We start from the raw sequence: 57,671 nt of genomic DNA on the forward strand, positions 1-57,671 counted from the left end.
TATCCTCAATGCCGAAGATCCTACGACGATGTGGAGCCTGCTCTCTGAGCACGTCCGTCAGAATCAGATCGGCCTGCTTGACCACGTCAGCCAGGACTACCTCGACCTGACCAATGGCCTCTTCAGCGAAGATCTGCGCCGTCTGAAGAAGACCATGCACCATCTCGATGAGCACAAGCGTGCCTTCAAGACGATGCGCCGTAAGGAGACTATCGGGCTGAGACGCATGGCCAGCGACGAAGACATGCTGGAGAAGAACATGTGGTTCCACCTCGGTGCCAATAGCTGTCTGCAAATGATCTACGCCCTCGAGCGTGCTACGGAGGTAGCGGTAGAGCACGTAGACAACAACTACAACCCCATCCCCGAGGAGTACCGCGCTGAGTTCGCCCCCATCCGTGACCGCGTCATCGACTACATCGCACAGGTCCACCAGCTCATCTCCAGCAAGCGCATGGAGGACGCCAAGAAGGCGAAGAACATGGGTAAGGAGCTACGTGCGATCGTCAAGGATATGCGTAAGACCCAGATGAAGCGTGCTCACAAGGGCCGTCGTGAGGACCTGCGTGCCTCGATGGTCTACCTCAACGTCCTCATCGAGACCAACGAGCTCCTCGGCAACCTCCGCCACCTCGTCGGCTATAGCCAGAACCTCCTCGACGAAGAGGCCGAAGGCTAAGCCCACACACCCTCCCTTTCGCCTCCTACAGGCGAAGACCAAGAAGCCACGGGCACGCTACTTCATCGTAGCGCGCCCGTGGCTTTTTATTATGCTCTCCCCGATACGGTAGCGACCTGAATACATAAGGTGCGTGCTTCGGCTCTCCATCCGTAATACCCCCGAGGTGGGTCAAAAGAAGACGGCTCCCCCGCTACCATTGGTGGTAGCAGGGGAGCCGTCGTTATCGGATGTCCGTGGCTTACTTAGCCAAGACGAGGTAGTAGTTCTTCTTACCGCGCTGTACGAGCAGGTAGCGGTCAGCGATGAGCTGGGCAGAGGTGATGAGGTCATCGGGGCTGGCGACCTTCTCCTTGTTCACGCTCACACCACCCGAGGCGATGAGCTTGCGCAGCTCGCCCTTTGAGGGGAAGACAGCCGCATCTTCGGTGAGGAGGTCGATGACCTTCACACCGCCCTGCAGCTTATCCTTCGAGACTTCGAACTGGGGGACGCCCTCGAAGACGGAGAGGAGCGTAGCTTCGTCGAGCGACTGGAGCTGCTCACGCGTGCCCTGCCCGAAGAGGATGCCCGAGGCAGCTACAGCGGCATCATAGCTCTCACGGCCGTGGACGAGGATGGTGATCTCCTCCGCCAGGCGCTTCTGCAGGGCGCGCTCGTGTGGAGCGGCAGCCTGCTGAGCCTCGAGGCCTGCGATCTCCTCCTGCGTCAGCGTCGTGAAGATCTTGATATAGCGTGCCGCATCGGCATCATTGACATTCAGCCAGAACTGGTAGAAGGCGTATGGGCTCGTGCGCTCGGGGTCGAGCCACACATTGCCACTCTCGGTCTTACCGAACTTACCACCGTCGGCCTTCGTGATCAGCGGACATACCAGAGCATAGGCCTCACCAGCATCCATACGGCGGATCAGCTCCGTACCCGTGGTGATATTCCCCCATTGGTCAGAGCCCCCCATCTGCAGACGGCAGCCGTAGTGGCGATAGAGATACAGATAATCGTAGCCCTGCAGGAGCTGGTAGCTGAATTCGGTGAAGGACATCCCGTTGGAGTTCTCGCCGCTGAGGCGCTTCTTCACCGAGTCCTTAGCCATCATATAGTTGACCGTGATATGCTTGCCGATGTCGCGGATGAAGCCGAGGAAGCTGTAGTCCTTCATCCAGTCGTAGTTATTCACCAGCACGGCAGCGTTGGGCGCATCGCTATCGAAGTCGAGGAACTTAGACAGCTGCTTCTTGATGCAAGCTTGGTTGTGGCGGAGCGTCTCTTCGTCGAGGAGGTTACGCTCGGCGGACTTCATCGAGGGGTCACCAATCATCCCCGTAGCACCGCCGATGAGGGCGATGGGGCGATGGCCTGCCAGCTGGAGGTGGCGCAGCATCATGACCCCGACGAGGTGGCCGATGTGAAGGGAGTCTGCCGTGGGGTCAATACCCAGATATGCAGAGGTACGCTCCTTCTGTAGCTGCTCCTCAGTGCCTGGGAACATATCATGGATCATCCCACGCCAGCGCAGCTCTTCAATAAAGTTGATCATTTTTCTTCTTTAAAAGAGGTGATTATCTGTATGTATAGTGGCACAAAGATAGCTAAAGCCTCGCACCTGCGCCCCTATACACGCGAGGATAGCCCACTAACAGAGGGTAAGGAACTCGCCCTATCACGCCGATTTCTCTCATCCAGCGGAGGAAGAAGTGCTATCCCCGCGAAGAAAAAGTCACCCTCTCGTAGTGGTCTTCCCCTATCCAGGCACGTAGTCTTAACGACCACGCACGTAAACCCTATGATCCACGTACGTAGACATTAGATCTACGTACGTAGACGCAACTTATCTACCACTCGTCCGCGACTTTTATTCGCGCTCGTAGGGAGTCATTCCACTACTGCTCTCAGCTTTTCTCTCCGAAGAGACGAGTCCCACATAGCACGGCTAAGCAGCGTGTATCGCAAGGTTCTCTTCTCTGGTATTGCTGATTACAAGTTTTTTTTTAGGTTTGCAGTGTGGAGAGGAGCCCTTCTCCACACACTGCAGAAACACGAGAACGCAAAGCAACGACACCACTTTCATCTGATCGCGCTATGCACTACACGTTTAGGTACTCTACATTCGTCAAGGTCATCACCTTCATTGGATTATGGGCTCTTGCACTCATCCTTTATCTTCTCGTGACGGTAGACGGCTTATCATCGTTTGCCTTCGTCCTCTGGGCAGGCGCTTTGGGCCTCATCTACCCTCCCCTCTCCATGCCCCGTTCGATAGAGGATGACGGAGAGACCGTGGTCCTGAGACGGCTCTTATGGTCGAAGCGGTATAGCCGCACGACCTACGACATCTCGGAGGTAAGTGGTATTGAGGTAATGAATGGTCTCCGTGTCTTCGGCTCAGGAGGTTACTTCGGCTATAGTGGCTACTTCTACAAGACGAAGATTGGGCTCTTCAAGCTCCTCGCTACGGAGGACACAGGCCATTACCTACGCATCCAGCGCAAGGGCAGTCGCCCGCTCTACATCGCCTACCGCCCTACCCAATCCTAATCATCGCATCTTCCCACATCACCCCAAGCACCACACGACACATGAAACCCTTACTTCTCCGCACCCTATCCCTCGCTATCGGTATAGGTAGTCTGTGCCTTCACAGCACGACCGCTTCAGCTCAAGCAACCCAAAAACCCGACAAGCACTATGCTCTGAGCGATACCATAGCGCTTACCATCTTCGACTATGCTCAATACCGAGCCTACTATCGAAAACAATACAGAGACACCCCCTCCGATCCTCGGGAATATCGCTGGCTTCAGCTCCTGCAAATCGGGGGCAAGTATCAGGGCTACGTCAACTATGGGGAGCTACGTGCCGACTCGATATGGAACGCCTCGATAAAGGCGGGCAAGAGTGATGCCGAACTGCATCCCGAATGGTCTGCAGCTAAAGATGAATCGCTTCCCGACGTGAAGCTCCTCTTTGACCGCAACAAGGGTGTCTTGGACGCATACGACAGAGTCTTTGTCTCGAAGTACCACTACAGCGAGCCCATCCCCCAGCAGCAGTGGACGATGGCCGAGGGCGATAGCACGATCTTAGGCTACACGTGCCACAAGGCTACGACCCGCTTCCGTGGACGAGACTACATCGCTTGGTACACCGAGGAGATCCCCTACCCCTACGGGCCCTATAAGTTCGGCGGTCTCCCTGGTCTCATCACCTGCATCTATGACACCCAGCACGAGCACATCTACACGCTTGTAGGCTTTGAGAAAGCCCCGGCCTTAGACTACATCTACTACGGCAACGGGCGACGTAAGCCCACCGAGGGCACACGCGAGGAGGTCAATAAGCTCCAGCGACAGTACCACGAGCAGCCCAACCTCTTCAAGTCCGACATTCTCACACCAGCCCCTGGCACTAAGACCAAGCGTGAGCCCAAGCCCTATAATCCCATCGAGCTGGAATAACCCCGCTGAGCTATGATACGTTTGCTTCTCCGCACCCTATCCCTCGCTATCGGGATGGGGTGTCTAAGCCTTCCCGCCACAGGGCAAAAGCCCAAAGCAGGTATTGATCCCAGCAGGGTATATGCCCCGAGTGACAGCACCCCGACGAACATATTCGATCATGCGCTCTACCGAGCCTACTATCTGAAGCAGTATCGAGATGACCCCGCTGATCCGCAAGCCTATCACTGGATGCAGATCCTGCAGATAGGTAGGAGCCACCAAGCCTACCTCGACTATGGCGAGCTACGTAGAGACTCCATCTGGAATGCAGCAGCAAAGGGTAGGAAAAGCTATGGCGAGTTTAGCGCGGAGAGTCGTGCCGCCGCAGATGACACCTTTTCTCATCTCAAGCTCATCTTCGACCGCTCCAAGGGGATGATCAATGCTCACGATGCGATCTTCCTCAGCAAATACCACTACACCGAGCCCATCCCCCAGCTCCAGTGGACGATGGCGCGGGGCGATAGCACGATCTTAGGCTACCCATGCCACAAGGCCACGACGCGCTTCCGCGGGCGAGACTACGTCGCTTGGTACACCGAGGAGATCCCCTTCCCCTATGGGCCCTTTAAGTTCGGTGGACTCCCTGGCCTCATCACCTGCATCTACGACACCCAGCGCGAGCATATCTATACGCTTGTAGGCTTCGAGAAAGCGCCTTCGGAAGACTACATCTATGAGAATGTGCGACGCGGGTGGTTCGAGACCACGAGGGAGGTGCTGGCGAAGCAGCAGAAGTACTTCCACGAGCAGCCCAACCTCTTCACCCCCGACATCCTCATCCCTGACCCCAGGAACAAGGCCATCAAGCGCAAGCCTAAGCCCTACAACCCGATCGAATTAGAATAAACCCGCCCCCTGCTGAGCTATGAAACAGACCATTCTCCGCACCCTCCTCCTCGCTATCGGGATAGGGTGCCTAAGCCTTCCTGCTACAGGGCAAAAGCCCAAGGTCTTCCCGGACTACACCTATGTATATGAGCCGAGCGACTCCCTGCAGATGACCATATTCGACTACGCGCAGTATCGGGCCTACTATGAGAAGCAGTACCGAGACGACCCATCTGTCCCTCAGGCTTATCACTGGATGCAGGTCCTACAGATAGGCAGGAACTACCAAGCCTTCCTCGACTATGGTGCGCTACGTAGTGACTCGATATGGAATGCTTCGGTGAAGGCGAGGAAGAAATATGGGGAATTTGAGGCGGAGGATAAGGCTGCCTCAAGAGCTGCCTTATCTCATCTGAAGCTTATCTTCGACCGCCCCAAGGGGATGATCAATGCCCACGAGAGGATCTTCATCAACAAGTACCACTACACGGAGCCCATCCCCCAGCTCCAGTGGACGATGGCGCGGGGTGATAGCACGGTCTTAGGCTATACGTGCCACAAGGCCACGACGCGCTTCCGCGGACGAGACTACATCGCTTGGTACACCGAGGAGATTCCCTTCCCCTACGGGCCCTTTAAGTTCGGCGGACTCCCTGGACTCATCACCTGCATCTACGACACTAAGCGTGAGCACATCTATACGCTCGTAGGCTTCGAGAAAGCTCCGTCAGAGGACTACATCTACGAGGAAGCGCGACGTATGTGGTGGTTCGAGACCAAGCGGGAAGTGGTGGCGAAGCTCCAGAGGAACTACCACGAGCAGCCCGACCTCTTCACCTCCGACATCGTCACCCCTGACCCCAAGAACAAGCCCGTCAAGCATCATAGCAAGCCCTACAACCCTATCGAGCTGGAGTAAAAGCCTCCCCCACTTCTCCCCGCCCTATATGAAGACAATGAGACTCCTCCGAGGCATCGTCCTATCACTCTGTATGTGCATCCTCTCCGTAATGAGCGCTGAGGCACAAGAGACCAACATGGCCCCATTCATCGAGAGCTTGATACGTGCCTTCAAATCAATGAAGGCTGACACCGTACGCAAGGACGTCATTGAGCCCAACCTCTATCGCGCATTCTATAAAGCAGAGTACCATCCTGTTGCGAAAAGCATGGCGCCAGCCTATGAATGGACGCAAGTATTGCAAATCGGTGAAACGGCCCAGCGCTATATAGACCATGGGACCTTGCTGGCTGACTCCATATTTGACGATGGGGTCAAGACGGGCAAGGCCCCTGAAGAGTTCGTCCCAGGATACCATAAGGCAAGCAAGAGCTCCGTCATGGATAGCCACATACTTTTCCTTCAGAGAGAGGGGAAGATGGAGTACTTCGATCGGATCGTCGCCGACTACTTCACCTACGTAGATAGTATCCCCCAGCAGCAGTGGGAGCTGGTCGCAAGAGATAGCATCATCGCAGGATACACCTGCCATCGCGCCCAGACCCGCTACCGAGGGCGCGACTACACGGCTTGGTACACCGAGGAGATCCCGCTGAGCTATGGCCCGTATAAGTTCAGAGGACTCCCTGGACTCATCACCTGTATCTATGATAAGGACCGTGACCACGTCTTCACCTTGCAGGGCTTCGAGCGCGCTCCGCGCGGAGAGGTCATTTACCGCAAGAAGAAGTCCTACTTCAAGACGACGAGAGCGCGCCTCCAGCAGGCCATCCGCAACTACATGGCGAACCCCTCGGGCTACAGCACACCGAAGGTCAACGTCCAGGGGAAGAAGACCGCCAAGCCACCTAAGCCCTACAACCCGATTGAGCTGGAGTAACATCCTCTCTCCTCACGTTCCCGATACCACTATGAGACACTACGACTACACGCCTCGACTCCTTTGGTGCCTCCTCACACTGCTCCTCCTGCTCCCCACAGGGCAAGCGCATGGGCAGACGAGTGAGCGCCACGTGACCGCCCGCATCGTCAATGCCGAGACAGGTGCCCCCATCGTCGACGTCCTTTGCTCTGCATGGGACGGCGAGCGGCACCGCACAGCCTTCACGCAGAGTGATGCCAAGGGCGAGGCACGCTTTCGCCTCACGCCCCAAGACCAGTTCCTCTCCTTCGTCCTCTTAGGCTATACGAAGCAAGAGCTACGCATCAGCGAGCTCTCGGGAGATAGCTTCACCGTGCGTCTCCAGCCCTCGACGACGCCGATACGTGAGGTACATATCAAGGCACGCCCCATCACCGTGCGGGGCGACACGCTCCGCTACCGCGTCAAGGCCTTTGCAGGCAAGCGAGACCGCTACCTCGAGGATGTCATAAAGAAGCTCCCCGGAGTAGAGGTCAAGGAGAATGGACGGATAGAGTATCAGGGTAAGCCTATCAATAAGTTCTACATCGAGGGGCAAGATCCCTTGGGCAGCAACTACACGCAGGCCTCGCGCAACATCCCCATCAATGCCGTCGATCAGGTTGAAGTCATCGAGCACAACCAGCACAAGCGCGTCCTACAGGGCCTCGTCTCCAGCGACCAGGCAGCGCTGAACATCCGTCTGAGCAAGGCCTCACGCTTCCGTCCCTTCGGGGAGATCACAGCCGGGACGGGCCTGCCTGCGCCGCTCTGGGAGGGCAAGGCCTTCCTCATGCAGGCCTCAGCGACGAACCAGCTCATCACCTCACTCAAGGGGAATAATACGGGGATAGACCTCTCGTCAGACTTCGAGCAGCAGCACGACGCAGGGAGTGGCCTTCCGCAGATCTCCCTTCCCTCGACCGCCCTACAGACCTCCTCCCCACAACACCCACCCCTCGACATCGGGCGCTACCTCGATGACAGAGGCTTCAACTGGGGTATCAATGACCTGCAGAAGCTCGGGGAATACAGTAACCTCCGCATCAACGTCTCGGGCTACCACGACCGTCGACGCCTCAGCTCCGAGAGCGAGACCCACTACCTCGGCACTACACCCCTCGACCTCTACGAGACCTCTCAGCTGACCCGAAGCCCCAACTACTACAATGCCGCCCTACGCTACGAGGACAATGCACCCAAGCGCTATCTCGTAGGTGAGCTACGCTTCGGAGGTAGGCGCTCCGACCAAACGGAGGGCATTCGCTCCAATAGCCGCGAGTACACCTTGGGGCTACGGCAGGAGCCGCTTTGGCTCCAAGCGGCCCTGCAGACGACCCTCCGCTTAGGCGGTACGGTCCTCGACTTCGTCTCCTCCACACGTGGCTACACCGCAGGAGAGACGCTCCGTGGCGAGTGGACCGAGGCGGCACTCCCCACACAGACGCTCTACGAAGAGCGACGCATCACCCAGCTTCACACGACGCATCAAGCCTCGACGAGCTTCCACTTCTCCCGCACCACGGCACTTCACACGGGGCTGGAAGCCACGGCCGACCTACGGAGCTTCGATACGCCCTATGCGAGCCTCACCCGCTCCTGCAGCTACCGCGACCTCTCTCTGGCGCTGGACGCGTCCTTCAGCTACCGCCCCGAGGGCTTCTATCTCTCGGTGGGTACCCCTCTTACCCTCGAGCGGGAGATGCTTCAGGTAGGTATGCGCCACGATGAGGCGACACGCCTGCGTATCGCCCCCTTCTTCAGTATGAGGGCGAGCCTCGGGCAGCACGGGGAGCTATGGCTACGTGGGAGCTACTCCGAGCGCCCCGACCTCGACGGCTACTACAGCCCCAGCACCCAGAGACGAGGCTACCGCCTCTACTACCAGAGCCTCGAGCACCTCTACAGTCAGCAGACCCTCTCCAGCTCACCTATCGCAATCCGCTGGAGCTCTTCTTCACCTACCTCCATCTGAGCTACAACTACACGACCCGCGGCTACTACCGTGACTATACTTATAGTCTCGACCGCACGGTGAGCATCCCCATCGACAGCACGCACCACCGCCAGACCTTCTCCGCAGCGGGCGTCGTCGACAAGTCCATCGCACCACTCGGGTTGAGCCTACATGCCGAGCTACGATACAGCCACTCGAGCTACATCTCCTCACAGGCACAGCGCGTCTATCAGATCCAGAGCGACCTCCTCATACCCAGCCTCACGATGACGTGCAACAAGCTCTCCCCGCTGGAGCTGGCCTACACCTTCGAGCTCAGCAGCCTATGGATACACCACCCACTGACGAAGCTACGCCCCGTCCTCTCCCTGCGTGAGAGCTTCGAAGCAGGCCTACCCCTCGGTGATCGCTGGCTCCTCGGCCTGCAGGTCGTCCACTCGATGAATGAGGTCGCTCCAAGGGAGTACAAGCATACCCTCTTCGGTGACCTCGACGCCACCTGGACCGTCAGCAAGCGCATCAAGCTCACCGCCCGCTTAGCGAACCTATGGGGACAGACTTACTACCGAGTGACCCGCCTCTCCGCCACCGACATCTCGAGCTTCGCCGTACCGCTCCGCCCTCGCGAGCTCATCGTGACGGCTACACTTCGCATTTAAGGCGCTCGCTTCTGAGCCCTTACATCCGCATCTTCGCCTCACAGCTGGCCACAAAAAGGCGTGCTGTGGGGCGCTTTTCCACCACCGAGAGTGTCGCTTTTGAAAGGCCTTAAATAGGGTGTAGAGGAGCGCCCTTATCCCCTTGTCCATTCTCTTGTAACTCGGGCAGTTGAATATCATATATTCGTTGTACCTTTGTAGGAGACAGAAAAGTCTATATAGACAGATTTGCTAATTCGAATTAGTTTTATGGAAATTATCAAGATCGTCGGGCGTGAGATCCTCGACTCCCGTGGGAACCCCACAGTAGAAGTAGACGTACACCTTGCGTGTGGTATCATCGGCCGTGCAGCTGTACCCAGCGGTGCATCCACGGGCGAAAACGAAGCTCTCGAGCTCCGTGACGGCGACAAGGGTCGCTACCTCGGTAAGGGTGTCCTCAAGGCAGTAGAGAACATCAACAACGTCATCGCACCTGAGCTCTACGGCATGAGCGCCCTGAACCAGCGTGAGATCGACCTGAAGATGATCGCTCTCGATGGCACCAAGACCAAGAGCAACCTCGGCGCTAACGCTATCCTCGGTGTATCTCTCGCCGTCGCTAAGGCTGCCGCTCAGTACCTCGACATCCCCCTCTATCGCTACATCGGTGGCACGAACACCTATGTACTGCCCGTACCTATGATGAACATCATCAATGGTGGCTCGCACTCGGATGCTCCTATCGCCTTCCAGGAATTCATGATCCGCCCTGTGGGTGCATGCTGCTTCCGCGAAGGTCTCCGCATGGGTGCTGAAGTCTTCCACGCACTGAAGAAGGTCCTCCACGATCGTGGCCTCAGCACCGCTGTAGGTGACGAAGGTGGTTTCGCTCCTGCCCTCAACGGTACGGAAGACGCTATCGAGTCGATCCTCAAGGCTGTCGAAAAGGCTGGCTACGTCCCCGGTAAGGATATCACCATCGCTATGGACTGCGCTTCCTCTGAGTTCTTCAAGGATGGCATCTACGACTACACGAAGTTCGAAGGTGACCACGGTGTGAAGCGCACGATCGACGAGCAGGTTGAGTTCCTCAGCCAGCTGGTAGAGAAGTACCCCATCGACTCGATCGAAGACGGTATGGCTGAGAACGACTGGGAAGGTTGGAAGAAGCTTACCGACAAGCTCGGCAAGAAGATCCAGCTCGTCGGTGACGACCTCTTCGTCACGAATGTAGAGTACCTCCGTCGCGGTATCGCTGAAGGCTGCGGTAACTCGATCCTCATCAAGGTCAACCAGATCGGTACGCTCACCGAGACGCTCGACGCTATCGACATGGCTCACCGCCACGGCTTCACCTCCGTCACCTCACACCGCTCTGGTGAGACGGAAGATGCTACGATCGCTGACATCGCTGTAGCTACGAACTCTGGTCAGATCAAGACCGGTTCGCTCAGCCGTACCGACCGTATGGCTAAGTACAACCAGCTCCTCCGCATCGAAGAAGAGCTCGGTGACCTCGCTGTCTACGGCTACAAGCGTATCAAGTAGTCCACACCGTACGGCCCATCTGCGCTGAGGCAACCCTGCCCGCGCACCGAAGCCGTAGGATATAAATAGCCCCGCAGGATGACCTCCTGCGGGGCTATTTCGCTTCCTGCTGTACAACAAAGAAGCGGGGAAGAATAGTTATCTTTGTGAGACGGGGCTTTTCAGGTGAGTACATCCCCGAGAGCCCCATATATTAGATAGACTCCATCATCACTCCATAGCGCTGTATGCGACAGTCCTCCTCCGCCTGGGCTCGCTGGGCTCCCCCAGTGACCCGCAACTTGATCGTCATCAACTTCATCATCTACTTCGCCTCAGTCCTGCTACTGCGTCGAGGCTTTGACCTTGCGGAGGTCGCTGGCCTGCACTACTTCGAGTCCTCAGCCTTCCGAGTGTGGCAGCTCCTGACGTATCAGTTCCTCCACAGCACCTCGTCCATCGAGCACGTACTGTCGAATATGTTCGCGCTCTATATGTTCGGCTCCAGCATCGAGTACTTCTGGGGCAGCAAGCGCTATCTGATCTACTACCTGCTCTGTGGTATTAGTGCAGGGCTGGTGCAGGAGCTGAGTTGGTACTATGAGCTACGCGAGGTCGTGCAGTACGCGAGCGTACAGCTCCCATCGGGGATCGTACCACTCGACACCTTCCTCAGTATGCTGAATACCGTGGGGGCATCGGGAGCTGTCTTCGGCATTCTCCTTGCCTCTGGCGTACTCTTCCCCAATTCATACGTCCTCATTGGCTTCGCCATACCGCTGAAGATGAAGTATTTCGTCTTCCTCTACGGCGCCTTCGAGCTCTTCGCTGGCATCCACAACACTTGGGGTCAGGTAGCCCACTTCGCTCACCTCGGTGGGATGATCGGCGGGGCTACCCTCATCTATCTCTGGCGTAAGAAGGGGGTTATCCGATAGGTCTTCGATGAACTGGAAGAAACTATATAAAGAGTATTGGCAAGAGGGGAGCATCGTCATGCGCCTCCTCATCCTACACACCTTCGCCTACTTCCTTATCGGGCTGACCTCTTGGGCCTGCACGCTCATCACACCCTTACGCTGGTGGGATCTCGGGCTCTCGCTCTCGTTCTACCCTGAGTGGGACAAGGTACTCTACCATCCTTGGTCGCTCGTCACGTATGCCCTCCCCCACCTAAACTTCTTCCACTTCTTTGGCAACATGTGCTTGGTCTATGCGCTCCTCCCCGTGATGGCGCATCGACTCGGTACACATAGATTCCTCTGGACCTATATCGGAGGTATCATCGCAGGGGCATTGACCTACCTCTTAGGTTACCAGCTCCTCGGTGCACAGATCATACCTCCCCTGTCGCTGCAAGGTGTCTCAGCAGCCATCCTCAGCGTATGCGCTGCGGCAGTCATGGTAGATCGCAAGATTTTCGCCTCGTTCACCCTGCGCTTTACGGGAAATCGCGTCCCACCCATCGCACTCTGGGTCTTCCTATTCCTCGTCTTCGTCGGTGCTGGGCGAGGGAACTTAGGCGGACACTTGGCACACCTCGGTGGGCTACTCTTCGGTATCGCCTGCGGTCTCTACTACCGCAAGCAGGTCAAGCACCCCGCAAGCGTTTTTACCAGCGACCGAGAGGAACTGCTACGCAAGACCCGTCACTCAAGCTTCTCCAGCCTAAGCCCCGAGGAGCGTCGTCGCTTGATGAAGAACCTACCCAAAGACAAAAACTAACCTCCCCCACGGCAACCAAATAATGAAGCTTCGCGCTCTCTTCACCTTCAGCTCACGCGTCGCACGGGTCATCCTTCTCGTGGGGACACTCCTCATCTCTGGGGTCTATCTCCTCGGAGCCTACTCGGGGTACATAGCGCCGAAGACCTGGATCCTCCCGAGCTTCTTAGGCTTGCTCTTCCCTGGCCTTCTCTTAGCACAGCTCCTCGTGAGCCTCTTTTGGCTCATCGCACTCGACAAGAAGCGTCTCATCCTCGTCGGAGTCGTGTGGCTCATCTCCCTGCCACAGCTCCTCACCTACTTCCCCATCAGCCGCTCGGCGAAGATCCTCGGCGACGAAGACGATGCGATACGCGTGCTCTCCTACAACGTCTGCGCCTTCGGCTTCAAGCCCCACACCAAGACCAGCCCCAACGCCATCCTGCAGTACATCAAAAGCAGTGGTGCTGACATCGTCTGCCTACAGGAGGCGATGCTCAATCAGAATCCTTGGGCAGGTGTCGTCTCGAAGACCCTGCGTAGCTATCTCGACAAGGACTATCCCTATATCCAGGTGAATCGCGTGAATCGTGGCGGGAGTACCCTCGCGCTTCTCTCCAAGTACCCTATCACCGAGACCAAGGAGATACCTATCGACTCTTGGGTCAACGGAGCTATAGCCTACAAGGTGCTCATCCGTGGTGAAGAGACACTCATCATCAATGTACACCTCGAGTCCTTCCATCTGCGCCGTGTCGATGGCGAGGACTACCTACGCTTGGCCTCTCAAGGCAATGCCGTCCGCCTGAAGGACGCCATGGGTGCAAAGCTCGCACCGACCTTCCGTGCCCATGGCGTACAGGCGAACGTCATCCACCAGCTCATACAGAGCTATGGTACCGAGCGTGTCATCGTCTGTGGCGACTTCAACGACACGCCTCTCTCCTATACCCGACATAAGATCGCCGATGGGCTAAAGGACGCCTTCGTCGAGCGAGGCAATGGCTTCGGCTTCACCTTCAAGACGCGCCCCTTCATCGTGCGCATTGACCACATCCTCTACGGCTCTGCCTTCCGTGCTATCAGCTGCGAGGTCGACAAGACCGCCAGCGAATCGGATCACCATCCTATCGAGGCCGTGCTCAGCATGAGCCCAGCACAAGAGTAATCCCGCACCCATGCTCTGCAAGAAGATACGCCAGTACCTCATTGACTTCCTCGTCGGCTCGCTCTGGGTACAGAGTGAAGGTAACGATCGCTTCCAGCGCCGCTTCGAAGCCATCGGCTATACCGACGATCCTGAGCAGATGAAGCTCTATCCTATCGTCATCATCCCCTCGGGCTTCTTCAAGATGGACGTCTACGGCACCGAGGAGTCGATGCCTCCTCTCCCGCTGAAGACGTGGCGAGGGATACCGCTACTCTTCGGCGAGCCCCGAGAGGAGTGGAGCGCTGACGGAAGCCAGCTCATCATCCATGCCGACCTGCTCGCCTCGACCTACTTCCTCATCTCCCGCTATGAGGAGATGTACCGACGTAGTGAGCGTGACTCCTATGGCCGCTTCCCAGGGAAGAGTGCGCTCCCCTATCGAGCAGGCTTCCTGCACCGCCCCATCATCGACGAGTACGGCGAGGCACTCAGACAGATCCTCCTCGAGACGGGGATCGCTGAGCACCACAACCTGCGCCTCGAGGAGCGTCCCCATACCTTCAGCAGAGTCAACCTCACCCACGACCTCTCCCGCCCGTACAACTATCGTGGCTGGAGAAGCTTCCTGCGTGCATGGCTCAAGCAGAAGAAGAGTCCCTTAGAGGCTGCACGCCTGAGCTTCTCAGCAGATATCGAGGACGACTACTTCACCTTCCCCAAGTTCCTCAAGTGGGATCGTAATACCTGCGATAGCTTGGGTAGGGATAGATCGGATATCTTCCTCTTCATCCGCATGCCCTCGCGCCACCCGCTGGATAAGCCTTACTACAGCCTCCACTCCCTCTACCTCCGTCGTATCCTCTCGATAGCCGCCAAGCACAAGGTGCTCTTGGCGCTACAGTGCAGCTATGCTGCGGGGCACCAGTCGGAGCTCATCAGTAAGGAGCGCCATCAGTTCGAGAAGGCTTTCCATCAGCGCCCCCGTGGCCTGCGACACAATAAGCTCACCTCCTGCGAGCCCGAGGACCTCCTTCAGGCCTACGTCTCGGGCTTCCGCAATGATTACTCGATGGGCTATGCCGATGTCGTCGGCTTCCGCCTCGGCACCTGCCGTCCGGTGAAGTTCATCAATCCCAATACCCGCCTTCTGACAGAGCTCATCCTCCACCCTCTCGTGCTGCGCGACCTGACGCTGAGTGATCAGCGCTACATGGCGCTGGAGCAAGATGAAGCCGAGCGCATCGCACACGACCTCATCCGCACGACAGCTCGATACAACGGCGAGCTCACGCTCCTCTGGCACAACGACCTGCTCTCGCAGAAGACCCACCCCTGGCACTCCGTCCTCTATCGCTCTATGCTCCGTCTCATCGAAGAGCTCGGCGCAGAGCCCCAAGCGTAGTCCCAGCCCCTCACTCGCTCGCCCATGCAAGCCTCCCCCTTCCGCCCACTCACCCTCCGTCATCCCTCTCCCTTCCCTTATATAGTCTTTGCTGGCCCTTGTAGTGCCGAGACCGAAGCACAGACCCTCGCGACGGCCGAGGCGCTGCGTGCCCGAGGTATCCGCCTCTTCCGTGCCAGCCTATGGAAGCCCCGCACACGCCCGGGCTCCTTCGAGGGGGTAGGTAGCGAAGGCCTGCCTTGGCTCCAGCGCGTCGAGCGCGAGCTGGGTATGCAGGTCGCCACCGAAGTAGCCTCCGCCAGCCATGTGGAGGAAGCACTCGCAGCAGGGCTGGATACCTTCTGGATCGGGGCACGCACGACGACAAGCCCGTTTGCCATGGCAGAGCTTGCCGAAGCCCTCAGCGGAGAGCGCGTCACCGTGCTGGTGAAGAACCCACTCAACCCCGACATCGAGCTGTGGGAAGGTGCTCTCCAGCGCCTCTACCAAGCAGGTATCCCTCAGATAGGGGCTATACACCGCGGCTTCAGCACCTACGCCAAGGGGCTCTATCGCAATGCCCCCCTCTGGCAAATCCCCATCGAGCTACGCCGCCGTCATCCCGAGCTTACCATCCTCGTTGACCCCAGCCACATCGCTGGGCGCCGAGACCTCGTACCGCTGGTCAGCCGTATGGGGCTGGAGATGAACTTCTCCGGCCTGATGGTCGAGACGCACCCAGAGCCCGAGAGTGCTTGGAGCGATGCCGCACAGCAGCTCACCCCAGCCGACCTCATCACCATCCTCTCCCAGCTGGATCTCCGCCCAGCCCACCCGACCGATGACCGTATGCTCAGCGGGCTACGTGAGAAGATCGACCACATTGATGCCGAGCTCCTGCGCCTGCTGCGGGAGCGTATGATCATCTCCGAAGAGATCGGGCATATCAAGGCCAGTGCCCACCTGCCTATCGTGCAGCCCGACCGCTACCGCAGTCTGCTGGAGGACCGCTTATCGCAGGGCCGTGCCTTGGGGCTGGACGAAGGCTTCCTCAGGGAACTCTTCAGCTCGATCCACGAGGCCTCTGTACACACCCAGCATACCGATAGCAAGTGACCATGAAGCTCCATCGCTTTGTCTTGACCTTGGGCTCTAATAGTGAGCCACAGAAACACCTCTCTCTGGCCCAAGCGGGGCTCCGCAGTCTCGGGCTGGAGCGCCTCACCTTCTCCCCAGCTCGCGAGTCTGCCCCCATCAGCTTCGGGCTCTCCGATGCGCTCTTCACCGACCAAGTCGCCGTAGGGGAGACAAGCATGGAGCTGGAGACCTTCGCCACACACCTCAAGGCTCTGGAGCGTCGTACAGGCCGTACCCCCGAGCAGCGCAAGAAGCACCCCGAAGCCATCCCCGTGGACATCGACCTCATCACCTGGGATCGGGAGATCCTCAAGCCACGGGACATCACACGCCCCTACCTCATCGAAGGTCTACGCGACCTCGGTGAACCACTCCTCCCCGAGGAATAACCCCCACCTCTTTCACCCGAGATTTCGCAGAGTGCTCACAGCCCTCTGCCAGCTCGTCGTATCTTGAGGTAAAAGCAACCAGTACTGGTCACCGAGCGAAGTAGTACTGGTCACCAGTAGTTACCAGTACTGAGCCTGTTGCATAGAGTCCTAACCCCTACTTATTGTGCTAAGGTATCGCACGCCCAGCTCCCCGATAGGTCTCTCAGAAGTGATACACAAGTCCTTCGCCTTATCGCGAGTATTCCTCTTATTCAGTGGAAGGAAAAGCGTCATTCTCGTGAAGAAAAGCGCCTTCACGTAGTGATATTCTTCTATCTACGCACGTAGTCTTAAAGACCAAGCACGCAAATCCAAATATCCACGTACGTAGATATTAAAGCCACATACGTAGACCAAACTTATCTACCGCTCATCCGCAACTTTTATCCCTACCCGGAGCAACAACCTAATAGTGGTTGGAACAGCGACCAATACTGGGTCCTTTTACCCTCCCCGCAATGCCCTTTCCCCCGACGACTTACGTCACATCAAAATACCTGCAGAAAAAACTCCCTGAATTCACTAATTTAGCGGTACAATACGACACGATCTATACCTCTATCCATTATGATCAAGAGACTTACCCCTCTGCTCTTTGCTCTCGGCTCGCTACCCGTGCTGGCGCAGCAGACACCCAAACCAGACCCCACACAGGCCTATTCGCTCCTCGATGGGAAGACCATCGTAAAGACCAATCCCTTCAGCGACATCTTCGGGAACCTCAACCTCAAGATCGAGCGCATCATTACCGATGGGCTTAGCGCACAGTTCTCCGTCTTCTCCTCCCCTGGGAATAGTAATGGCGAGCAGATAGGAGCCTTCCATAATGTCGCTCCTGTGATCAGCAACACCGCCCTCTACCCTTACCAGCCGAAGTACATCGCCTTTTCACCCCAGATAAGATGGTATCTCAATGATGGGCTGGGCTATGGCTTCTACATACATGCGTACTATCACTTCCAGCGCAATGAGTTCAATGATCAAGTGATGAGATCCACAGCAATGTATGGGAGTGCTCTTGACGATGCTCGGCTAAACTATAATGGTCACTCCACGATGCATGCCGTCGGCTTTGGTATCGGGGCGCAGTGGCTCTTTGGCCGTCGGAAGAATATCGTCTTAGACTGGTACATCGCTGGGATCGGCCGTGGCTTCGTCCGAGGGGATCTCTACGGGAGCTTCATCCCACCAGCCAACCGTAATAACTTCGAAGAAGCCTTCCGAGGAAGCCTGCCCAACGATGGGAGGGATGCTGAGATCTCCTACAACAAAGAGGGCCATACGGTAAGAATAACCAATATCAAATACCAAACCTACGTCCTCGACATGGGGCTCTCTATCGGCTTCCGCTTCTAAGGCACTCATTTATCTCATCCCAAGCACGTTCTACACACACGCCATCAATTATGCGAAGGACACTTATAGCTCTTATGCTCGGCCTCGGCTCGCTCCCGATGCTGGCGCAGACTCCACAGACTGACCTCCCACAGCTCTACTCCCTCGTTGATGGGAAGACCATCATCAAGACTAACCCCTTCAACGACATCCTGGGGCACCTCAACCTCAAGGTCGAGCGTCTCATCACACGAGGCGCTAGTGCACAGCTCTCCCTCGAGTTCTCCCCTAACGGGGCTACGGAGAAGCAGTCAGGTGCTTTCCACACCAATCCCTTTTTCATGAGCAACTCCTTCGTCTTCTCTCCCGAGCAGCCGAGGTATATAGCCGCTTCTCCTCAGATAAGATGCTATCTCAACGGGGGCATGGGGCATGGCTTCTATATGGAAGCGTACTACCGCGCCCAGCACAGCGAATTCTCCCACCAGCGTATGTATGTACACCATCATATGGTAGGCAGTGGGACGAACTTCTTCGACGTGCGCTACAATGGCAGTGCCACGATGCACTCCTTCGGCATTAACATCGGGGCACAATGGCTCTTCGGCCGACGGAAGAACATCGTCTTAGACTGGCACATCCTCGGTGTCGGACGCGGCTTCGCTCGAGGGGGCTTCACCGCGAACTTCGATGATGTCAGCCATGCTGTCCTCGAAGAGGCTGTCCGCAGCGAGCTCCTAAGCATGACGGAGCAAGCTGTCTTCACCTTTGACAACAAGACGGATAACAACGTGAAGGTCTCGAACCTCAAATACCAATCCTATCTCTTCAACATGGGCCTTTCCCTGGGCTTCCGCTTCTAAGGCGGAGGGCATAGCGGGTAAAAAGCGTATCTTTGCAGGGTAACTTGGGTGGAGTACTTATCTGCTCGTCCCTACCCCCTGCAAGGCAAGGGGGTCGTGTGGCCATAGCTGGAGTACGCTTCATCCGATATATAATAGCGCATAGTGGAAACAAAGTACATCTTCGTCACGGGGGGCGTCGTCTCTTCCTTAGGCAAGGGGATCGTAGCTGCCTCTCTTGGCAAGCTCCTACAGGCACGTGGCTACAGCGTCACGATACAGAAGTTCGACCCCTACATCAACATTGACCCAGGCACCCTCAACCCCTACGAGCACGGCGAATGCTATGTCACCGATGACGGGCACGAAGCCGACCTGGACCTCGGACACTATGAGCGCTTCCTCGATATAGCGACCTCACGAGCCAACAACATCACCACCGGGCGTATCTACCAAAACGTCATCCGCAAGGAGCGTAAGGGCGACTACCTCGGCAAGACCGTACAGGTCATCCCCCATATCACCGACGAGATCAAGCGCAACGTCAAGCTCCTTGGCCTCAAAAAGCAGTACGACTTCGTCATCACCGAGATCGGTGGTACCGTCGGCGATATCGAATCCCTCCCTTTCCTCGAAAGCGTACGACAGCTCAAGTGGGAGCTCGGGCAGAACTGCCTGTGCGTCCACCTGACCTACGTCCCCTATATCGCTGCGGCTGGCGAAGTGAAGACCAAGCCCACCCAGCACTCCGTCAAGCAGCTCCAGGAGGTCGGTATCCAGCCCGATATCCTCGTCCTGCGTACTGAGCACACACTCAGCAGCGACATCCTCCGCAAGGTCGCACTCTTCTGCAATGTCTCAGCAGAGTCCGTCGTGCAGAGTGTCGACGTACCCACCATCTATCAGGTACCCTTGGCACTCGGCGATCAGCATCTCGATGAGATCGTGCTCAAGAAGAGCGGTATCACGCCCGAGGCTAAGCCCGAGCTGAAGGAGTGGAAGAAGTTCCTCGCTCTGCGTGAAGAAGCCAAGGACTTCGTCACCATCGCCCTCGTCGGTAAGTACGTCGAGCTACAGGATGCCTACAAGTCCATCGACGAAGCGCTCCTGCAAGCTGCTACCTACAGCGGTCGCAAGCTCCGCCTCATCTCCGTACACAGCGAGAAGGTCTCTGAAGAGAATGTAGCCGAACTGCTGGGTGGTGTTGATGGTGTCGTCGTAGCTCCGGGCTTCGGCTCCCGCGGTGTCGACGGGAAGTTCGTCGCCCTGCGCTATACCCGTGAGCACGGCATCCCCACGCTGGGTATCTGCCTCGGCATGCAGTGTATGGTCATCGAGTTCGCCCGCAACGTCTTGGGCTGGAGCGATGCCCACACCACGGAGATTGACCCCACGACCACGCACAAGGTCGTCGACCTCATGGAGGAGCAGAAGAGCATCTCCGACCTCGGAGGCTCGATGCGTCTCGGGGGCTACGACTGCGTACTGCGCCCAGGATCAAAGATCGCAGCCGCCTATGGCTCGGACTTCATCCGTGAGCGTCACCGCCATCGCTTCGAGTTCAACAGCCAGTATCGCGAGGCTTACGAAGCAGCTGGTATGATCTGTGCAGGGGAGAACCCTGACACGGGGCTCGTCGAGACGGTAGAGCTCAGCGGACATCCTTGGTATGTCGGCGTGCAGTATCACCCCGAGTACCGCAGCACGGTACTCCACCCCAGCCCGCTCTTCCTCGCCTTCGTGAAGGAGGCGATCAAGCACGGTGGCGAGCGCCATCAGGCCTAAGAGCCCCCCGCGACTGTATCACACAGCCTCCAGCGCCCCACTGGCGCGTGTGGAGGCATAGTATAGATTAATGGATAAGAATACACTCATCGGAGCCCTACTCATCGGGGCCGTACTCATCGGGTTCACCTGGTTCAGCAAGCCCGACCCGACTCAGCAGACACCGCCACCAGCGGATACCACCCACGTCGTAGCCCAGCAGCCCGCTGCCCCACAGGCCACGGCTGACACCGCCGCCCTCGACAGCACGGGTGCTCCCATCCTCCCCCCTTACCAGCAGGTTAAGGAAGAGAAGGTCATCGTACTGAAGAACGAGAAGCTCACTCTCTCCATCTCCACCCGTGGTGGTGCCCCTGTCGAAGCCGTACTCGCAGACTACCTCGACCAGTCGAAGAAACCCGTACACCTCTTCCGTAAGGGCGACACGCGTCTGGACCTCCCCCTGCGTACGCTCGACAACCGTATGGTGAGCACGGCTGATGCCAACTTCGACATCATCGAAGCCACCGACTCTACTGCTACCCTACGTATGCAGCTCGACGAGTCAGCTTACCTCGACTACGTATATAAGCTCCGTAGCTCCGACTACCGCGTGGACTTCACCATCCGCGGTCACGAGCTTCGTCGCTTCCTCCCCGTGAACATTGCGCTGCAGGATATCGAGTGGCGTCAGCGCATCCCCCAGCAGGAGCAGTCCTGGAAGTTCGAGGGGCAGTATAGCGGTATCTACTACCACTACCCTCAGGGCGATGTAGACCGTCTCGAGACGACCAGCGAAGCCAACGAAGATATCCAAGAGACGCTGCGCTGGGTGGCCTTCAAGGACAAGTACTTCAGCTCCGTACTGATCGCTTCGGCTACGGGCTTCAAGGATAATAAGCTTGCCCTCAAGACCGAGGGCGAAGGTAGCGGCTACGTCCGCTCCGGCGACTTCAAGGGGACCTTCCCCATCTCTGTCAAGGAGACGGAGACCGTCGTGCCCTTCATGTTCTTCTTCGGCCCCAACGACTACGACCTCCTGAAGGGCTATGACGAAGGTGTCGACAAGGCAAACGCCCTGCACCTCGACCACCTCGTCTACCTCGGCATGAGCGTCTTCCGCTGGATCAACCAGTATCTGATCATCCCCGTGGTGACCTTCCTCTCTGGCTTCCTGTCGAACTGGGGTATCATCATCCTCTTGATGACGCTCTTCATCAAGATGCTTCTCTGGCCCTTCACCTACAAGAGCTATATGTCGCAGGCGAAGATGCGTGTGCTGCGTCCTCAGATCGAGGCCATCAACGCTAAGTACCCTGGCAAGGAGCAGGATCAGATGATGAAGCGTCAGACCGAGACGATGAATCTCTATCGCTCTGCTGGTGCCAGCCCGATGAGCGGCTGTCTGCCTATGCTACTGCAGATGCCCTTCCTCATCGCGCTGTACATGTACTTCCCTACCTCCATCCTACTGCGCGGACAGGGCTTCCTCTGGGCTGACGACCTCTCTACCTATGATGCTGTCATCTCGTGGAATGCGAACATCCCCCTCATCTCGTCCTTCCTGGGCAACCACCTGAGCCTCTTCTGCGTGCTGATGACGGTGACGAACATCCTCTACACGCGCTACACGATGAATCAGAGCCCCTCAGGCGAAGGTATGGCCGGCATGAAGATGATGCCCTATATTATGGCGATCATGTTCTTCTTCATGTTCAACCAGAACGCCTCGGGTCTTAGCTACTACTACTTCGTCTCTACGCTCATCACCATCCTGCAGTACTTCGCCTTCCGCTGGACGCTCAACGAGGACAAGCTCCTCCGCCAGCTCGAAGAGAACAAGAAGAAGCCCCGCAAGAAGTCTAAGTGGATGCAGCGCCTCGAGGAAGCTCAGCGCCTCCAGCAGGAGCAGCAGCGCAAAGCCCAGAAGCAAGGCAAGCGCTAATCCTCCGCACCCTCCTATGCACAAATAGATAAGTCAAAGATGCGCATACTCCCCGCTGCGGGAGGCATGCGCATCTTTACTTCTTTCCTCTATACCGACTCCATAGATTTATCCCTTCACTCAATGGAACCCCTCAAGCACGAATGTGGCGTGGCGATGATCCGCCTGCGTAAGCCCCTCGCCTACTACCAAGAGAAGTATGGCACCTGGATGTATGGCCTCAATAAGCTCTATCTCCTCATGGAGAAGCAGCACAACCGCGGTCAGGAAGGTGCTGGGCTCGCTGTCGTCAAGCTCCACGCGGCTCCTGGTGACGAATATCTCTTCCGCGAGCGCGCCGAAGGTGCCTCTGCCATCCAAGAGATCTTCAACTCCGTCTACGCCTCCTTCGTTGACGTCCCCGCAGAGAAGCTAGCTGATGCAGCCTATGCCGAGCGCTACCTGCCCTTCGCTGGCTCCTGCCTCATGGGACACCTGCGCTATAGCACGACGGGCAAGAGTGGCCTGACCTACGTGCACCCCATGATCCGCCGCAGCAACTGGCGCGCTAAGTGCCTCTCCATCTGCGGTAACTTCAACCTCACGAACGTCACTAACGTCTTCGACACCATTACCTCTGTCGGGCAGCATCCCCGCCACGTCTCCGACATGCACATCCTGCTTGAGCAGCTCGGGCATCGCCTTGATCGCGAAGTCGAGCGCCTCTTCAATGAGAGTCGTACCCACGGCCTCACGGGCATGGATATCACGCACTACATCGAGGAGCGCATCGATCTGGCGAACGTCCTGCGCCAGTGTGCCCCCCTCTGGGACGGTGGCTTCGTCATGTGCGGGGAGACGGGTAGCGGTGAGACCTACGCCATGCGCGACCCCCACGGCATCCGTCCAGCCTTCTACTATATCGACGATGAAGTCGTCGTCTTGGCCTCTGAGCGCCCCGTCATCCAGACGGTGATGAACGTCCCCGCCGAGCAGATCACCGAGCTTCGCCCAGGGCAAGCTATCCTCGTCAATCGCGCTGCCGAGGTCCGCACCGAGCAGATCATCCAGCCTAAGCGGGATCAGGCTTGTAGCTTCGAGCGCATCTACTTCTCCCGTGGTAGTGACGTCGACATCTACCGCGAGCGTAAGGCTCTCGGTGAGCAGCTTACGCCCGCTATCCTCCGTGCCATCGGTGGCGACCTACGCCACTCGGTCTTCTCCTTCATCCCCAACACCGCCGAAGTCGCTTACTACGGCATGATCGAGGGTATGGACAAGCACCTCACTGAGGAGAAGCTCCGACAGATCAAGAGCACGCCTTCACTCTCCGACGAAGCCCTGCGTGAGATCCTCTCCGCACGCGTCCGCACTGAGAAGGTCGCTATCAAGGACATCAAGCTCCGCACCTTCATCTCCGAGGGTAAGAGCCGCAATGAGCTCGCAGCACACGTTTATGATATCACCTACGGCACCGTAGAGCGTGGCGTGGACAACCTCGTCGTCATCGACGACAGCATCGTGCGTGGGACGACCCTTCGCCAGAGTATCATCGGTATCCTCGACCGCCTGGGCCCGAAGAAGATCGTCATCGTCTCGAGCTGCCCACAGGTCCGCTACCCCGACTACTACGGCATCGACATGAGTAAGATGAAGGAGTTCATCGCCTTCCGCGCCGCTATCGCCCTCATCGAAGAGCGAGGTATGCAGCATCTCCTCGAGGAGCAGTATCAGAAGGCGCGTGAGCTGGAGAGCGTCTCGCACAACGAGCACGTGGAGAATGTCGTCAAGGCGATCTACGCTCCCTTCTCGCCCGAAGAGATCTCCCGCAAGATGGTCGAGCTCCTTCGTCCCGTAGGCACTCAGGCCGAGGTCGAGCTGGTCTTCCAGAGCCTGGAGGGTCTTCACACGGCGATCCCTGGTCACCCTGGCGACTGGTACTTCAGCGGCAACTACCCCACCGCTGGCGGCTCGCACCTGGTGAACAAGGCCTTCATCGACTACATCGAGCAGGACTACCGCAAGTAAGCGCGCCCCACACCGCCCATAATCCATACAAAGCACCCCGCCCCACACCACGAGCCATCAGGCTTACGGTGTGGGGCGGGGTGCTTTATCCCTATTGAAGAGAGCTATACTCCTGCGGTCTGAGTGACAGTCTCCAAGCGTGAGATCAGATGATCGAGTTGCTCATGGAGTGCCGATAGTTCGCCCTCGGCACAGCCTGCATCTCGCAGCTTGCAGGAGAAGAGCGAAGGGATATCCTCAGCCTCCTCACGCAAGGCCTTCGCCTGAGGGGTAAGACAGAGGATCACCTGCCGACTATCGACCGTACCACGCGTACGCGTGACGAAGCCCGCCGCCTCGAGGCGCTTCAGCAGAGGCGTGAGCGTATTCGTATTCAGCCCCAGACGATCTACGATGTGACTGAGGGGCACCCCGTCCTGCTCCCACAGGACGAGCAAGACCAGGTACTGCGGATAGGTCAGCCCCAGACGGTCAAGATGAGGCTGGTAGAGCCGTGTGATCAGCCGGACGACGGTGTAGAAGCGGAAGCAAAGCTGATCCTCCAGAAGGAGTGAAGGTGAGGACATACGATGTATATATCTTCGAAGAATGCACACCCCATAGGCACCGAGGGAGGCTACTCCTTCGGCACCTATGGGCTACGCCGCAGATTAGAGTTGAGAGATAGAGCTTAGCACTTAGAGCGCTGGCATAGAGCCTTGAGCGCCCCTGTGGACCACAGAGCCCAGAGGACCAGCAGTGGCTGGAAGAAGAGGCGCACCAAGCGCTTCGTATCCGTATCGAGCCCGAAGGCGCTGATCCCCTCCGTGTACTGATGGATGTTGCCAGGGAAGATCGCCACGAAGAAGATCGCTACGACCAGCCCGACCCACACGCGCTGACGATAGAGCACCACGAGCGAGAGCCCTAAGAGCATCTCGACGACACCCGAGGCTAGCACGACGAAGTCCTTGCTCATCGTGAGCCAGTCGGGCACCTGCGCCACAAAGTCCGCACGGCGGAAGGTCATGTGGCTGATCCCCGCATAGAGGAGGAAGAGCCCGAGAAGGATACGAAAGGCGTGCTGCGTCTTGCTCGTCGGGAGCGTAGCGAGCATTAGACGAGCTCGAGGGTTACGTCGATGTTACCGCGCGTCGCGTTGGAGTAGGGGCATACCTGATGGGCACGCTCCACAGCCTGCTGTGCAGCCTCACGATCGATACCATCGACCTCGACACGGAGCTTGACAGCGAGGCCGAAGCCTCCTTCACCATTCTCACCGAGGCTGACCTCTGCAGTGACGGCCGTCTTCGCATGGAGCTTGCTCTGGCGCAGGACGAGCCCAAGGGCGCTATCGAAGCAGGCGGCATAGCCAGCTGCAAAGAGTTGCTCGGGGTTGGTACCACCGCCCTGACCACCGAGTTCCTTGGGCGAGCGAAGCTGTACATCGAGTACACCATCATTACTTACGGCGTGGCCTTCGCGGCGGCCACCTTCGACACGAGCCGAAGTCGTGTACAAAACCTTGATTGACATAGCTGAATCTATTTAATGTAAAGTACTACTGGGAGTAAGAGCATCAGGGCGCTCCTTAGAGCTACTTAGCGAGAAAGCAAGAGGTATCGAGCAGCTTGATAAGACCGCCCCGTTCATAGAGTCTATTCCTTCCTTATAGCTGATGATCTGTTTCCACTGCAAAGGTAATACAAATCCTACATATATCGCACACGACACAATTAATTCGAAGGGTAAAGCCTGCGAGAATAGCCTACCCTACTCGCCTTCGTCTGGCCACTGATCCCCCACTTTCAAGCCACCCAACAGCCCTATTCAGAGCATTATCTTCCACCCAACCGAGTCGCTTCCACCTAAGTCGCGCAGTCCCTTCCTATACAGCTTCACCCCTCACACACGCTGAGAAAAAGCGCCATCGCAATAGTCAAATAATAGACTTCGTATAGTGCATTTCGCTTATCTACGTAGGTAGATTTATCATCCACGCACGTAAACTCTAAGATCCACGTGCGTAGATTTTAGATCCAGGCACGTAGACAGAAGTAATGCTATACTCGTTCGTGGCTTTACCTCTATGCCGTGGAAACTTTCCCTTCGGTAGCGTGGAACTCACCCTGCATAGGAATGCCCTCTCAAGTCAATGAAGACACAAGAGACTCCCGCCCCAATAGCGGTAGCTCTCCCCTGCTAATGAGACTCCGACGACGGCACAGGCGAAGGCACTCCATCCCCCCTTCTCGGAGGCATAACACCGAAGCTCCAAGAGGAGACACAGCACAATTCCGGCAATTCTTCACCAAGTCATTTGGCAAATCTTGGATTTTCAATCCACACTATCACACAGCACATTAAGCATCAAAAAGGAAAATCCTGAGCAGTAGTCACGGCAAATCTTTCACGCTCAGCGAGGGAAAGACAGCGCATCAATAAGAGCTGAGCATCGCCCATCCTCGGAGGGAGGAGCTGGTAGGCAAGGGAAAAGACGAGAGAAAAGCGGAGAAAAGCAATGAATATTTGGTTGATAACATTTTGTTACTTACCTTTGCATAACGAACCACCTATGTAAGGCAATTTTATTCACCACACATAGGTCACCAAAAAAAACAATAAGAAATATGATGACTCTTGAGATAAAGAGTAAGGTATCTAAGCAGGGCCTTCGCGCCGGCAAGACGCTTTACTACGCCTATCCTACGAAGCGCGAGAAGCTAAGCATCAACCAAGTGATGGAGCAGATCAGCAATATCTGTTCGCTCTCCCGCATCGATGTAGAGTCCGCTCTGCACGCCTTCGCCGAGGTCGTATGTACGAGCTTCGAGCAAGGCGTCGGCGTCGACCTTGGAGAGATAGGCACACTTATGCCTTTCGTCCAAGGCAAGCTGATGAACACCCCCGAGGAGGTCACCGAAGCGACCCTCCAGCCTGCGAAGATCATCATGCACCCGAAGAAGAATATCCGCCAAGCGCTCGGCCGCATCACCTGCCAGATCAAGCGCGAGCCCACCCAAGACTAAGTAAGAATAAGAAATAGCTATAATGGATCTACGTTTATCAGTACGCACCAAGCGTATAGCCCTCCTCCTCACTGGGCTCGTGGCCAGCACGTCGCTGCTCTCTGCCCAAGAGAAGCTCACCCTCGACGAGTGCCGTGCAATGGCCAAGACCCACAGCCGGGTGCTCCAGCAGAAGGACGCCGAGCGCGAAGCTGCCCACGCCCGCAAGCAAGAGGTCTTCACGAAGTTCTTCCCTCAGGTGACGGCTCGCGGAGCCTACCTGCACATGCAGAAGGAATTCCACCTCATCGACTGGGACAAGCCCCTGGGCTCCTTCAACTTCCTCATCCCCGATCGTCTGCGTCACCTCGGCACCGTCGACCTGCGCAACGTATGGGTGGCCAACGTCACCGCCATCCAGCCCATCTACCTCGGAGGTAAGATCACCACAGGCTATCAGATGGCCTCGCTCGCCGAGCAGCTGCAGGATAACCTCCGTGAGACAGCTGCTACGGAGATCGAGACGAAGGTCGATGAGACCTATTGGCAGATCATCTCCCTCGACAGCAAGTCGCGCCTACTCGACCAGCTCGTAACCCTACTGACGCGGACTGTGCATGACGTAGATGCCTCCATCGCAGCGGGTGTAGCGACGAAGGCCGACGGCCTCTCCGTCCGCACCAAGCTCAGCGAAGCCGAGGTCAAGCGCAGTCAGGTACAGAATGGCCTCGAGCTCTCGAAGATGCTCCTGGCTGACCTCTGCGGCTTGGAATCCTCTGCTGAGATCCATCTGGCAGACGAAGGACAGATCGAGCTTGCCCTCCCCGCTCCTACCGAGCGCCTGCAGGCAGAGGACCTTCCCGCCGCCGTCGAGCGCCGCAGCGAAGTACGCTCCCTGCGTATGGTCGATACCATCTATAGCAAGCGCGTGCGTATGGAGACGGCAGAGCTCCTGCCTAAGGTCTACGGCTTCGCCAGCTATTCGGCTACGAATCCCAATAGCTTCAATGGCCCGAAGAAGGAATTTGGCGGACAGTATTACCTCGGCGCGATGCTTCAGGTACCCATCTCCGACCTCTTCTCAGGCTCCTTCCGCCGTCGTCAGGCTAAGGCTGAGCACCGCGTCAAGCAGCTCGAGCTCGCCGAAGCCCGCAGTAAGATCACCCTGCAGATGAAGCAGGCACTCCGCACCGCTGACGATGCTCGCCGTGCCTACCAGACGGCTCTCAAGGCTGTCGAGATGGCGCGTGAGAACATGCGCTACGCCGAAGTCGGCTACAAGGAAGGCGTCATACCCCTGCTCAACTACACCATGGCGCAGACCGCCTGGATGAGTGCACAAGACAGTCTCATCGACGCGCAGATCCGCGTCCTCCTCTCCGAAAGCAAACTGAAGAATATCCTTGCCCTATAAAACAATGAGTACACAACCCACCCAGCAGCCCACGCAGAACGAGGCTGCCAATGCATCGTCCAAGAAAAGTATCATCTTCGGCGTCGGTATCGTCGTCGTAGCTATGGTCCTCTTAGCCCTCTCAGGCTTCATCTTCTTCGGTGAGAAGGAGGATATCATCACCGGCCAAGTAGAGGTCGATGAAGTACGCATCGCGGGCAAGGTCCCAGGTCGTATCACCGAGTTCCTCGTCAGCGAAGGCCAGAGCGTACATCGTGGCGACACCCTCGTGCGCATCTATTCGCCCGAAGTCCTCGCTAAGCTCGAGCAGGCTCAGGCCGCTAAGTCCGCTGCCGAAGCCCAAAGCCAGAAGGCACAGGCTGGTGCTCGTAAGGAACAGAAGGAAGGCGCCTACGAGATGTGGCAGAAGGCTAAGGCTGGCCTCGAGGTCGCTGAGAAGAGCTTCGAGCGCGTCGAGCGCCTCTACAAGGAAGGCGTCCTCCCCGCACAGAAGTACGACGAAGCCACCGCTCAGCTCAACGCAATGCGTGCTACCGAGCGTGCTGCTCGCAGCCAGTACGACATGGCGATGAACGGTGCTCAGCGTGAGGACAAGTGGGCTGCACAGGCCCTCGTCGAGCGTGCCACAGGTGCTATCACCGAGGTCGACGCTTACCTCAAGGAGGGTGCGCTCATCGCTCCCGTCGACGGTATCATCTCCGAGATCTACCCTCATCAGGGCGAGCTCGTAGGTACGGGCGCCCCTATCATGAACATCTCCGACTACCGCGCCGTGCGTGTCCTCTTCGCCGTACGTGAAGACAAGCTCGCCGGCCTGCGTCAGGGCAGTAAGCTCCACGGCACCATCCCAGCCCTCGGCGGTAAGAAGGTCGAGCTGACTGTCTCGAAGATGAAGGACATGGGGAACTACGCCACGTGGAAGGCTACGAAGCCTCGCGACCAGCACGACCTGCGCACCTTCGAAGTAACTGCTCAGCCCACCCAGCCTGTCGAAGGTCTGCTGGCGGGTATGACGATCGTACTTGACAAGGGTCAGCTCTAAGATGTCAACCCCCAAGACAGGTCTGGGTGCCGTACTGAGGCGCGAACTCCGCTACCTCACGACGCGCCCTATCTACCTCTTCGCCATCTTCGGGGCACCGCTCTTGGTCACCCTAATGCTCCTCTACATGATGGGCGGAGGACTCCCGACCAATATGCCTGTAGCGGTCGTGGACGAAGACCACACCGCTACCTCGCGTGCCCTCACACGTAGCCTCGATGCTTTCCAGAGCTCTAAGGTAGCCCTCGAAGCAGCCTCGATGTCCGAGGCGCTCGAAGCGATGCGCCGTGGGGAGGTCTATGCGATCTTCCACATCCCCTCCGGCCTGCAGGCAGGTGCGGGATCGGCACGTCAGCCCAAGCTCCACTATTATACCAATAGCGCCTACCTGATGGCAGGGAGCTTCACCTTCCGCGATATGAAGATGCTCTCCGAGCTTGCTTCGGCCAAAGTCGGCCTTCAGACCGGCCAAGCCAAGGGCAAGACGATGGAGGAGATCATGGCTACCGTGCAGCCCATCGTCGTGCGCAATGAAGTGATGAGTAACCCTTGGCTGAACTATTCGGCCTACCTCACCACGACGATCCTCCCGGGTATCCTGCAGCTGATGATCCTACTCCTCACCTCGTACAGCATTGGTCTCGAGATCAAGCGCGGTACGGCGAGCGAATGGCTTCGTCTGGCTAAGGGCTCGATGAGCCGTGCGCTCATCGGCAAGCTCCTTCCGCAGACCATCCTCTTCGTCCTCTCGGGCTGGATCATCCAGGGCATCCTCTACGGCTGGATGGGCTATCCCCTGCAGTCGGGCTGGGCACCGATGGCACTTGCTATGCTCTTCCTCGTGCTGGCAGCTCAGGCCCTCGGTATCTTCTTCATCTCGCTGATCCCCGTGCTCCGTATGGGCATGAGCCTCGGTAGCCTCCTCGGGATGCTGTCCTTCTCGATCTCGGGGATGAGTATCCCCGTGAGCTCGATGATCGCACCGATGCAGGCGCTGGCCTATATCTTCCCCCTGCGCTACTACTTCCGCATAGGGATCAATCAGGCGCTCATCGGGGCACCCTTCGCTGACTCGCTCCCCCAATATATCGGGCTACTCGCCTTCATATTCCTGCCGCTCATCATGCTACCTCGTCTGAGGAAGTACCTCCTGAATGTCGGCTATATCGCTTGATGCTTCTATGAATATCATCCGATCTCTCAGACTCCGCATGAGTGACCTCTGGCAGGTCTGCCTCAGGGAGTTCCGTCATATCTTCGCAGACAGCGGGGCTATCCTCTTCTTCCTCGTCGTCCCCTTCGCCTATCCCTTCCTCTACTCCGCCCTCTATGGGAGCGAAGTCGTGCGGGAGGCACCACTGGTCGTCATCGACAAGAGCCACACGGCACACTCACGCGAATTCATCCGCCGTGTCGATGCTTCGCCCGATGTACGTGTGGTGGCTCATGTCGCTGGGGAGTCAGAGGCCTACCGCCTCATCGGGGAGGAGCGCGCCTACGGCATCTTGATTATCCCCGAAGACTTCGACCGTATGCTGATGAGCGGGCGCCAAGCGCACGTCGACCTGCATGCGACCTTCGTCTCTGCACTCTACTATAAGGCCTTCTCTCTGGCGACGACCGAGGTAGCGCTGACGATGGGGCGCGAAATCGAAGCGGAGCGCCACCACGGTCCCTCCAGCGAAGCCACACGTATCTCCGTCCGCCCTATCGAGAGCGAATGGGTCGTACCCTACAACCCGCAAGGGGGCTTCCAAGGCTTCCTCCTGCCTGGGGTGCTGGTGCTCATCATCCAGCAGACGCTCCTCATCGGCATCGCGATGATGTCGGGTACGCAGCGTGAGCGTGGCGGGCTGAGCACACCCGTGCAGTACGTCGGCGGGCACTACGTCAGCGTAATGCGCCTCCTCATAGGTCGTGCGATCTGCTACTTCACCCTCTACTCGGTGACGTCGCTCTTCACGCTGGTCGTCGCACCCTGGCTCTTCGGCCTACCACAGCTGACGGACTTCACGACCTATGTGCTGCTCTTCCTGCCGATGATCCTGGCGATGATCTTCTTCTCTCTCGGCTGCAGTCTCCTGACGCGCCACCGTGAGAAGGCGATGATCCTCTGGGTCTTCACCTCGGTGCCCTTCCTCTTCCTCACGGGGCTGTCGTGGCCTCTGTCGGCTATCCCTGGCCCCCTGCGCGCGCTGGGCTATCTCATCCCCTCGACGCCAGGCGTCCAAGCCTTCGTCGCCGTGAGCAGTATGGGCGCACAGCTCTCCGACATCCTACCGCAGTACATCACGCTGTGGGTACAGGCGCTGGTCTACTTCCTGATCACGTCCTTCGCCTACGCTCGCGTGCTGCGCCGCTCGTAGCTCACAGCTCAGCTGTATCAAATATGCGAGGCCCGAAGCATCTCTGCTTCGGGCCTCGCGTGCTTTATGGCACCAAGATAAGACTATTTGCGCTCAAGCATCATACGGTAGCGCCACTTCGGAGTCCATCCCTTCGGAGAGAAAAGCAGGAAGCAGTAGTCAAATGATTTCCTATGAGTACGAATAAAAGTTGCTGACGAATAGCTGATAAGTTTGATCTACGTGCGTGGCTCTAAAATCTACGTACGTAGTCTTTGGGATTTACGTACCTGGTCTTTAAGACTACGTGCATAGACAGAGGAAATGCACTACGGGAAGCTCCCTTTTTCTTCACGGGAATGTAGATTTTGCTCCGCAGGGCAAGAAGAATCCCCGTGATGGGGTTCGCACCACCCTTCCACTGCATTATTCTTGCATCATAAGCCGATAATCCATATCTTGCACGTTGATAATCACGGGGGTGCAGTCGCACAGACCCGCATTTTCCCTCCCCCAAGAATACAAGCGACTAAGTATAGTCCATCTCTCCATGCAGCAAATCACCCTCTCCCAAGTCCTACCCGAGGTCTTCCGTGAGCGTACCGATCTCGTCTCCGAGGTCTGGCGACAGGAGCTCAGCCTCGAGCGAGGCAAGCACTATCTCATAGAAGCCTCTTCCGGCGCTGGTAAGTCGTCCTTCTGTAGCTTCGTCTACGGTTGGCGTGGCGACTACTCGGGGCGCATCGCCTTCGACGGACAAGATATCCGCGCACTCTCCGCCTCAGCCTGGGGGCGCATCCGACGTGAATCCCTGAGCTTCCTCTTCCAGGATATGCGCCTCTTCGGCGAGCTAACGGCTTGGGACAACGTGTGGATCAAGAACCAACTCACAGGGCATAAGGACCGCCAGACTATTGAGGGCTACTTCGAGGCACTCGGTATTGCCGACAAGCTCAAGAGCCCCGCACGCCTGCTGTCCCTCGGGCAGCAGCAGCGCCTTGCCGCTATCCGCTCACTCTGTCAGCCCTTCGACTTCCTCCTCCTCGACGAGCCCATCAGCCACCTCGATGAGGCGAATGGCCGTACGCTCGCAGGGCTCATCACCGCCGAAGCCACCGCCCAAGGCGCCTCCGTCATCGTCACCTCCGTAGGCAAGCACCTACCGCTGGAGTATCACCACACCTACCAGCTATAGCCCTATGAATAGACTTGTCATACGCCTGCTGAGCCGTCATATCAGCCCACTGCAGCTCTTCGGCTTCTTCGTCGCCAACCTCATCGGTATGGCGATCATCCTACTCGGGTGCCAGTTCTACCAAGATGCGACGAGCGTCCTCGGTGCGAAGGACCGCTTCATGAAGGGCGACTACATCATCATCAGCAAGCAGGTACGCGGCGGCATCTTCAGCGGGAAGAAGAGCAACAGCTTCTCCGCCAGCGAAATCGAAGAGCTATCGAAGCAAGACTTTGCCCTGCGTGTCGGGCGCTTCCTCCCCTCGAAGTTCCGTGTGTCGGCTGGCCTGACGCTCGGCATCGGGATGTCGACCTATATGTTCTTCGAAGCCGTACCCGAAGAGTTCCTCGACGTGAAGGCCGAGGACTGGAAGTACGATCCGAATAGCGATGAAGTGCCGATCATCATCCCACGCAACTACCTCGGGCTGTACAACTCTGCCTTCGCGCAGAGCCAGGGCCTTCCGCTTCTCTCCGAGGCGACGATGAGTAGCCTTCCCCTTCAGCTCGACCTCTCGGGTGCTGGCGAAGAGGTCCAGCTACGTGGCCGTATCGTAGGCTTCTCCAACCGCCTCAATACGCTACTCGTCCCCCTACCCTTCCTTGAGGCGATGAACGAACGCTTGGCACCTGGTGCCGAAGCCCCCTCGACACGCCTCATCGTCGAGGTCAAGAGCCCCTCCGATCCAGCCATCACGCTCTACCTGCGTGACCACCACTATGAGAGCGAAGGCGAGCGCCTCGCATCGGGCGAATCAATGTACCTCCTGCGACTCCTCGCGGGGCTTGTCTTAGCTATCGGGGTACTCATCTCCACCCTCTCGGTCTATCTGCTCCTACTCTCGATATACCTGCTCCTGCAGAAGAATACGCGACAGATCGAGGATCTCCTGCTGCTCGGCTACACGCGTAGTGCCGTCATCCGCCCCTACATCGCACTGACGCTCCTCGTGCAGTGTGCTGTCCTCGGCCTTAGTCTCGTCGCTGTGGCCTATGCCCGTGGGTACTATATCGAGGCAGCCCAGCGTCTGCTCTCTGACGAAGTGAGCGGAGGGCTTGGCACGACCGCCCTCATCGGTGTCGGCATCTTCCTCATCACAGCGCTCATCAATACGCTCTCCATCCGCCACAAGGTGCACAGCCTACGTCTCTTTGCTAAAGCATAGGCTCCACTAAGCGCCACAAAAGCCTAAGCCCGTGCCCCCAGATGTGGGAGCACGGGCTTATGTTTTTTATCGGCTATTCAGCTGACTATGGCAAGGGGCGATTAGCCGAGTGCCTTACGCAGCTCATCGAGCTGCTGACGGATCTGCCGTAGGCGGAGTAGCGTATCGGCGCGCGACTCGAGTGAGGACTGACGGACGCGAAGCTGGGCATTCGCCCCCTCGATCGTCATCCCCTTCTCTCGCAGGAGGAGCTGTATGGTGCGTAGCGTCTCGATATCCCGCTCGGTGTACTGCCGCACGCCCTTAGGGGAGATGTGAGGCGATACCTGCGGGAAGACACTCTCCCAGTAGCGGACGGTCGAGACGGGCTCACCGAGCTGGTGCGCCACCTCCTTGATGCGGTAGAAGAGTCGCTTAGCCATAGCTGCAAGCGCTTACTTAGCTGCGGGGATGTAGGTCTCGAGGAGCTTGACCTTGCCCACGGGTGTGAGGGTGAGCGAAGGATTGGAAGCTGGGACGAGTACGCTCTGACCTTGATGCAGCTCGACGACCGTGCCGTCAGCATCCGTCAGACGCACGCCACCCTCCATACAGATGTAGATGACGAAGCTATCCAGCTTAGACCAGTCGCGAGCGAGTGGCGCATCGAGGTCGAGGAGGTTCGTCTCGAAGTAGCGGCAAGATACCAGCTCTACGGGAGCATCTACCTGAGGCGTGTAAGCCGTGCGGTAGTCGTCCTCGAGGTGATAGTCGATGGCGTCCTTCGCCAGCTCGGTGTGAAGCTCACGCTTGTTGCCTGCGGCATCCGTGCGATCGTAGTCGTAGATACGGTAGGTGATATTGGAGGTCTGCTGGATCTCAGCGATGAAGCAGCCTGCACCGATAGCGTGGACACGACCTGCGGGGAGGAAGAAGACATCACCAGCATTCACTTCATATTCGGCGAGTGCCTCGACGATGGTACCTTCTTCGATACGGCGCACGTAGTCCTCGGGCGAAGACTGCACGGCGAAGCCGCTATAGAGCTTAGCCCCTGGGGTCGCATTGATGACGTACCACATCTCGGTCTTCCCGAAGGAATTGTGACGCTTGAGACCGAGGGCATCATCGGGATGCACCTGGATAGAGAGGTAGTCGCGAGCATCGATGAACTTGATGAGCAGGGGGAAGCGACGGCCAAAGCGCTCGAGGACGCTCTTACCGACGAGCTCTTCGCCGTAGGTAAGGATCAGTTCGTCGAGGTTCTTCCCAGCGAGCGGGCCAGCTGCGACGACGGAGTAATTGTCGTCGACGTGAGAGATTTCCCAGCTCTCACCGACCTTCTTATCGTCGGGAGTAAGGCCTTTGAATGGGCGGATAGCACTGCCGCCCCAAATGACTTCCTTCAAGAGAGGCTCGAAGGTCAGGGGATATAGCTTATTGATAGACATGATGGGATGTATGATATCGTGGAGATATATGTGGATTGTGTCGGATGACGGTGCAAAGGTAGTCATTATAGCCTCTACACCCTATTTATACATAGGTACAAAGAGAAGAAGCGAGCGCTTAGACCGCAGGGAGGTTCATCCCCGTGATGCGGCGATAGAGGTCAAGGGCATAGATATCCGTCATCCCCGAGATATAGTCCAGCGTGCTCTGGATGCGTCCGTACATCGTGGGCTGCCCCATCTCATACTGGCTACTTACGCGACTGAGGAGCGTGCGGCTGTACTGGTAGTCGGGGTGAAGCTGTGCCTCAAGGAGCTGATCCAGCAGGGCGGTGAAGATACGATGCCCTGCGAGCTCGACGTCGACGACCTCGCGAGCCCGATAGATGCGGGCATAGGCTGTCTGGCTACAGGCCTCGTAGGCTGCCTTCGTGCGTGGCTCGAGGTGATGGATGAGGCTACCGGAGAAGGTCCCCGCGAGGATCGCCTGCTCGGCATCGAGGAAGATACCTGCAGCCTCCTCGACCAAGAGGTTGATGACCTTGGAGCGCAGGTAAGCCGTCTGCTCGTTGGGATCGGTGATATGCCGAAGGCTCTGCTGCACCTCCCGCAGCTCCTCCTCGGAGAAGAAGGCCGAGAGCAGTCCCTGTGCCTCCTCACGACTCAGGATGTGGAGCTTCGCGGCATCCTCGATATCCATGATCTGATAGCATATATCGTCTGCGGCCTCCACGAGGTAGACCAGCGGATGGCGGGCATAGCTCAGTGCCGAGGCGGTGCGTCGCTCGAGCCCCAGCTCTGTGGCGACCTCCTTCATCGTCTCCTCTTCGGTGGCGAAGAAGCCGAACTTACTCTTCCCTCCTGCCAAGAGACTACTATAGGGATACTTCACGATGCTCGCCACCGTGCTATACGTCAGAGCGAAGCCCCCAGGACGGCGACCACGGAACTGATGTGTCAGGAGGCGGAAGGCATTCGCATTCCCCTCGAAGTAGAGGAAGTCCTCCCAGCGTCCGCCCTCGGCACGTACCAAAGGCTCCCAGCGCTTCCCTGGGCCTTCACCGAAGTAAGCGCTGATCGCACGCTCTCCGCTGTGTCCGAAGGGGGGATTCCCCATATCGTGCGCCAGACACGCAGCGCTGACAATGGCACTGATACCCGAGCGGAAGGGCGTCTCACGGTCGGTGGGATAGCGCTCGGAGAGCACCTCCCCGACGATATTACCCAGCGAGCGCCCGAGGCAGCTCACCTCGAGGCTATGCGTCAGGCGGTTGTGCACGAAGATGTTCCCAGGCAGAGGGAAGACCTGCGTCTTATTCTGTAGGCGACGGAAGGCAGGCGAGAAGACTAAGCGGTCATAGTCCCGCTCGAAGTCGCTTCGTGCCCAGCCCCGCGACTGGGGGCGCTCTGCGCGGTCTGCACCCAGACGGCGGTCAGAGAGGAGTTGGGTCCAATGCATTGGCTTAGGATCGAGAGCGAGCAGGGAGACTCCCCGCTCGTAGTAAGGAGATGAATGATACCACAAAGGTAGTGCATCTAAGCGCTTTAACCCTCATCTCCCCCAGAGATCAGGATACACGCCCCGAAGAAGGTGATGTGAACCAATATAGGTCGGCGCGCTGACCTATATTGAGATTGTTGCACAGAGTCCTGTTTCCTATTTAAAGTGCTAAGGCATCGTGCGCCCAGCTCCCCGATACACCTCTCCGAAGTGACCGAGCAAGCCCTACGCCTTATCACATATATTCCTCTTATCCTGCAAAGGGAAAAGTGTCCTTCTCGTGAAGGAAAAAGCGCCTTCACGTAGTGGTTTTTCAGTATCTATGCACGTAGTCTTAAAGACTAGGTACGTAAATCCCAATATCCACGTACGTAGATATTAGAGCCACGTACGTAGCCCAAACTTATTTGCCACTCGTCCACAACTTTTATCCCTATGCGGAGCAACAGTCTCATATTGGCCGAGAAGCGAAGCTATATAGGTCGATATATGTGACCTATATTGGTCGGAGCAGTGACCTATATAGGTTCGTCCAGTGACCTATATAGGTCGCTATCCCCCTCCTCCAGAGTTCAGAGCAGCGAAGCAATATACCCCTGAATGTCAGGCACTAACAAAGCGCCCTTATTCTCCCATTCTCCCGCCCTACTCTTCGGCAGAGCGACATCCTTTGCTCCCAGGATAATAGGAGGAGCAAAATGCCCGTTTGAGCTAACAGCAGAGTGATCACACGTAGCGGCCTCTTTTGTGGATATATCCCTATATTTGCAGTATATAGATGCCCCCAATTAACTACACATCATAGCGACTTATGAAAGGAATCAAACATTACCTTCTCCTCTTAGCAGTCCTTGCCCTCGGGCTCTCCAGCTGTAGCAAGGACCAAACTTACCAGCATGCCCTGCCGGCTGACGCCTACTCGGTATGCTCCTTCGACCTCAAGTCTATGGCCAAGAAAGCCGGCGTCACCAACAGTAAGGATGGCGAGCTACAGAAGCGTCTCACCGAGATGCTGAGCGACAGCGAGGAGGCCGAAGCCTACTACAAGGAGCTCATCCAAAACCCCAGCAAGAGCGGTGTCGACCTCAAGAGCCCCGTCTTCCTCTTCTCCAATGAAAAGGTCAGCCTCGGCTACCTCCTGCGTGTCGATGACAAGGGCAAGCTCGAGGCCTGCGTGAATAAGCTCCGTAAGCTCCGCAACAAGGATGCTGCAGCTCTCAAGGCCGAGGACGGCATCTTCTTCGATATCGACGAAGACTCCACCGAGCCCGAAGATGTCGAATACGATGAGAGTGAGTACGACACCATCGAAGAGACCAGCGACACGACAGCCCACCAGCCCGTGATCTCTACCTACCATGTCTCTGGGAATGTCAAGCTCTACGCCTTCAATGACAAGGCCTTCATCTCCCTCAACACCAGCGAGTCGACCATCGAAGAGACGAAGCAGCTCGCTAAGCAGTACCTCAGCCAGACCAAGGACAAGAGCTATGTAGCTACCCCAGCCTTCCGTGACCTCGAGGACCAGAAGGGCGATATCCGCGGTGTCCTCTCGATGGCAAAGTTCCTGGACTCCAGCTATGGCAAATCAATGACTAAGAACATTGTAGGCCTTTCGGATGCCACCAACTTCGATGGCATCGATATGAAGAAGTGCTACATGCTCTACTCAGTCTCCTTCGAGACGGGCGAAGTCGTAGGTACCATGACCTATGGTAGCGAAGACAAGGAGATCCTCAAGAAGCTCAAGAAGATCGCCGAGGAAGTCTCTCCCAAGTCCGTACAGGATGACCTCGTGAAGTACCTCCCCAAGGATAGCTACATAACCGCTGCTGCTACGATCAGCGCACAGAAGCTCCTCGAGCACTACAGCAAGCTCCCTACCTTCAAGGAAGCACTCTCAAACCTCAAGGAGGAAGGTATCGATATCGAAGCTATTGCTCCCACCCTCGGAGAGGAGATCGCCTTCACCTTCCCCCACATCAACGCGGAGCAGTCGGAATTCGGCCTCGTAGGCTACCTCAAGACGAAGGATGCTACGCTCGTGGACATGCTCTACCAGCAGGCTGAGAAGGAGCACTCTGGCAGATACATCAAGGACGGTGGTGAGCACCGCTATCGCAATGCGGATGATCCCTTCTTCTTCGGCTACCAAGATGGTGTGACCTATATGGCCTACGGCGGTATGGGAAGAGAGCTGCTCTTCAAGACGTCGGGTGAGAACTTCACGAAGCACAGCGACTACAGCTCGCTCAAGAAGGGCAACAGCTTCTCCTACATCGACCTGAAGAAGCTCCTGACGACGGCTCCTACCTCTGATCTGCTCCAGATGTTCATCGGCGAGAAGGCCAAGGCCTTCCGCGTCCTCCAGTCCCTGAGCTTCACGGCCACCAATCTCGATGGTAAGATGAGCCTGAAGATCGACTCGAAGGAGAACTCGCTGAAGACACTCGCAGACCTCTTCGCTGCCCTGCGATAATCCCTCACGACCAGCGCTCTGCACCGAGCGTCCCCCCTTACGCAGTGCCCCGCCCCTCGATCGGAGGAGCGGGGCACTGCGCATTTAGCAGGCACTCACCCGCCAGATAGTCGGAATAGAATGCGTACCTTTGTGCCACTGTGCAAGGGATTTGCACGACGTACATTCCATCATTTACTCCCTCCCGCATGCAGCAAGATACCCCTACATTTTCGCCGAAGCGATGGGGCTGGTTCGGTCTGAGCCCTCTCATCGTCTTCCTCTCCGTCTATCTACTGACCTCGATTTGTGCAGGGGACTTCTATAAGATGCCCATCACGGTGGCCTTCACCGTAGCCTCGATCTATGCCGTCGCTATCACCCGCGGCATCAAGCTCGAGGAGCGTATCCGCCAGTACTCACGTGGTGCCTCCGACCCGAATATCCTCCTGATGATCTGGATCTTCGTCTTGGCTGGTGCCTTCGCTACAGGAGCTAAGAGCATGGGTGCCATTGATGCGACCGTGAACCTTATCCTCTCGCTCCTCCCCTCCTCGCTCCTCCTCCCTGGGCTCTTCATCGCGGCGTGCTTCATCTCCCTCTCCATCGGCACGAGTGTCGGCACGGTCATCGCCCTCGTACCCATCGCCCTCGGGCTCGGTGAGAGCCTCGGGCTATCGAATGCCTATGTAGCCGCCGTCGTCACGGGGGGCGCCTTCTTCGGCGACAACCTCTCGTTCATCTCCGACACGACTATCGCAGCGACCCGCACACAGGGCTGTAGCATGAAGGATAAGTTCCGTGCGAACATCGCTATCGTCCTACCAGCCGCCATCATCGCTCTCGTCCTCTACTTCGTCGTCGGACTGGAGCTCCCTGCCGTACGTCCCTCGGGCGAAGGCTCCTTCCTCCTCACCCTCCCCTACCTCCTTGTCCTCGTGGCGGCCGTCGCTGGGATGAACGTGCTGGGTGTCCTCACCCTCGGCATCATCGCCTGCGGTGCTGTCGGGCTGGGTACAGGTACGCTACCCGCCTGGGACTGGATAGCCGCTCTCGGCAGTGGTATCACGGGCATGGGCGAGCTGATCATCGTGACACTGATGGCAGGCGGTGTACTCGAGCTCATCCGCTACAACGGCGGTATCGATTACCTCCTCAGGCACCTCACACGTGGCATCAGTGGCAAGCGTGGGGCTGAGCTGACTATCGCCGTCCTCGTCTCTGTGGCCAACCTCTGCACGGCAAACAATACGATCGCTATCCTCACCACGGGCAAGGTATCCCGTGAGATCACGAAGCAGTACGCCCTCGATCCGCGCAAGACGGCGAGTATCCTCGACACCTTCTCCTGCTTCGTGCAAGGGCTCATCCCCTATGGCGCTCAGCTCCTCCTTGCTTCGAAGCTCGCAGGTGTGTCGCCTATGGACATCGTCCCCAACCTCTACTATCCCTTCATCATGGGTGGCTGCGCACTGCTCTCGATCCTCCTGCGCTTCCCACGCCGCTACTCCCGCTGACCCGTCATGCCTACCATCGAGCTATACCCCATACCTTGGGGACAAGAGCCCCCAGCACATCTGCGACAGATCTATGAGGAAGCCTTCCCTCCCGAAGAGCGTCGTCCGTGGACGCAGCTCTTCGGCCCAGAGCGCTGCGAACATATAGCTCAACTCATCCTCTCCGATGACGAGGTCGTGGGCTTCGTCATAGGCTGGGAGCTACCTTCATCACATTACTTTGAGTACCTTGTCATTGATCCCAATCGAAGAGGACAAGGCCTTGGTACTAAAGTACTCCAGCTGCTGGGACAGCTCTACGACGACGAATATCCCATCGTCCTCGAAGCCGAACCAGCGGGCTACTCACCAATGGCGGAGCGACGCTTAGCCTTCTATGCACGCTTTGGACTCACCGTACAGCCCTTCGACTACCGCCAGCCACCCTATGGAGCAGACCTCCCCTGGGTCGATCTACACTTACTCTCTAATCGCTCACTACAGGAAGCAGACTTCCTCCGCATCCAGCAGGAGATCCACCGCCAAGTCTACCGTATCTCTTCAGACAAGTAATGTCTACCAGACAAGTAAAGCCCTATGAATAACTTCACCTTCCGCAATCCCACCAAGCTCGTCTTCGGTAAAGACAGCATCCTGGAGCTCCCTAAGCTCCTTCCCTCTGATGCTAAGATCCTCCTCACTTTCGGCGGAGGTAGTGTCAAGCGTAATGGTGTCTACGAAGCCGTCATCAGTCAGCTCAGTGGCTTCCAGACCGTAGAGTTCTGGGGCATCGAACCGAACCCCAAGGTAGAGACCCTGCGTAAGGCTATCGCCCTGGGGAAGCAGGAGGGAGTCACCTTCGCCCTCGCAGTGGGCGGAGGGAGTGTCCTCGATGCCAGCAAGCTTATCGTCAATGCGATCCCCTCGGAGCGTGATGCTTGGGATCTCGTACTACATGGCGCTGACCGAAGCGTCCAGACCCTCCCTCTTGGCACTGTGCTGACGATCCCCGCTACGGGCTCAGAGATGAACCGTGGAGCCGTGATCTCCAGCGAAGCGACACATGAGAAGTTCGGCTTCTACAACGAATATCCCCTATTCTCGATCCTCGATCCGAGCTATACCTATTCCCTACCCGACTACCAGATAGCGTGTGGTATCGCCGATAGCTTCATCCACGTCATAGAGCAGTACCTCACCCGTGCCGGGGAGAGTCCTCTCATGGATCGCTGGGCGGAAGGCATCCTACTCACCCTCATCGAAGAGGCAGACAAGATCAAGGCTCAGCCTGCAGACTACGATGCACGTGCCACCTTCATGCTCTCGGCGACGATGGCACTCAATGGCTTCATCTCTATGGGCGTGACACAAGACTGGGCGACCCATCGCATCGGGCACGAGATCACGGCTCTCACGGGGCTAACGCATGGTCATACACTGGTCATCGTCCTGCCCGCCCTCCTCAGAGAGCAGGCTGGCAAGGGGAAGCATGCCAAGCTCCTGCAGTATGCCTCCCGTATCTGGGGTCTTACCGAGGGTAGTGAGGACGAACGCATCACTCAGGCTATCGACAAGACAGAAGCATTCTTCCGTTCGCTTGGTCTCGAGACGCGTCTCTCGGAGCGTGGCTTCGGAGATGATCTACGTGAAGAGATCGTCCGCCGCTTCCGTGAGCGTGGCACCCTCCTCGGTGAAGATCAAGATATCGACCACGAAGCAGTGGCACGCATCCTTGCTCGCTGCTAATCCTCCCTTATCATACACAAAACCTCCTCTATGACTCTTGCCATCCTTGCCGTCTCACCCCAAGGGATCCAGACGGCTAAGCCAATCCTATCCAACTATCCCGATGCTCGCCTCTTCTCCACTCATCCTGGGGAAGGGGTCGAGCACATCGATCATATCCAGTCGTTCGTAGCCGAGCAGTTCACCGCATTCGAAGGGTGGATCTTCATCGGTGCTATGGGTATCTGTGTGCGTAGCATCGCTCCACTGATCGGGCACAAGTACACCGATCCAGCGGTGATCAACATCGACAGCACGGGGCGCCACGTCGTCTCCGTCCTCTCGGGACACATCGGCGGTGCCAACGAGCTGACGCGTGACCTCGCTGCCCTCCTCGGTGCCGAGCCCGTCATCAGCACGCAGACCGACAATACAGGCCTGTGGGCTCTGGATCTCTTCTCTCGCCGCTATGGCTGGGTGACGAAGGCCAGTTCCGAGGGGCTGAACCGCCCCATCGCTCTCTATACCAATAGGGAGAAGACCGCCCTCCTCCTCGAGGTGCAGGACAAAGGCACGAGCGAGCTGGAGCGTACCAAGGCCGACCATGTCGACGTCTATTACTCGCGTGAGGAGCTTATCCCTCGTCTCTCCGAGTACGCGCTGCTCCTCGTCGTCTCCTACCGAGCACTGGAGACCGACCTACTCCCCGTCGTACACTTCATCCCACCTGTACTGAGTCTCGGCCTCGGCTGCCGCTATCAGTGCGACCCCAAGGATATCGTCAGCTATATCCTCGGTGAAGTACGCCGTCATGGCTTCTTCCCCGAGGCCATCCACCATTTGGCGACCATCGACCTCAAGAAGGATGAGCCGCTCCTGCATGAGCTCGCCGCGACCCTCCAGCTCACTCCCAAGATCTACACCGCAGCCGACCTGGCAGACGTAGAGGTCGCTAATCCCTCGAAGAAGGTCCACGAGGTGACGGGCGTATGGGGCGTAGCTGAGAGCACGGCACGCTATGCTGCCTCCCTCGGTAGTCTCGTCCTCGAGAAGCAGAAGGGCATGCTCCACAATGGCAATGACTTCACCTTCGCTCTGGCTGTAGAGCGCAGTGCAGAGCACCGCGGACATATCGAGATCGTCGGTGCAGGCCCTGGTGACCCTGACCTCATCTCCATCCGTGGTCGTCAGTGGCTGGAGATCGCTGACCTCATCCTCTATGCGGGAAGCCTCGTCCCTCGTGCCCTGACGCTATGCGCTAAGCCAGGTGCTACGGTGCGTAGCTCGGCTGACATGAACCTCGAGGAGCAGTTCGCTCTGATGAAGGAGTTCTACGACAAGGGCCTCATCGTCGCCCGCCTTCACACCGGTGACCCCTGTATCTACGGGGCGATCCAGGAGCAGATGGCCTTCTTCGATGCCTATGGGATGAGCTACCATATCACCCCAGGGATCTCGTCTTTCCAGGCGGCAGCTGCGGAGCTCCGCTCACAGTTCACCATCCCCGAGAAGACGCAGACCATCATCTTGACGCGTGGCGAAGGCCGCACGAAGATGCCCGAGACGGAGCAGCTTCACCTCTTGGCTCGCTCACAGAGCACGATGTGTATCTTCCTCAGCGCGGGTATCGTCGACGATGTACAGCGCCAGCTCCTTGAGCACTATCCCGAGGATACGCCCGTCGCGGCCTGCTACCACCTGACGTGGCCCGACCAGCGTATCTACCGTGGCGTACTGCGTGACCTCGCACAGATCGTCCACGAGAACAAACTCACCCTGACGACGATGATCGTCGTCGGCGAAGCCATCGACAATCGCAAGGGGCTCTCTCGCCTCTATGCCGATGAGTTCAAGCACCTCTTCCGCAAGTAGTCTCTCGCACTACCCAAGAGAGTAGCCACCAAGAGCAATAGGTCACGGCCTCCATCCCTACCGAGTAGAGATGGAGGCCGTGACTTTTTATGTGGGGAGCGTATATCTGCTTAGATGAGGCTGTAGCCGAGAGTCCTGCCCTCTATTTAGTTAGAGTGCTAAGGCATCGTGCGCCCAGCTCCCCGACATATCTCTCCGAAGTGATACGCAAGCCCTTCGCCTTATCGCGAGTATTCCTCTTATCCAGCGAAGGGAAAAGCATTGTTCTCGTGAAGAAAAAAGCACCTTCACGTAGAGGTATTCTTCTATCTATGTACGTAGTCCTAAAGACCAGGCACGCAAATCCAAATATCCACGTACGTAGATATTAGAGCCACGTACGTAGTCCAAACTTATCTGCCACTCGTCTACAACTTTTATCCCTATGCGGAGCAACAAGCTAATAGAGGTCACTTCACAAAGCTATACGGAAACAGTCCAAAGCTATATAGCTTTGGACTGTTTCCTATATAGTTCTACCTACGCACCCATATACCTATATATGGGACATTGCGCAATCATCTCTTAGATATCGAAGGTAGCTGAGAGGTAGAGGCGACGAGGGCGGTTCGGCCCGTAGATGTAGTCCGAAGCTCGTCCAGGACCCATATCGGTATCCTTCTGATAGGCATTGAGGAAGTTCTGCACACCAGCATCCAGCGTAAGCTTCACCAGCGAAGTGAGGCTGAAAGCATAGCTTACACGGAAGTCAAGATCAACAAAGGGCTTGGCCTTGTAGAGGTAAGCTGACCCTGCATTCTGCCCACGGTAGCGCATGCCATCACGAACGACATCAAAGTGCCCCTGAGCATTCAGCTCATTAGCTTGGAGGTTGAGATCCCCCACTCCTTCGTAGGCCGTATGGGGCACATTCATCGAGCCCGTATAGGTACCCGAGAGGACGAAGCTCAGAGCAGAGGTAGGACGTAGCGTAGCAGTCAGATAGCCGTAGAGATTAGGGGTACGCTCGTAGTCTCGTGTGGTGACCTTGGCCTGCGTAGGATTGTCTTCATCAGCATCGAAGAGCACCTTGTCCTGCCCGTAGAGACTGCGCTGTAGGGTCACGCCGCCCTGCAGGTCGAAGAGGCGCTGGTACGCCAGACGAGCCTCGAAGCTCAGGCCATAGACCTTGCTCATCCCGTCACGAGCGTTGATGATCGTGATGACCTTGCGCCCCGTCTTGGGGTCGAGGACACCATCCTCATTGTCTGGAGTGAACTTGTCTCGGATCCAGGTAGCGAAGCCTTCACCCATGAGGTTGAGCTGCCAGCCCTTCCCCAGCGTGGTGTACCAGTCGAAGGAAGCGCTGAGGCTACGAGAGCGCTCTTCCTTCAGATCCTTCGCTAGGACACGCTCCTTGGGCTCGCCACCCGCCAGCGTGACGTGCATCTCCTCATCGAAGAACTGAGGAGCACGGAAGCCTTCGCTGTAAGAGAGGCGTAGACTGAGGTCCTTCGTGGGATTGAAGCGCACGTTCGCTCTGGGGCTGAAGATGAGGAGCGGATCAATGCTCTTCTGCCCACCCTGCGTCAGACGAACATAGTCGAAGCGCCCACCGAGGAGGAAGTTCCACCGGTCGGTCGAATACTCCAGCTGGTCGTACTGCGACCAAGTCGTCGTCACTTGATCGATGCCGTGAGCACGGTAGCCACTCTTATCGTTGAGCGTCGAATAAGCACCCTCAGCACCCACCGTCAGAGTCAGCGCCTTGGGGAACTTGTGGACATAGGTACCGCCCCCCTGGAAGTCAAAGCCCTTGGTCTCGCCATAGGCTGTCAGCGCCTTGAGGGCACCATCATAGGCCTTCTGATACTCCTCGGCCTGCTTCTTCTCCTCGTCGGTGCCTTGGGCATTACCACGAGGGAGGTTGATCAGGGGCTTTAGGAGCTCATCGGCGTAGTCGCCCCCACCATAGTAGCTCTTACGCAGGACCTTCTGCCCCGAAGCATAGAGACTGAAGCTGTCGTTGCCCTCAGCAGTCGTCTGGTCGAAGCGTAGGCTTCCCCCATCGACGAAGTGCTGGAGATACTCAGCAATACGAGCTTGGAAGGGTGCTTCACTTAGGCGATCACCACCACGACGATACTCGTGCATGGAGCGATATTCAGCCGTCAGCTTGCCATAGATGCCCGTCTTGTAGTAGGCACGGAAGCCCAGGGCTCTATTCTTCAGTTCGGGAATATCGGTGAAGTCATCCCCATCGACATCCACGATCCCACGAGAGGAATGCTGACCGAAGATCATCGCAGCAGCACGGCGGTCTTCGCTGACCAGCGAACCATTGAACGAGGTGGTAGGCATCAGCGAAGTGTATGCCCCCTTGTTCTGCTGGAAGGAAGTATAGCTCTGGCGAAGGCTAGCGGTATTGCGCAGAGGCTCTCTCGTGATCACATTGATCACTCCACCGACGGCATTAGCGCCGAAGAGGGCTGATCCACCCCCACGTACCACCTCGACACGCTCGATCATAGAGGCAGGGATCTGCTCCAGACCATAAACGCCAGCAAGCGAGCTGAAGATAGGACGGCTATCGATGAGGATCTGAGAATAAGCCCCTTCAAGCCCGTTGATACGCACTTGGTTGAAGCCACAGTTCTGACAGTTGTCCTCGATGCGAAGACCTGGCTGGAAGCGGAGACCTTGGCTGAGGTTCTCCGAATTGGTCTTCTTGAAGATCTCCTGCGAGAGGACGGTGACAAGGCTCGGTGCATGACGGCGAAGCGTCTCCTGACGATTAGCCGAGACGACGACCCCATCGAGGTCAATACTCTGCTGCTGGAGGTAGAGATCGAGGTGGCGACTATTCCCAGCTTCGATACCGACACGGCTCTCCTCCACCCCATAGCCCACGAGACGTGCTTGGATGGTATAAGAGCCCGGAGCAAGGCCTTGGATGGAGAATGCTCCATGGACATCGGTCGTCGTGCCAATAGTCGTCCCCTTGATGAGGACCTGGACATTAGGAAGGGATTCGTGAGTCGAAGCATCGACGACGGTACCCACGATACTCCCCGTCGTCGCTGAGTGCTGTGCCTGAGCTTGCCCAAGGGCCACAAGGACAAGGCTCAGCAGTAGTGCCATACGGCAAATAATACTCTTCATGTATACTATTAAGTTGATTATACGAATCGGACCAACAACAGAGCAAGACGTAGTCCACCCAGCGCAACTCACCCGTCAAAGGATCCTGGGAAAGGGCTACATGTCGAGCGGAGAGAGAGGCTTTCTCGAGAGCGATTCCTCGGTAGAGCGAGGGATCTTGTTCTGTTTAGGTCTACACAAAGTTAAACACAGAGAGCACAACTATGGATCACCTACCCACAAAATACCTATTGCTGGGGATAGACTGATACCCGCTAATAAGCTAATAAATAGGTCACGGCCTCCATCTCTACCGAGTAGAGATGGAGGCCGTGACCTATTATTATTAAGGAATAGTCCTTAGTCCTTCTTGCGCTGAGCGATAGAGCCCGAAGACTTATCGTAGCGGTTGGAGCGACCGCCGAAGAAGAAGGGCAGGATGACCGTGAAGACCAAGAGAGCCCCCAGCACGACGAGGCCCGTGATCCAGGCCTTGGTCAAGTCGGCAGAGGTGATGGGGAGTTCGACACCCCACATCCCAAGGAGATAGAAGGCCAGCGTAGCCAGGAGAAGCAGCGTGATGATGCCGCCAAAGATGTACTTCATAAGTCGGATCTGTCTGAGGGGTTAGAGTTGATCGAGAAGCTCTTGCTTCTTCTTGTCGTAGTCTTCCTGCGTGATGACGCCTTCACTGAGGAGGAGCTTGAGCTGCGTGAGGCGACGAAGCAGTGGGTCATCGGAGCCGAGATCCTCGGTCTTTACCTGAGGAGCCTCGGGAGCAGGAGTTGCGGGAGCAGGCTCTTCACCATTCACGGTCTGAGTGAGCTTCTTACCCAGCTCCAGACCGAGCCCCATCTGCAGACCTGCAGCACCGATACCACCTTCGTTACGAGCAGCATCGCGCAGAGCCTCGAGACGCTGCATCTCTTCGTAGCTGATACCCGCTTCACTGGCAGCAAGGCTCTCTGCCGTGATATCTGCCACGCGAGCGATACGCTGGCTCGTAGCCTCATCATAGTGGGTACCTGTGATACGCACATCCGTCAGCTCAATACCCAGCTCGCTGAGGATGGGTGACATCGTAGATTGGAGTTCGCGAGAGATCTCAGGCAGGCGGCCGTCGATCTCTGTGATGGGATACTGATGCGCATGGAGGATAGAGGCGATCTGCTGGTAGGCACGCTCGACGATGACACTCTGGAGTGCACTTACCTCATAGTTAGCGACACCAGCACCGATGAACTGTGTGAAGAAGTGGCTGGGATCAGCGACACGGAAGGCATAGACCCCATGCACACCGAGCTCTACAGGCACCTTGTAGATCGGGTCAACGATGAGTATAGGCGTAGCCGTTCCCCAAGGGATATTGACGATCTGCGTGGTACGGAAGAAGTAGATCTGGAGCTTGTGCTCGCTCTCAAAGCCCTGACGCAGACGTACCAGCGTAGTGAAGAAGGGATGGTTATCTGTCTTGAGCTGGAAGGAGCCTGCCTCGGTCAAGACCTCAGCGACCTTGCCTTCGTAGACGAGGAGCGCACCCTGACCAGGAGCCACGATGAGCTTACTACCGTCCTTGATTTCATCAAGTGAGGAGGGGAAGCGATACCAGAGATCGCCTGGGCGTGGATCAGCCCACTGGATGACCTGCGCCAGCTGCCCCTTGAAAACATTGAATAGACCCATGAGAAATAGTATGTGAGGTTAGATAAGTGGAGCAATTAGCCTTTAATAAGTTCTCCGTAATTTGTGCTACTGACGAGCTTACCAGCATTGGAGATAAGCCAAACCGTATTATATCCAGCGAGCAAGTAGCCTCCTGCAAAGCGCGACACCCCCTGGACACGACCAAGCTTTTCCTTGCCCTCCTCATCATCGGAGAGCGTCCAAAGGAGCTTTCCCGTCTGAGCATCTAAGCACTGGATCGAGCGAGAAGCATCAGGAGCTGCCGTGGGAAGGAAAGAGATGAGGACTCGATCCTCAGAGTAATAGAGGACCTCAGGTGAGAAGTAATAAGCTCCTGGAGTCAGGTCTTCATAGCCCTGCATGCGTGAGATCTGCATATGGTAGGGTAGGACAAAAACCTTGCGGAATGGGGATCTTTCAGTGAAGACGCCAGAGCCCCCATAATCCTTTTGCCAGCCAAAGGTCGGAGAGAAGCGGGGATAGCCCATCTGATCAAGCGTACGATAGCGTACCAACTGGATTTGTTGATCCTCGTATTCAAAGTTACTTGTCGAGAAGGCAAAGCGCGTGTAGACCTTCGGTGAAGGCAATTTCTCCGTGTATGCATTACGCTTGCTATCTTCGGTATAGAGCTTGCCTGCCAAGGGATAGAAAAGATAGTTCTTCCCCAGATTCGTCATGATCTTAAAGCCATCGCCCTCATCGCGATAGGCGAACTCTATCCTAGCAAATCCATCATGTAGCTGCGAGTGGTTAGGGAAGTCTTCGCCATGGAGCTCCTTTATCTCGAGGCTCGAACGATCTATATGATAAAGGTGCTTCTTATTGATAATCAGATAGACTTGACCATCCTCAAACTGGCACACATCGCTAAAATCAAAGCGTCCCTTAATATCCGGTATTTCAATCTCCTTGAGGAGCTTATTTGTCTCACCATCGACCAAAAGAACAAATCCTTTAGCCTCCTTCCAACTCGATCTCATCGGATGCCATGTCCCATAGATCATCACCACAGGACGCCCGGACGCACTCGTAAAGGCAAAGAGGCTCTTAAGATCATAAGACATTCGCTCTCTATGCGCAGCTGCACCATAGGCGGGAGTATCCTTTGCGATACGCTCAGCGACACGATCCATAGAGCGGCTTGAGAAATAGTTGCCGAGGAAGATAATGAAGAAGAAAGCGAAGAGTGTCCCTAAGATGATAGCGACCGAGCGCTTGGGATGCTCGGTCATCTGCTTCCGAAAGAGAGCTAAGGGATCATCCGTACGACTGGGGAGCGTCTCGTACTTATGGTGGATGGTGATATCGTCCGAGTCGAGAAAAAACTCCGTCGAGCAGCTATCGCAGCGATAGTGATCTTCTCGAATCAGCGTCGCACGCGTACTACCACATTGAGGGCACTTCAGGGCTTTGATATGCTTGGGCATACAGGGTATAAGCTATGCTAAAAGGAATAATACGTCATTAATAATGAACGGAATAAACTCCCACATAGTATACATATGCACCAAATGGGCCTATCTTATAGAATAGGCCATTTGGTGCATATTACGATTTCAGGAGGCAACGGTCATTAGATGAAGGTCGCGAACTCTTCCATCGAGTTGCGCACCTTCTTCATCTTACCCAGCCAGTCGCGCTCGGGATCAGCGTAGCCGAGGTAAAGGAGCGAGACGCTACGCAGGCCCTTCTCACGCAGACCGAGGAGCTCGTCGACGAGCTTGGGGTCGAAGCCACCGATAGGCGTGCTATCGATCTTCAGCTCAGCTGCCTGTGCCAGCGCCAGACCGAGGGCGATGAAGCTCTGGTTAGCTGCGTGCTGGAACTGCTCTTCCTTAGGCATCTTACCGAACGTCTCCTTCAGCATATCGGTGTAGCGCTTGAAGCGACCACGTACCAGACCACGCTCATCGGTCGTCAGGTCGTAGATCTCATCGATACGCTCGGGCGTGTACTCATCCCAAGCAGCGAAGACGATGACGTGTGAGCACTCGCGCATGCAGTCAGGGTTCAGCGCCCCTTCGACCATCTTCTCCTTGAGCTCCTGGTTGCCGACGACGATCAGACGGAACTGCTGCAGGCCCGATGACGTGGGAGCCAGACGTGCTGCCTCGACGATCTTCATCAGGTCTTCTTCACGGAGCTTCTTGGTAGGGTCGTAGGCCTTCGTGGCGTGGCGCCACACGAGGTCATCTAATAGTGCCATATTATTTGTCTTTATATTTAATTAATAGTGTCCTATACGTACGTAAAGATAATCACTCTCGGCGACCTAAACTACACAGCCAGACGGATTCATCGTGACCGCAGAGAGAAGCCTTCATCCCGCCCTCGACACCAAGCCTATCAAGGTGCATGCCCAGCTACTCGATATACCTCTCCGAAGTGATACACAAGCCCTCTGCCTTATCGCGCGTATTCCCCTTATCCAGCGAAGGGAAAAGCATTGTTCTCGTGAAGAAAAAAGCACCTTCCCATAGTGGTATTCTTCTATCTACGCACGTAGTCTTAAAGACCAGGCACGCAAATCCAAATATCCACGCACGTAGATTTATCGTCCACGTACGTAGCCCAAACTTATCTGCCACTCGTCCACAACTTTATATCCATACGCGGAGCAACAAACTAATATAGGTTCACACCACCCTCCCCTATTCGCACACCGAGCGCCCTCCCGTGAGCGGGGTATAAACGTAAGCAGAGGCTACCACCGCTCCCATGGGAGCAGTGATAGCCTCTGCTATCGAAATAGAGTGAAGGGACTAACGCGTACCCTTGCGCGACCAGCCGAACTGCAGGCCGAAGATGAAGACCACCAGCAGCAGCTCCCCGACACCGAGGATTAGGTCACCAGGCATACGCATCCAGCGGATCAGCTGCATGTGATCCTGCTGCATGAACTCTGCCGAGCGAGCCGACCAGTAGGCATTCGTGATCGATTCGTGCGCCTGCAGGATACCGATGGGCAGGACGCTCACCGTCACCATCAGGAAGAGCCCGATATTGATCATCCAGAAGGCCGTACCGATGAGCTTGTCATTCCACTTGTAGTCGGGGTAGAGACCACGCAGGCAGAAGAGCATCAGCCCGATACCCAGGATACCATAGACCCCGAAGAGTGCCGCATGACCATGCACAGCTGTCGTATTCAGCCCCTGCAGGTAGTACAGTGCGATAGGAGGATTGATAGCGAAGCCGAAGATACCTGCCCCGAGGAAGTTCCAGAAGCACATAGCGATGAAGCAGTAGATAGGCCACTTATAGGCTTCGATCCATTCGGTAGACTTCGAGAGCTTATAGTTGTGGTAAGCCTCCATACCGATGAGCACCAGCGGCACGATCTCCAGAGCGCTGAAGGTAGCACCAAGTGCCAGCACCGCCGTCGGCGTAGCGCTGAAGTAGAGGTGGTGGAAGGTACCGAGGATCCCCCCCGAGAGGAAGATGATCGTCGAGAAGAGTACCGAGACCGTAGCCGACTGGATACGCAGCAGACCAAGACGGCAGAAGAGGAAGGCAGCCACGACCGTAGCAAAGACTTCGAAGAAGCCTTCTACCCAGAGGTGCACGACCCACCAGCGCCAGTATTCGGCGATAGCCATGTGCGTCTGACGGCCGTACATCAGCCCAGCAGCATAGAAGAAGGCGATAGCCAGCGAGGCGATGATGAAGAGCGTCAGGAGGTGACGATTCTCATCCTTGCGCTTGAGAGCGGGGATCAGTGCGCGGATCATGAGGAAGAGCCACAGCACGAGCCCTACCAGCAGCAGGATCTGCCAGAGACGGCCAAGCTCTACGTATTCGTAGCCCTGGTGTCCAAGCCAGAAGTTCTGGATGAGGCCGAGCTTCTGCATGACACCGAGCCACTGTCCGACGAGCGAACCAGCGACGACGAAGATGAGTGCGCCGAAGAGCACATTCACCCCGAGGCGCTGGAACTTAGGCTCGACACCCGACACAGCAGGTGCGATGTAGAGCCCCGTAGCCAGCCAAGAGGTAGCGATCCAGAGGATAGCCAGCTGGACGTGCCAGCTACGTGATACCGCCTGAGGGAGGAAGTCCTGAATAGGTAGCCCGAAGAGTGCGTCACCCTCGACCCCATAGTGTGCCGTGATCGCCCCGAGGACCATCTGCACGAGGATGAGGATCGACACGATCCAGATGTACTTCGTCGTAGCGCGCATCGAGGGCGTAGGCTTCATACCACGCAGCGGATCAGAGGTGGGCAGGACGCCTACCTCGTCTTCCTTCGACTGAGCATAGTAGTAGACGAGGATACCGACGCAGGTCAGCAGCATCAGCACGCTGAAGCCCGACCAGAGGTGGAGCGACGTGGGAGCGATATTGCCGATCGTGGGGTCGTGAGGCCAGTTGTTGGTGTAGCTGACATCCGTACCAGGGCGGTTCGTGACGCAGACCCACGAAGCCCAAGCGAAGAAGGCGCTCATCTGCTCCATCTTGCGGGGATCTTCGATGCTCTTATCGCGCAGGGCGTAGGCCGAGCGGAGCTTCACGAACTCAGGCGAATTGTCGCCGAGGAAGAGCTTTGCGTAGTAGGCACCCAGCTCGTGGGCGACCTCAGCACGCAGCGGCGAGTACGTGATGACGCCCGTCGCTTCGTCGAAGGTGTTCTTACGCACCTCCTCACGCAGGAGGACCTGATACTTAGCCTGCTCAGCGGCAGGGAGTGAAGCATAGTCCAGACCGTCACGCTCGGCGAACTTCTTCAGCAGGAGCTCAGCCTCACGGTGCAGGTAGTCAGCGGACCAGTCGGGAGCGATATACGCCCCGTGGCCCCATACGCTACCCACGGTCTGACCACCGATGGACTGCCAGACGTTTTGGCCGTCCTTAATGTCTTGACCTTCGAAGAGCGTCGTGCCATCCGTCGTCACCACCTTCGTTGGGAAGGGTGGCATCGTGCGGAAGATCTCCAGCCCAAAGAAGCCAAGTACACCGAACGACAGCAGGATGACTGCCGCCAGTGCATACCATAGTTTCTTAGGAGTCATGGTTAGTTGTGAGAATAATTACGCTTATACTTAACTTTGCTTTACAACTACTTGCGCAATGCAAATAGAAACCATTCAAATATAAGTGTTATTTATTTATTCACACTCATCAGCTCGATGAAATTGGCGAAAACCATGCACACAACCCTACTACACAGGGGGTAGAGATTGACATACTGGCTCTACGGAAATAGACGGTGGGTGGCTACGAATTGGTACAAAAAAGCCCCGAAGACCTAAGGCCTTCGGGGCTTGTGATAGCGAGTTGGGGGACGTATGCTTAGCCGAACCAGCGAGCAAAGAGCGGCAGGAGGATGGAGGTCATCAGCCCCATGATACCGATCGCCAGCCCACTCAGAGCGCCTTCGATAGCACCCATCTGGATCGCTGCAGCCGTACCGATACCATGCGATGAAGCACCCATCGCCAGCCCCTTCGCCACCGGGCTCTTGATCTTCATCAGCTTCATGATCGGAGGGCCGATGATACTACCGATGATACCCGCACAGACTACGATGACCGCCGTCAGCCCGGGGATACCACCGTTGTTACCTGCCAGCTCCATCGCGATAGGCGTCGTCACGGACTTCGGTGCAAGCGAAGCGATGAGCGAGCTCTTTACGCCGAGTAAATGACCGACACCGACGATAGAGCCGATACCCACCATAGCACCGATGGTGATAGCTACGATGATAGAGATCGCGTTCTTCTTCAGATGTGCCACCTGCTCATAGAGGATGTAGCCGAGAGCGACGACCGAGGGACCAAGCATGAAGTGAATCATACGGCTCCCTTCGCGGAAGGTCTCATAGGGCACCTTCAGAGCGGTGAGGATGAGGATCAGCTCGATGATTGTCATCAGCACAGGGTGGAGCAGCGAGTGCAGTACAGGTACTTGCACCCAGCGATGGATCTTGATATTGATGAGGTAGAGGCCTATGACGAACGTGATCGTGAAGACCTCGCTATGGAAGAAGTGCTCGAGCATGATTACTTACGCCTCCTTTCCATTTGATCCTGTACATAGGCCACCGAAGCGATGACGAGGATAGAGCTGACGATGACCGCCACCAGAATGACCCACCAATTGGCCACCACGGTATCCAGCTGCGCCATCAGCCCCACACCAGCAGGGATGAAGAAGAGCCCCATGTTGTCCGTCAGAGCACGAGCAGGAGAGTCGATCTGATGCACCTTGACGAGCTTCAGCTGCAGCGCCAGGAAGAGAAGGAGCATCCCGAGGACGCTACCTGGTACAAATCCCCCCATCAGATAGGAGAGAAATTCGCCTATCCAGTAGAAGAGGAAGATGAAGAATATCTTGATAAGTGTCTGCATAAGCAATCGTAGTGTGCTACACCTCGCTGGGGATACAGAGCGGAGTGCAGCGGAGGAGTGGCCTATACGAGGTCACGCAGGAGGACGTCCGCACGCTCACGGACGGCAGCATAGGCACGGGTACGCGCCTGCCATGCGGCAGCGTGCACGCCGCTGAGCTTGAGCGAAAGGAGTTCGCCACCGAAGCGATCAATATGATCGAGGAGCACACCGAGCGTGAGGCGGTCGGGCGCGATGTTGGGGCAGTAGTAGCCACCCATGACTTCGTCCTTGCCGTAGTTCACCTCGATGAGTACGCCCATTCGTGTGAGCTGGCTCAGTGCCTCCTGCGTCTGTCTCAGCGGAAGGTCGCAGGCAGCAGCCAAGGTCTCCGCACGGTAAGGCTCGGGATCCTCCGAGGTATAGCGTGCCGTGATATGCGCCACGAGGGCGATGAAGACGGTATCGGCATAGCGGCGCGAGAGCGGACGGCTATTGGGAGGCGAGGTGAAGTGCCAGACGTGCTGTATGGAGTAGGAGATCTGCGCACCAAGCAGGATGATGATCCAAGAAAGCTGGATCCAGAGGAGCGCCAGTGGCACGGCAGCGAAGCTCCCGTAGATCGCGTTGTAGCGTGAGATCCACAGCACCCCATTGATGTAGAGAGCCTGGAAGATCTGGAAGGCAATCCCCGCGATAAGTCCTGCGATGAGGGCGGGGATGAAGTGTACCCGCACGTTTGGCACGAAGAAGTACAGACAGACGAAGCCGAGCGTCACGAGGACATAGGGCACGAGACCGAGGATCTGTGTCGTGAGGGCTGAGATGATCCCCAGCTCACCGAGGTAGGTATTACTCAGGGTGGAGAGGAAGAGCGTCGTACCGCTCGAGATGGTGAGCAGTAGCGGGAAGAGGATGAAGGCGCCGAGGTAGTTGATCACACGGCGTGACCAAGGGCGGGCATAGGGTGCTTGCCAGAGGCGATTGAAGGCATCTTCGATGGTCGAGATCAGCATCAGTACCGTGTAGAAGAGTACCGCCAGACCGACACCGATGAAGAGGCCACCCTGCACCTGCGATAGGTAGTTCTCGACGTAGGCAAAGGCCTTCCCGAACTCCACCTCATGCCCTGGGAGGGCCCGCATCAAGGCATCACGCACCGTCTCCTGCAGTCCGAAGC

Annotated in this window: 48 protein-coding genes (2 of these 48 cut by a window edge); 32 read left to right on the top strand and 16 right to left on the bottom strand. The window is 56.9% G+C overall.

All coding sequences use genetic code 11. The features are described from left to right. Positions 1-679 carry the 3' portion of an inorganic phosphate transporter gene (locus HMPREF1121_RS03340; protein ID WP_044114627.1) on the top strand. It extends 1,562 nt beyond the left edge of the window, so only the last 679 of its 2,241 coding nucleotides appear in the window; the start codon falls outside the window, past its left edge; it ends in the stop codon at positions 677-679. A 241-nt stretch (positions 680-920) separates the two neighbouring features. Here the strand turns inward: HMPREF1121_RS03340 and tyrS are convergent, their stop codons facing one another. Then, the gene (gene tyrS / locus HMPREF1121_RS03345) at positions 921-2,213 is read right to left on the bottom strand and encodes a tyrosine--tRNA ligase (RefSeq protein ID WP_044114772.1); all 1,293 of its coding nucleotides are present in this window, start codon (positions 2,211-2,213) and stop codon (positions 921-923) included. A 545-nt stretch (positions 2,214-2,758) separates the two neighbouring features. Between tyrS and HMPREF1121_RS03350 the strand changes: the two genes are divergently transcribed. The 19 genes from HMPREF1121_RS03350 (at position 2,759) to HMPREF1121_RS03440 (ending at position 24,690) form a co-directional block, all read left to right on the top strand. Then, positions 2,759-3,214, top strand: a complete 456-nt coding sequence (locus HMPREF1121_RS03350; protein ID WP_044114628.1) for a PH domain-containing protein — start codon at positions 2,759-2,761, stop codon at positions 3,212-3,214. Positions 3,215-3,255: 41 nt separating this feature from the next. Then, on the top strand, positions 3,256-4,134 hold the full coding sequence (locus tag HMPREF1121_RS08630) for a GLPGLI family protein (protein WP_052353570.1): 879 nt from the start codon (positions 3,256-3,258) through the stop codon (positions 4,132-4,134). Between the two features lie 12 nt (positions 4,135-4,146). Continuing rightward, complete coding sequence (locus tag HMPREF1121_RS03360; RefSeq protein WP_084151929.1) at positions 4,147-5,025, top strand: GLPGLI family protein; 879 nt, start codon at positions 4,147-4,149, stop codon at positions 5,023-5,025. 19 nt (positions 5,026-5,044) lie between these two features. After that, positions 5,045-5,926 (top strand): GLPGLI family protein, encoded by an 882-nt coding sequence (locus HMPREF1121_RS03365; RefSeq protein ID WP_044114629.1) that lies wholly within the window; start codon positions 5,045-5,047, stop codon positions 5,924-5,926. A 37-nt stretch (positions 5,927-5,963) separates the two neighbouring features. After that, on the top strand, positions 5,964-6,848 hold the full coding sequence (locus tag HMPREF1121_RS08635) for a GLPGLI family protein (RefSeq protein ID WP_052353572.1): 885 nt from the start codon (positions 5,964-5,966) through the stop codon (positions 6,846-6,848). 31 nt (positions 6,849-6,879) lie between these two features. Next, positions 6,880-8,844: a carboxypeptidase regulatory-like domain-containing protein gene (locus HMPREF1121_RS03375; RefSeq protein WP_156946038.1), complete on the top strand. Its 1,965-nt coding sequence runs from the start codon at positions 6,880-6,882 to the stop codon at positions 8,842-8,844. A gap of 59 nt (positions 8,845-8,903) precedes the next feature. Next, the gene (locus HMPREF1121_RS03380; RefSeq protein ID WP_044114631.1) at positions 8,904-9,485 is read left to right on the top strand and encodes a hypothetical protein; all 582 of its coding nucleotides are present in this window, start codon (positions 8,904-8,906) and stop codon (positions 9,483-9,485) included. Between the two features lie 249 nt (positions 9,486-9,734). Beyond that, positions 9,735-11,015, top strand: coding sequence for a phosphopyruvate hydratase (gene eno / locus HMPREF1121_RS03385; protein WP_009432153.1), 1,281 nt, complete (start codon positions 9,735-9,737; stop codon positions 11,013-11,015). Positions 11,016-11,242: 227 nt separating this feature from the next. After that, complete coding sequence (locus HMPREF1121_RS03390; protein WP_044114632.1) at positions 11,243-11,932, top strand: rhomboid family intramembrane serine protease; 690 nt, start codon at positions 11,243-11,245, stop codon at positions 11,930-11,932. Positions 11,933-11,939: 7 nt separating this feature from the next. After that, on the top strand, positions 11,940-12,719 hold the full coding sequence (locus HMPREF1121_RS03395; protein WP_084151933.1) for a rhomboid family intramembrane serine protease: 780 nt from the start codon (positions 11,940-11,942) through the stop codon (positions 12,717-12,719). A gap of 22 nt (positions 12,720-12,741) precedes the next feature. Next, positions 12,742-13,866: an endonuclease/exonuclease/phosphatase family protein gene (locus HMPREF1121_RS03400; protein WP_044114634.1), complete on the top strand. Its 1,125-nt coding sequence runs from the start codon at positions 12,742-12,744 to the stop codon at positions 13,864-13,866. 10 nt (positions 13,867-13,876) lie between these two features. After that, entirely contained in the window at positions 13,877-15,250 is a 1,374-nt protein-coding gene (locus HMPREF1121_RS03405) for a UDP-2,3-diacetamido-2,3-dideoxy-alpha-D-glucuronate deacetylase VimE (protein WP_044114635.1), read from the top strand. Between the two features lie 24 nt (positions 15,251-15,274). Further along, positions 15,275-16,345, top strand: a complete 1,071-nt coding sequence (locus HMPREF1121_RS03410) for a bifunctional 3-deoxy-7-phosphoheptulonate synthase/chorismate mutase type II (protein ID WP_044114636.1) — start codon at positions 15,275-15,277, stop codon at positions 16,343-16,345. 2 nt (positions 16,346-16,347) lie between these two features. Then, positions 16,348-16,755, top strand: a complete 408-nt coding sequence (locus HMPREF1121_RS03415; RefSeq protein ID WP_044114637.1) for a 2-amino-4-hydroxy-6-hydroxymethyldihydropteridine diphosphokinase — start codon at positions 16,348-16,350, stop codon at positions 16,753-16,755. 609 nt (positions 16,756-17,364) lie between these two features. Continuing rightward, positions 17,365-18,153, top strand: a complete 789-nt coding sequence (locus tag HMPREF1121_RS03420) for a DUF3575 domain-containing protein (protein WP_052353573.1) — start codon at positions 17,365-17,367, stop codon at positions 18,151-18,153. 50 nt (positions 18,154-18,203) lie between these two features. After that, on the top strand, positions 18,204-18,995 hold the full coding sequence (locus HMPREF1121_RS03425; protein WP_084151935.1) for a DUF3575 domain-containing protein: 792 nt from the start codon (positions 18,204-18,206) through the stop codon (positions 18,993-18,995). A 141-nt stretch (positions 18,996-19,136) separates the two neighbouring features. After that, positions 19,137-20,759, top strand: coding sequence for a CTP synthase (locus HMPREF1121_RS03430; protein WP_044114639.1), 1,623 nt, complete (start codon positions 19,137-19,139; stop codon positions 20,757-20,759). Between the two features lie 70 nt (positions 20,760-20,829). Then, positions 20,830-22,683 carry a membrane protein insertase YidC gene (gene yidC / locus HMPREF1121_RS03435; protein ID WP_044114640.1) on the top strand — a complete coding sequence of 618 codons (1,854 nt, stop codon included), beginning with the start codon at positions 20,830-20,832 and terminating at the stop codon, positions 22,681-22,683. Between the two features lie 123 nt (positions 22,684-22,806). Then, positions 22,807-24,690, top strand: coding sequence for an amidophosphoribosyltransferase (locus HMPREF1121_RS03440; protein ID WP_044114641.1), 1,884 nt, complete (start codon positions 22,807-22,809; stop codon positions 24,688-24,690). Between the two features lie 104 nt (positions 24,691-24,794). Here the strand turns inward: HMPREF1121_RS03440 and HMPREF1121_RS03445 are convergent, their stop codons facing one another. From HMPREF1121_RS03445 to HMPREF1121_RS03455, 3 genes are all read right to left on the bottom strand, one after another. Then, a complete protein-coding gene (locus HMPREF1121_RS03445; RefSeq protein WP_044114642.1) occupies positions 24,795-25,256 on the bottom strand; it encodes a MarR family winged helix-turn-helix transcriptional regulator in 462 nt (153 codons plus the stop codon). Between the two features lie 104 nt (positions 25,257-25,360). Next, positions 25,361-25,786 (bottom strand): DoxX family protein, encoded by a 426-nt coding sequence (locus HMPREF1121_RS03450; protein ID WP_044114643.1) that lies wholly within the window; start codon positions 25,784-25,786, stop codon positions 25,361-25,363. Continuing rightward, positions 25,786-26,205: an organic hydroperoxide resistance protein gene (locus tag HMPREF1121_RS03455; protein WP_044114644.1), complete on the bottom strand. Its 420-nt coding sequence runs from the start codon at positions 26,203-26,205 to the stop codon at positions 25,786-25,788. The genes HMPREF1121_RS03450 and HMPREF1121_RS03455 overlap by 1 nt, the downstream gene beginning before the upstream one ends. 1,094 nt (positions 26,206-27,299) lie before the next feature. On the opposite strand from HMPREF1121_RS03455, the gene HMPREF1121_RS03460 reads away from it, so the two are divergent. The 7 genes from HMPREF1121_RS03460 to HMPREF1121_RS03490 all read left to right on the top strand — a co-directional run bounded on the left by HMPREF1121_RS03460 (position 27,300) and on the right by HMPREF1121_RS03490 (position 34,877). Further along, positions 27,300-27,698 carry an HU family DNA-binding protein gene (locus HMPREF1121_RS03460; protein ID WP_232223726.1) on the top strand — a complete coding sequence of 133 codons (399 nt, stop codon included), beginning with the start codon at positions 27,300-27,302 and terminating at the stop codon, positions 27,696-27,698. 22 nt (positions 27,699-27,720) lie between these two features. Next, positions 27,721-29,091 (top strand): TolC family protein, encoded by a 1,371-nt coding sequence (locus tag HMPREF1121_RS03465; RefSeq protein WP_044114645.1) that lies wholly within the window; start codon positions 27,721-27,723, stop codon positions 29,089-29,091. Positions 29,092-29,095: 4 nt separating this feature from the next. Continuing rightward, positions 29,096-30,133 carry an HlyD family secretion protein gene (locus HMPREF1121_RS03470; protein WP_084151937.1) on the top strand — a complete coding sequence of 346 codons (1,038 nt, stop codon included), beginning with the start codon at positions 29,096-29,098 and terminating at the stop codon, positions 30,131-30,133. A 1-nt stretch (position 30,134) separates the two neighbouring features. Further along, the gene (locus HMPREF1121_RS03475; RefSeq protein WP_044114646.1) at positions 30,135-31,307 is read left to right on the top strand and encodes an ABC transporter permease; all 1,173 of its coding nucleotides are present in this window, start codon (positions 30,135-30,137) and stop codon (positions 31,305-31,307) included. A gap of 7 nt (positions 31,308-31,314) precedes the next feature. Then, a complete protein-coding gene (locus HMPREF1121_RS03480) occupies positions 31,315-32,499 on the top strand; it encodes an ABC transporter permease (protein ID WP_052353574.1) in 1,185 nt (394 codons plus the stop codon). 529 nt (positions 32,500-33,028) lie between these two features. Beyond that, on the top strand, positions 33,029-33,673 hold the full coding sequence (locus tag HMPREF1121_RS03485) for an ATP-binding cassette domain-containing protein (protein WP_044114647.1): 645 nt from the start codon (positions 33,029-33,031) through the stop codon (positions 33,671-33,673). Between the two features lie 4 nt (positions 33,674-33,677). Beyond that, the gene (locus tag HMPREF1121_RS03490; protein WP_044114648.1) at positions 33,678-34,877 is read left to right on the top strand and encodes a hypothetical protein; all 1,200 of its coding nucleotides are present in this window, start codon (positions 33,678-33,680) and stop codon (positions 34,875-34,877) included. A gap of 101 nt (positions 34,878-34,978) precedes the next feature. On the opposite strand, the gene HMPREF1121_RS03495 is transcribed toward HMPREF1121_RS03490, so the two are convergent. From HMPREF1121_RS03495 to dgt, 3 genes are all read right to left on the bottom strand, one after another. After that, positions 34,979-35,299: a MerR family transcriptional regulator gene (locus tag HMPREF1121_RS03495; RefSeq protein WP_009432139.1), complete on the bottom strand. Its 321-nt coding sequence runs from the start codon at positions 35,297-35,299 to the stop codon at positions 34,979-34,981. Positions 35,300-35,311: 12 nt separating this feature from the next. Next, complete coding sequence (locus tag HMPREF1121_RS03500; protein ID WP_044114649.1) at positions 35,312-36,307, bottom strand: type I phosphomannose isomerase catalytic subunit; 996 nt, start codon at positions 36,305-36,307, stop codon at positions 35,312-35,314. Between the two features lie 118 nt (positions 36,308-36,425). Then, positions 36,426-37,766, bottom strand: coding sequence for a dGTP triphosphohydrolase (gene dgt, locus HMPREF1121_RS03505; RefSeq protein WP_044114650.1), 1,341 nt, complete (start codon positions 37,764-37,766; stop codon positions 36,426-36,428). Positions 37,767-38,619: 853 nt separating this feature from the next. Here dgt and HMPREF1121_RS03510 point away from each other — a divergent pair. From HMPREF1121_RS03510 to cobM, 5 genes are all read left to right on the top strand, one after another. Then, complete coding sequence (locus HMPREF1121_RS03510) at positions 38,620-40,287, top strand: DUF4836 family protein (RefSeq protein WP_044114651.1); 1,668 nt, start codon at positions 38,620-38,622, stop codon at positions 40,285-40,287. A 188-nt stretch (positions 40,288-40,475) separates the two neighbouring features. Continuing rightward, a complete protein-coding gene (locus HMPREF1121_RS03515) occupies positions 40,476-41,783 on the top strand; it encodes a Na+/H+ antiporter NhaC family protein (protein ID WP_044114652.1) in 1,308 nt (435 codons plus the stop codon). Positions 41,784-41,789: 6 nt separating this feature from the next. Further along, positions 41,790-42,335 (top strand): GNAT family N-acetyltransferase, encoded by a 546-nt coding sequence (locus tag HMPREF1121_RS03520; RefSeq protein ID WP_044114653.1) that lies wholly within the window; start codon positions 41,790-41,792, stop codon positions 42,333-42,335. A 24-nt stretch (positions 42,336-42,359) separates the two neighbouring features. Continuing rightward, positions 42,360-43,508 (top strand): iron-containing alcohol dehydrogenase, encoded by a 1,149-nt coding sequence (locus tag HMPREF1121_RS03525; protein ID WP_044114654.1) that lies wholly within the window; start codon positions 42,360-42,362, stop codon positions 43,506-43,508. Between the two features lie 30 nt (positions 43,509-43,538). Next, positions 43,539-45,359 (top strand): precorrin-4 C(11)-methyltransferase, encoded by a 1,821-nt coding sequence (gene cobM, locus HMPREF1121_RS03530; RefSeq protein ID WP_044114655.1) that lies wholly within the window; start codon positions 43,539-43,541, stop codon positions 45,357-45,359. A gap of 564 nt (positions 45,360-45,923) precedes the next feature. On the opposite strand, the gene HMPREF1121_RS03535 is transcribed toward cobM, so the two are convergent. The 9 genes from HMPREF1121_RS03535 to HMPREF1121_RS03575 form a co-directional block, all read right to left on the bottom strand. Beyond that, positions 45,924-48,500, bottom strand: coding sequence for a TonB-dependent receptor (locus HMPREF1121_RS03535; protein WP_044114656.1), 2,577 nt, complete (start codon positions 48,498-48,500; stop codon positions 45,924-45,926). A 339-nt stretch (positions 48,501-48,839) separates the two neighbouring features. Next, positions 48,840-49,085 carry a hypothetical protein gene (locus HMPREF1121_RS03540; RefSeq protein WP_044114657.1) on the bottom strand — a complete coding sequence of 82 codons (246 nt, stop codon included), beginning with the start codon at positions 49,083-49,085 and terminating at the stop codon, positions 48,840-48,842. Between the two features lie 21 nt (positions 49,086-49,106). Continuing rightward, on the bottom strand, positions 49,107-50,162 hold the full coding sequence (locus tag HMPREF1121_RS03545) for an SPFH domain-containing protein (protein WP_044114658.1): 1,056 nt from the start codon (positions 50,160-50,162) through the stop codon (positions 49,107-49,109). A gap of 35 nt (positions 50,163-50,197) precedes the next feature. Next, positions 50,198-51,592, bottom strand: coding sequence for a hypothetical protein (locus HMPREF1121_RS03550; protein WP_044114659.1), 1,395 nt, complete (start codon positions 51,590-51,592; stop codon positions 50,198-50,200). Positions 51,593-51,738: 146 nt separating this feature from the next. Then, positions 51,739-52,371, bottom strand: coding sequence for a nitroreductase family protein (locus HMPREF1121_RS03555; protein WP_009432110.1), 633 nt, complete (start codon positions 52,369-52,371; stop codon positions 51,739-51,741). Positions 52,372-52,927: 556 nt separating this feature from the next. Then, entirely contained in the window at positions 52,928-55,174 is a 2,247-nt protein-coding gene (locus HMPREF1121_RS03560; RefSeq protein ID WP_044114660.1) for a nitric-oxide reductase large subunit, read from the bottom strand. A gap of 280 nt (positions 55,175-55,454) precedes the next feature. Continuing rightward, positions 55,455-56,162 (bottom strand): LrgB family protein, encoded by a 708-nt coding sequence (locus HMPREF1121_RS03565; RefSeq protein ID WP_044114661.1) that lies wholly within the window; start codon positions 56,160-56,162, stop codon positions 55,455-55,457. A 2-nt stretch (positions 56,163-56,164) separates the two neighbouring features. Further along, entirely contained in the window at positions 56,165-56,512 is a 348-nt protein-coding gene (locus HMPREF1121_RS03570) for a CidA/LrgA family protein (RefSeq protein ID WP_009432114.1), read from the bottom strand. Between the two features lie 62 nt (positions 56,513-56,574). Next, positions 56,575-57,671: the 3' portion of a YihY/virulence factor BrkB family protein gene (locus HMPREF1121_RS03575; RefSeq protein WP_044114662.1), read on the bottom strand. It continues 253 nt past the right edge of the window; 1,097 of the gene's 1,350 nt are visible here — the last part of the coding sequence; its start codon lies beyond the right edge, outside the window; it ends in the stop codon at positions 56,575-56,577.

The organism is Porphyromonas sp. KLE 1280 (assembly GCF_000700805.1).
GTDB lineage: Bacteria > Bacteroidota > Bacteroidia > Bacteroidales > Porphyromonadaceae > Porphyromonas > Porphyromonas pasteri.

Bases quoted from the DNA above. Each gene is read 5' to 3' on its own strand.
- HMPREF1121_RS03350 (WP_044114628.1), top strand. From the start codon at position 2,759: ATGCACTACACGTTTAGGTACTCTACATTCGTCAAGGTCATCACCTTC.
- HMPREF1121_RS08630 (WP_052353570.1), top strand. From the start codon at position 3,256: ATGAAACCCTTACTTCTCCGCACCCTATCCCTCGCTATCGGTATAGGT.
- HMPREF1121_RS03360 (WP_084151929.1), top strand. From the start codon at position 4,147: ATGATACGTTTGCTTCTCCGCACCCTATCCCTCGCTATCGGGATGGGG.
- HMPREF1121_RS03365 (WP_044114629.1), top strand. From the start codon at position 5,045: ATGAAACAGACCATTCTCCGCACCCTCCTCCTCGCTATCGGGATAGGG.
- HMPREF1121_RS08635 (WP_052353572.1), top strand. From the start codon at position 5,964: ATGAGACTCCTCCGAGGCATCGTCCTATCACTCTGTATGTGCATCCTC.
- HMPREF1121_RS03375 (WP_156946038.1), top strand. From the start codon at position 6,880: ATGAGACACTACGACTACACGCCTCGACTCCTTTGGTGCCTCCTCACA.
- eno (WP_009432153.1), top strand. From the start codon at position 9,735: ATGGAAATTATCAAGATCGTCGGGCGTGAGATCCTCGACTCCCGTGGG.
- HMPREF1121_RS03390 (WP_044114632.1), top strand. From the start codon at position 11,243: ATGCGACAGTCCTCCTCCGCCTGGGCTCGCTGGGCTCCCCCAGTGACC.
- HMPREF1121_RS03395 (WP_084151933.1), top strand. From the start codon at position 11,940: ATGAACTGGAAGAAACTATATAAAGAGTATTGGCAAGAGGGGAGCATC.
- HMPREF1121_RS03400 (WP_044114634.1), top strand. From the start codon at position 12,742: ATGAAGCTTCGCGCTCTCTTCACCTTCAGCTCACGCGTCGCACGGGTC.
- HMPREF1121_RS03405 (WP_044114635.1), top strand. From the start codon at position 13,877: ATGCTCTGCAAGAAGATACGCCAGTACCTCATTGACTTCCTCGTCGGC.
- HMPREF1121_RS03410 (WP_044114636.1), top strand. From the start codon at position 15,275: ATGCAAGCCTCCCCCTTCCGCCCACTCACCCTCCGTCATCCCTCTCCC.
- HMPREF1121_RS03415 (WP_044114637.1), top strand. From the start codon at position 16,348: ATGAAGCTCCATCGCTTTGTCTTGACCTTGGGCTCTAATAGTGAGCCA.
- HMPREF1121_RS03420 (WP_052353573.1), top strand. From the start codon at position 17,365: ATGATCAAGAGACTTACCCCTCTGCTCTTTGCTCTCGGCTCGCTACCC.
- HMPREF1121_RS03425 (WP_084151935.1), top strand. From the start codon at position 18,204: ATGCGAAGGACACTTATAGCTCTTATGCTCGGCCTCGGCTCGCTCCCG.
- yidC (WP_044114640.1), top strand. From the start codon at position 20,830: ATGGATAAGAATACACTCATCGGAGCCCTACTCATCGGGGCCGTACTC.
- HMPREF1121_RS03440 (WP_044114641.1), top strand. From the start codon at position 22,807: ATGGAACCCCTCAAGCACGAATGTGGCGTGGCGATGATCCGCCTGCGT.
- HMPREF1121_RS03445 (WP_044114642.1), bottom strand. From the start codon at position 25,256: ATGTCCTCACCTTCACTCCTTCTGGAGGATCAGCTTTGCTTCCGCTTC.
- HMPREF1121_RS03450 (WP_044114643.1), bottom strand. From the start codon at position 25,786: ATGCTCGCTACGCTCCCGACGAGCAAGACGCAGCACGCCTTTCGTATC.
- HMPREF1121_RS03455 (WP_044114644.1), bottom strand. From the start codon at position 26,205: ATGTCAATCAAGGTTTTGTACACGACTTCGGCTCGTGTCGAAGGTGGC.
- HMPREF1121_RS03460 (WP_232223726.1), top strand. From the start codon at position 27,300: ATGATGACTCTTGAGATAAAGAGTAAGGTATCTAAGCAGGGCCTTCGC.
- HMPREF1121_RS03465 (WP_044114645.1), top strand. From the start codon at position 27,721: ATGGATCTACGTTTATCAGTACGCACCAAGCGTATAGCCCTCCTCCTC.
- HMPREF1121_RS03470 (WP_084151937.1), top strand. From the start codon at position 29,096: ATGAGTACACAACCCACCCAGCAGCCCACGCAGAACGAGGCTGCCAAT.
- HMPREF1121_RS03475 (WP_044114646.1), top strand. From the start codon at position 30,135: ATGTCAACCCCCAAGACAGGTCTGGGTGCCGTACTGAGGCGCGAACTC.
- HMPREF1121_RS03480 (WP_052353574.1), top strand. From the start codon at position 31,315: ATGAATATCATCCGATCTCTCAGACTCCGCATGAGTGACCTCTGGCAG.
- HMPREF1121_RS03485 (WP_044114647.1), top strand. From the start codon at position 33,029: ATGCAGCAAATCACCCTCTCCCAAGTCCTACCCGAGGTCTTCCGTGAG.
- HMPREF1121_RS03490 (WP_044114648.1), top strand. From the start codon at position 33,678: ATGAATAGACTTGTCATACGCCTGCTGAGCCGTCATATCAGCCCACTG.
- HMPREF1121_RS03495 (WP_009432139.1), bottom strand. From the start codon at position 35,299: ATGGCTAAGCGACTCTTCTACCGCATCAAGGAGGTGGCGCACCAGCTC.
- HMPREF1121_RS03500 (WP_044114649.1), bottom strand. From the start codon at position 36,307: ATGTCTATCAATAAGCTATATCCCCTGACCTTCGAGCCTCTCTTGAAG.
- dgt (WP_044114650.1), bottom strand. From the start codon at position 37,766: ATGCATTGGACCCAACTCCTCTCTGACCGCCGTCTGGGTGCAGACCGC.
- HMPREF1121_RS03510 (WP_044114651.1), top strand. From the start codon at position 38,620: ATGAAAGGAATCAAACATTACCTTCTCCTCTTAGCAGTCCTTGCCCTC.
- HMPREF1121_RS03515 (WP_044114652.1), top strand. From the start codon at position 40,476: ATGCAGCAAGATACCCCTACATTTTCGCCGAAGCGATGGGGCTGGTTC.
- HMPREF1121_RS03520 (WP_044114653.1), top strand. From the start codon at position 41,790: ATGCCTACCATCGAGCTATACCCCATACCTTGGGGACAAGAGCCCCCA.
- HMPREF1121_RS03525 (WP_044114654.1), top strand. From the start codon at position 42,360: ATGAATAACTTCACCTTCCGCAATCCCACCAAGCTCGTCTTCGGTAAA.
- cobM (WP_044114655.1), top strand. From the start codon at position 43,539: ATGACTCTTGCCATCCTTGCCGTCTCACCCCAAGGGATCCAGACGGCT.
- HMPREF1121_RS03535 (WP_044114656.1), bottom strand. From the start codon at position 48,500: ATGAAGAGTATTATTTGCCGTATGGCACTACTGCTGAGCCTTGTCCTT.
- HMPREF1121_RS03540 (WP_044114657.1), bottom strand. From the start codon at position 49,085: ATGAAGTACATCTTTGGCGGCATCATCACGCTGCTTCTCCTGGCTACG.
- HMPREF1121_RS03545 (WP_044114658.1), bottom strand. From the start codon at position 50,162: ATGGGTCTATTCAATGTTTTCAAGGGGCAGCTGGCGCAGGTCATCCAG.
- HMPREF1121_RS03550 (WP_044114659.1), bottom strand. From the start codon at position 51,592: ATGCCCAAGCATATCAAAGCCCTGAAGTGCCCTCAATGTGGTAGTACG.
- HMPREF1121_RS03555 (WP_009432110.1), bottom strand. From the start codon at position 52,371: ATGGCACTATTAGATGACCTCGTGTGGCGCCACGCCACGAAGGCCTAC.
- HMPREF1121_RS03560 (WP_044114660.1), bottom strand. From the start codon at position 55,174: ATGACTCCTAAGAAACTATGGTATGCACTGGCGGCAGTCATCCTGCTG.
- HMPREF1121_RS03565 (WP_044114661.1), bottom strand. From the start codon at position 56,162: ATGCTCGAGCACTTCTTCCATAGCGAGGTCTTCACGATCACGTTCGTC.
- HMPREF1121_RS03570 (WP_009432114.1), bottom strand. From the start codon at position 56,512: ATGCAGACACTTATCAAGATATTCTTCATCTTCCTCTTCTACTGGATA.